This window comes from Streptomyces sp. NPDC107471 (assembly GCF_055582845.1).
Map to the genome: position 1 here is coordinate 56,461 of NZ_JBVJPC010000008.1, position 57,193 is coordinate 113,653.

48 protein-coding genes (2 of these 48 running past the window's edge) are annotated in these 57,193 nt (G+C 73.1%); 14 read left to right on the forward strand and 34 right to left on the reverse strand.

Annotation, left to right across the window (positions count from 1 at the left end; all coding sequences use genetic code 11):
* The 7 genes from ACZ66S_RS26120 to ACZ66S_RS26150 all read right to left on the reverse strand — a co-directional run.
* Window positions 1–404, reverse strand: partial view of a sensor histidine kinase gene (locus ACZ66S_RS26120; RefSeq protein WP_469903949.1) — the 5' portion only. It extends 1,321 nt beyond the left edge of the window; 404 of the gene's 1,725 nt are visible here — the first part of the coding sequence; its start codon is at window positions 402–404; its stop codon lies off the left edge, out of view.
* A gap of 311 nt (window positions 405–715) precedes the next feature.
* Entirely contained in the window at window positions 716–3,100 is a 2,385-nt protein-coding gene (locus ACZ66S_RS26125; RefSeq protein WP_469903950.1) for a phosphoketolase family protein, read from the reverse strand.
* 183 nt (window positions 3,101–3,283) lie between these two features.
* Window positions 3,284–3,724 (reverse strand): pyridoxamine 5'-phosphate oxidase family protein, encoded by a 441-nt coding sequence (locus tag ACZ66S_RS26130; protein ID WP_469903951.1) that lies wholly within the window; start codon window positions 3,722–3,724, stop codon window positions 3,284–3,286.
* 137 nt (window positions 3,725–3,861) lie between these two features.
* Entirely contained in the window at window positions 3,862–5,430 is a 1,569-nt protein-coding gene (locus ACZ66S_RS26135) for an FAD-dependent oxidoreductase (protein ID WP_469903952.1), read from the reverse strand.
* Complete coding sequence (locus ACZ66S_RS26140; protein ID WP_469903953.1) at window positions 5,427–6,158, reverse strand: methyltransferase domain-containing protein; 732 nt, start codon at window positions 6,156–6,158, stop codon at window positions 5,427–5,429. The genes ACZ66S_RS26135 and ACZ66S_RS26140 overlap by 4 nt, the downstream gene beginning before the upstream one ends.
* Window positions 6,159–6,273: 115 nt before the next feature.
* Window positions 6,274–7,467 (reverse strand): lycopene cyclase family protein, encoded by a 1,194-nt coding sequence (locus ACZ66S_RS26145; RefSeq protein ID WP_469903954.1) that lies wholly within the window; start codon window positions 7,465–7,467, stop codon window positions 6,274–6,276.
* Window positions 7,468–7,610: 143 nt separating this feature from the next.
* Complete coding sequence (locus tag ACZ66S_RS26150) at window positions 7,611–8,198, reverse strand: RNA polymerase sigma factor (protein WP_469903955.1); 588 nt, start codon at window positions 8,196–8,198, stop codon at window positions 7,611–7,613.
* Window positions 8,199–8,455: 257 nt separating this feature from the next.
* Here ACZ66S_RS26150 and ACZ66S_RS26155 point away from each other — a divergent pair, with 257 nt between their 5' ends.
* From ACZ66S_RS26155 to ACZ66S_RS26170, 4 genes are read left to right on the forward strand one after another with little or no spacing between them, the layout of a single operon-like run.
* A complete protein-coding gene (locus ACZ66S_RS26155; protein WP_469903956.1) occupies window positions 8,456–9,778 on the forward strand; it encodes a polyprenyl synthetase family protein in 1,323 nt (440 codons plus the stop codon).
* Window positions 9,775–11,313, forward strand: coding sequence for a phytoene desaturase family protein (crtI, locus tag ACZ66S_RS26160; RefSeq protein WP_469903957.1), 1,539 nt, complete (start codon window positions 9,775–9,777; stop codon window positions 11,311–11,313). The genes ACZ66S_RS26155 and crtI overlap by 4 nt, the downstream gene beginning before the upstream one ends.
* Window positions 11,310–12,317 (forward strand): phytoene/squalene synthase family protein, encoded by a 1,008-nt coding sequence (locus ACZ66S_RS26165; protein WP_469903958.1) that lies wholly within the window; start codon window positions 11,310–11,312, stop codon window positions 12,315–12,317. Before crtI ends, ACZ66S_RS26165 begins: the two co-directional genes overlap by 4 nt.
* On the forward strand, window positions 12,314–13,327 hold the full coding sequence (locus tag ACZ66S_RS26170) for a DUF5914 domain-containing protein (RefSeq protein WP_469903959.1): 1,014 nt from the start codon (window positions 12,314–12,316) through the stop codon (window positions 13,325–13,327). The genes ACZ66S_RS26165 and ACZ66S_RS26170 overlap by 4 nt, the downstream gene beginning before the upstream one ends.
* A gap of 37 nt (window positions 13,328–13,364) precedes the next feature.
* On the opposite strand, the gene denD is transcribed toward ACZ66S_RS26170, so the two are convergent.
* The gene (gene denD, locus ACZ66S_RS26175) at window positions 13,365–14,381 is read right to left on the reverse strand and encodes a D-erythronate dehydrogenase (RefSeq protein ID WP_469903960.1); all 1,017 of its coding nucleotides are present in this window, start codon (window positions 14,379–14,381) and stop codon (window positions 13,365–13,367) included.
* 301 nt (window positions 14,382–14,682) lie between these two features.
* Here denD and ACZ66S_RS26180 point away from each other — a divergent pair, with 301 nt between their 5' ends.
* The gene (locus tag ACZ66S_RS26180; RefSeq protein ID WP_469903961.1) at window positions 14,683–15,609 is read left to right on the forward strand and encodes a hypothetical protein; all 927 of its coding nucleotides are present in this window, start codon (window positions 14,683–14,685) and stop codon (window positions 15,607–15,609) included.
* A 122-nt stretch (window positions 15,610–15,731) separates the two neighbouring features.
* Here the strand turns inward: ACZ66S_RS26180 and ACZ66S_RS26185 are convergent, their stop codons facing one another.
* The 5 genes from ACZ66S_RS26185 to ACZ66S_RS26205 all read right to left on the reverse strand — a co-directional run bounded on the left by ACZ66S_RS26185 (window position 15,732) and on the right by ACZ66S_RS26205 (window position 20,455).
* A complete protein-coding gene (locus ACZ66S_RS26185; RefSeq protein ID WP_469903962.1) occupies window positions 15,732–16,610 on the reverse strand; it encodes an SDR family oxidoreductase in 879 nt (292 codons plus the stop codon).
* A 62-nt stretch (window positions 16,611–16,672) separates the two neighbouring features.
* Window positions 16,673–17,134 carry a hypothetical protein gene (locus ACZ66S_RS26190; RefSeq protein ID WP_469903963.1) on the reverse strand — a complete coding sequence of 154 codons (462 nt, stop codon included), beginning with the start codon at window positions 17,132–17,134 and terminating at the stop codon, window positions 16,673–16,675.
* Window positions 17,135–17,180: 46 nt separating this feature from the next.
* Window positions 17,181–18,800, reverse strand: coding sequence for a phytoene desaturase family protein (locus tag ACZ66S_RS26195; protein WP_469903964.1), 1,620 nt, complete (start codon window positions 18,798–18,800; stop codon window positions 17,181–17,183).
* Window positions 18,793–19,296, reverse strand: a complete 504-nt coding sequence (locus ACZ66S_RS26200; RefSeq protein WP_469903965.1) for an SRPBCC family protein — start codon at window positions 19,294–19,296, stop codon at window positions 18,793–18,795. Before ACZ66S_RS26200 ends, ACZ66S_RS26195 begins: the two co-directional genes overlap by 8 nt.
* Before the next feature lie 685 nt (window positions 19,297–19,981).
* Window positions 19,982–20,455 carry an ATP-binding protein gene (locus tag ACZ66S_RS26205; RefSeq protein WP_469903966.1) on the reverse strand — a complete coding sequence of 158 codons (474 nt, stop codon included), beginning with the start codon at window positions 20,453–20,455 and terminating at the stop codon, window positions 19,982–19,984.
* Window positions 20,456–20,614: 159 nt separating this feature from the next.
* Between ACZ66S_RS26205 and ACZ66S_RS26210 the strand changes: the two genes are divergently transcribed.
* The 5 genes from ACZ66S_RS26210 to ACZ66S_RS26230 all read left to right on the forward strand — a co-directional run bounded on the left by ACZ66S_RS26210 (window position 20,615) and on the right by ACZ66S_RS26230 (window position 30,082).
* A complete protein-coding gene (locus ACZ66S_RS26210; RefSeq protein WP_469903967.1) occupies window positions 20,615–21,004 on the forward strand; it encodes an STAS domain-containing protein in 390 nt (129 codons plus the stop codon).
* 235 nt (window positions 21,005–21,239) lie between these two features.
* The gene (locus ACZ66S_RS26215; RefSeq protein WP_469903968.1) at window positions 21,240–25,508 is read left to right on the forward strand and encodes a HAMP domain-containing protein; all 4,269 of its coding nucleotides are present in this window, start codon (window positions 21,240–21,242) and stop codon (window positions 25,506–25,508) included.
* Window positions 25,509–25,567: 59 nt separating this feature from the next.
* Entirely contained in the window at window positions 25,568–27,988 is a 2,421-nt protein-coding gene (locus tag ACZ66S_RS26220) for a SpoIIE family protein phosphatase (RefSeq protein WP_469903969.1), read from the forward strand.
* Window positions 27,989–28,061: 73 nt separating this feature from the next.
* Entirely contained in the window at window positions 28,062–28,370 is a 309-nt protein-coding gene (locus ACZ66S_RS26225; protein ID WP_469903970.1) for a hypothetical protein, read from the forward strand.
* Window positions 28,371–28,381: 11 nt separating this feature from the next.
* Window positions 28,382–30,082, forward strand: a complete 1,701-nt coding sequence (locus ACZ66S_RS26230; RefSeq protein ID WP_469903971.1) for a RecQ family ATP-dependent DNA helicase — start codon at window positions 28,382–28,384, stop codon at window positions 30,080–30,082.
* On the opposite strand, the gene ACZ66S_RS26235 is transcribed toward ACZ66S_RS26230, so the two are convergent.
* From ACZ66S_RS26235 to ACZ66S_RS26270, 8 genes are all read right to left on the reverse strand, one after another.
* Window positions 30,051–31,514 carry an aminotransferase class I/II-fold pyridoxal phosphate-dependent enzyme gene (locus ACZ66S_RS26235; protein WP_469903972.1) on the reverse strand — a complete coding sequence of 488 codons (1,464 nt, stop codon included), beginning with the start codon at window positions 31,512–31,514 and terminating at the stop codon, window positions 30,051–30,053. The two genes, ACZ66S_RS26230 and ACZ66S_RS26235, sit on opposite strands and share 32 nt — an antisense overlap.
* Window positions 31,515–31,632: 118 nt before the next feature.
* Entirely contained in the window at window positions 31,633–33,717 is a 2,085-nt protein-coding gene (locus tag ACZ66S_RS26240; protein WP_469903973.1) for a S9 family peptidase, read from the reverse strand.
* Window positions 33,690–35,474: an N-acetylglutaminylglutamine amidotransferase gene (locus tag ACZ66S_RS26245; protein ID WP_469903974.1), complete on the reverse strand. Its 1,785-nt coding sequence runs from the start codon at window positions 35,472–35,474 to the stop codon at window positions 33,690–33,692. Before ACZ66S_RS26245 ends, ACZ66S_RS26240 begins: the two co-directional genes overlap by 28 nt.
* Window positions 35,475–35,641: 167 nt before the next feature.
* Window positions 35,642–36,814, reverse strand: a complete 1,173-nt coding sequence (locus tag ACZ66S_RS26250; protein ID WP_469903975.1) for a carboxylate-amine ligase — start codon at window positions 36,812–36,814, stop codon at window positions 35,642–35,644.
* Between the two features lie 136 nt (window positions 36,815–36,950).
* Window positions 36,951–37,493, reverse strand: coding sequence for a DUF1360 domain-containing protein (locus ACZ66S_RS26255; protein WP_469903976.1), 543 nt, complete (start codon window positions 37,491–37,493; stop codon window positions 36,951–36,953).
* The gene (locus tag ACZ66S_RS26260; RefSeq protein WP_469903977.1) at window positions 37,477–38,463 is read right to left on the reverse strand and encodes a Rieske (2Fe-2S) protein; all 987 of its coding nucleotides are present in this window, start codon (window positions 38,461–38,463) and stop codon (window positions 37,477–37,479) included. Before ACZ66S_RS26260 ends, ACZ66S_RS26255 begins: the two co-directional genes overlap by 17 nt.
* A gap of 46 nt (window positions 38,464–38,509) precedes the next feature.
* Complete coding sequence (locus ACZ66S_RS26265; protein ID WP_469903978.1) at window positions 38,510–38,803, reverse strand: hypothetical protein; 294 nt, start codon at window positions 38,801–38,803, stop codon at window positions 38,510–38,512.
* Between the two features lie 62 nt (window positions 38,804–38,865).
* Window positions 38,866–39,399, reverse strand: a complete 534-nt coding sequence (locus ACZ66S_RS26270) for an AAA family ATPase (RefSeq protein WP_469903979.1) — start codon at window positions 39,397–39,399, stop codon at window positions 38,866–38,868.
* A gap of 228 nt (window positions 39,400–39,627) precedes the next feature.
* Between ACZ66S_RS26270 and ACZ66S_RS26275 the strand changes: the two genes are divergently transcribed.
* On the forward strand, window positions 39,628–40,296 hold the full coding sequence (locus ACZ66S_RS26275) for a hypothetical protein (RefSeq protein ID WP_469903980.1): 669 nt from the start codon (window positions 39,628–39,630) through the stop codon (window positions 40,294–40,296).
* 22 nt (window positions 40,297–40,318) lie between these two features.
* Here the strand turns inward: ACZ66S_RS26275 and ACZ66S_RS26280 are convergent, their stop codons facing one another.
* From ACZ66S_RS26280 to ACZ66S_RS26310, 7 genes are all read right to left on the reverse strand, one after another.
* Window positions 40,319–40,924 carry a phosphatase PAP2 family protein gene (locus ACZ66S_RS26280; protein ID WP_469903981.1) on the reverse strand — a complete coding sequence of 202 codons (606 nt, stop codon included), beginning with the start codon at window positions 40,922–40,924 and terminating at the stop codon, window positions 40,319–40,321.
* Window positions 40,917–42,266, reverse strand: a complete 1,350-nt coding sequence (locus ACZ66S_RS26285; protein ID WP_469903982.1) for a diacylglycerol/lipid kinase family protein — start codon at window positions 42,264–42,266, stop codon at window positions 40,917–40,919. The genes ACZ66S_RS26280 and ACZ66S_RS26285 overlap by 8 nt, the downstream gene beginning before the upstream one ends.
* 85 nt (window positions 42,267–42,351) lie before the next feature.
* Window positions 42,352–44,010: a catalase gene (locus ACZ66S_RS26290; protein WP_469903983.1), complete on the reverse strand. Its 1,659-nt coding sequence runs from the start codon at window positions 44,008–44,010 to the stop codon at window positions 42,352–42,354.
* Between the two features lie 119 nt (window positions 44,011–44,129).
* The gene (locus tag ACZ66S_RS26295; RefSeq protein WP_469904330.1) at window positions 44,130–44,366 is read right to left on the reverse strand and encodes a DUF5133 domain-containing protein; all 237 of its coding nucleotides are present in this window, start codon (window positions 44,364–44,366) and stop codon (window positions 44,130–44,132) included.
* 229 nt (window positions 44,367–44,595) lie between these two features.
* The gene (locus ACZ66S_RS26300; protein WP_469903984.1) at window positions 44,596–45,354 is read right to left on the reverse strand and encodes a DUF4097 family beta strand repeat-containing protein; all 759 of its coding nucleotides are present in this window, start codon (window positions 45,352–45,354) and stop codon (window positions 44,596–44,598) included.
* Between the two features lie 70 nt (window positions 45,355–45,424).
* Window positions 45,425–46,546, reverse strand: a complete 1,122-nt coding sequence (locus tag ACZ66S_RS26305) for a DUF475 domain-containing protein (RefSeq protein WP_469903985.1) — start codon at window positions 46,544–46,546, stop codon at window positions 45,425–45,427.
* A 139-nt stretch (window positions 46,547–46,685) separates the two neighbouring features.
* The gene (locus ACZ66S_RS26310; protein ID WP_469903986.1) at window positions 46,686–48,404 is read right to left on the reverse strand and encodes a PP2C family protein-serine/threonine phosphatase; all 1,719 of its coding nucleotides are present in this window, start codon (window positions 48,402–48,404) and stop codon (window positions 46,686–46,688) included.
* Window positions 48,405–48,843: 439 nt separating this feature from the next.
* Between ACZ66S_RS26310 and ACZ66S_RS26315 the strand changes: the two genes are divergently transcribed.
* On the forward strand, window positions 48,844–49,455 hold the full coding sequence (locus tag ACZ66S_RS26315; RefSeq protein WP_469903987.1) for a hypothetical protein: 612 nt from the start codon (window positions 48,844–48,846) through the stop codon (window positions 49,453–49,455).
* 60 nt (window positions 49,456–49,515) lie between these two features.
* Here ACZ66S_RS26315 and ACZ66S_RS26320 read toward each other — a convergent pair whose 3' ends face one another.
* The 3 genes from ACZ66S_RS26320 to ACZ66S_RS26330 form a co-directional block, all read right to left on the reverse strand.
* Window positions 49,516–49,947 (reverse strand): hypothetical protein, encoded by a 432-nt coding sequence (locus ACZ66S_RS26320; RefSeq protein WP_469903988.1) that lies wholly within the window; start codon window positions 49,945–49,947, stop codon window positions 49,516–49,518.
* Between the two features lie 129 nt (window positions 49,948–50,076).
* The gene (locus ACZ66S_RS26325; protein WP_469904331.1) at window positions 50,077–50,850 is read right to left on the reverse strand and encodes a chitosanase; all 774 of its coding nucleotides are present in this window, start codon (window positions 50,848–50,850) and stop codon (window positions 50,077–50,079) included.
* Between the two features lie 228 nt (window positions 50,851–51,078).
* Window positions 51,079–52,281, reverse strand: a complete 1,203-nt coding sequence (locus ACZ66S_RS26330; protein ID WP_469903989.1) for an erythromycin esterase family protein — start codon at window positions 52,279–52,281, stop codon at window positions 51,079–51,081.
* A gap of 58 nt (window positions 52,282–52,339) precedes the next feature.
* Here ACZ66S_RS26330 and ACZ66S_RS26335 point away from each other — a divergent pair, with 58 nt between their 5' ends.
* Complete coding sequence (locus ACZ66S_RS26335) at window positions 52,340–53,077, forward strand: TioE family transcriptional regulator (RefSeq protein WP_469903990.1); 738 nt, start codon at window positions 52,340–52,342, stop codon at window positions 53,075–53,077.
* Window positions 53,078–53,153: 76 nt separating this feature from the next.
* On the opposite strand, the gene ACZ66S_RS26340 is transcribed toward ACZ66S_RS26335, so the two are convergent.
* The 3 genes from ACZ66S_RS26340 to ACZ66S_RS26350 are packed head-to-tail and all read right to left on the reverse strand — an operon-like array spanning window position 53,154 to window position 56,470.
* The gene (locus ACZ66S_RS26340) at window positions 53,154–53,600 is read right to left on the reverse strand and encodes a response regulator (protein WP_365460734.1); all 447 of its coding nucleotides are present in this window, start codon (window positions 53,598–53,600) and stop codon (window positions 53,154–53,156) included.
* Complete coding sequence (locus ACZ66S_RS26345; RefSeq protein WP_469903991.1) at window positions 53,597–55,207, reverse strand: sensor histidine kinase; 1,611 nt, start codon at window positions 55,205–55,207, stop codon at window positions 53,597–53,599. The genes ACZ66S_RS26340 and ACZ66S_RS26345 overlap by 4 nt, the downstream gene beginning before the upstream one ends.
* A gap of 42 nt (window positions 55,208–55,249) precedes the next feature.
* On the reverse strand, window positions 55,250–56,470 hold the full coding sequence (locus ACZ66S_RS26350) for a PP2C family protein-serine/threonine phosphatase (protein WP_469903992.1): 1,221 nt from the start codon (window positions 56,468–56,470) through the stop codon (window positions 55,250–55,252).
* Window positions 56,471–57,022: 552 nt separating this feature from the next.
* Here ACZ66S_RS26350 and ACZ66S_RS26355 point away from each other — a divergent pair.
* Window positions 57,023–57,193, forward strand: partial view of a hypothetical protein gene (locus ACZ66S_RS26355; RefSeq protein WP_469903993.1) — the 5' portion only. The gene runs 147 nt beyond the window's last position; only the first 171 of its 318 coding nucleotides appear in the window; its start codon is at window positions 57,023–57,025; its stop codon lies beyond the right edge, outside the window.

Genomic DNA, 57,193 nt, shown 5'->3' on the forward strand with positions numbered 1-57,193 from the left:
GACGCCGAGTGCTCGGAGATCTTGGTCAGCCGGAGCGGTTCGGGGTGGTGGATGAGCTCCCCGAGGATGCCGTGGCCCTCCGGGTAGGGGCCGATTTTCGCGATCTGCTCGTCGGTCACTCCCACGGTGTGGAAGGCGGACAGCCGTTTCCCGTCGGGGCCGATGACACCGAGGGCCGCGTACCGGGCGTCGACCAGAGCGGCGGCGGCCTCGACGATGCTGTGCAGCGCCTGCTCCAGGTCCAGTTCGCGGCCGACGGAGAGCACGGCCTCCAGGAGGCTGTGCACCCGGTCGCGGGTGCCGCGGGCCGCGTCGAGGCGGGCCTGGAGCTCTTCCAACAGCTCGTCCAGCCTGAGCTGCGGCAGCCTGACGCGGGCCTCCGCGGTTCCCTCCGAGCCACCCACCTGCGGTCCTCCCGATCCCCTGCACCGGCACCGTGCCGTCACCTGCCACGGTAATGGTCGGGGTCGGGGCGGTGGTACGGATCAGGGCAGGTCACCCGTCGGAGGTGCCCACGGCAGGCCGACCGTACGCGGACGCCGACCGGCCCCTGGTGGGGCCGGCGCTGAATGTCCCCCGAAGCCGCCGAACCGGCCCGCTGGCAGGCGCTGTCATGCCCCTGGGCGGACCGGGCCACGGACGACGCGGTCCGCATGGACCCGGATCCGGTCACGGGATCCGCCTCACCGCGACCGGCGCCGCGGAACGGGGCGGCTCAGCCGTCCCAGGTCCAGTCGGCGACCTCGGGCAGGTCCGTGCCGTGGGCGCGGATCCAGTCGTGGTGCCGCAGGCGGGCGTCCTCCATCCGCTGGCGGACGGCGGCGGCGCGTACCGCGAGGCCCGGGACGCGGTCGATGACGTCCATGACCAGCCGGTACCGGTCGAGGTCGTTGCGGACCACCATGTCGAACGGTGTGGTGGTGGTCCCGATCTCCTTGTAGCCGCGCACGTGCAGATGCGGATGGCCGGCCCGGCGGTAGGCCAGGCGGTGGATGAGCCACGGGTAGCCGTGGTAGGCGAAGATCACCGGCTTGTCGCGGGTGAACAGGGCGTCGTACTCCGCGTCCGGCATGCCGTGCGGGTGCTCCTCCTGCGGCAGCAGCCGGGCCAGGTCGACGACGTTGACCACGCGCACGGTCAGCTCCGGCAGGTGCCGGCGCAGCAACTGGGCGGCTGCCAGGACCTCCTGGGTGGGCACGTCACCCGCGCAGCCGAGGACCACGTCGGGTTCCCGCCCGCCGTCCTCGGTACCGGCCCAGTCCCAGATCCCGGCGCCGCGCGCACAGTGCGCGCGGGCCTGGTCCATGGACAGCCAGTCGTAGCAGGGCTGTTTGCCGGCGACCACGACGTTGACGTAGTCGCGGCTGCGCAGCACGTGGTCGGCGACGGACAGCAGGGTGTTGGTGTCCGGCGGCAGGTAGACCCGTACGGCCTCCGGGCTCTTGTTGAGGATGTGGTCGACGAAGCCGGGGTCCTGGTGGGAGAAGCCGTTGTGGTCCTGGCGCCAGACGTGCGAGGTGAGCAGGTAGTTGAGGGAGGCGATGGGTGCGCGCCAGGACAGCCGGCGGGTGGTGCGCAGCCACTTGACGTGCTGGTTGACCATCGAGTCGACGATGTGCACGAACGCCTCGTAGCAGGAGAACAGTCCGTGTCGGCCGGTGAGCAGATAGGCCTCCAGCCAGCCCTGGCAGGTGTGTTCGGAGAGGATCTCCATCACCCGGCCGTGCCGCTCCAGGTGTTCGTCCACGGGCAGGGTCTGCGCCTGCCAGGCCTTGCCGCTCGCGCCGTAGACCGCCTGGAGCCGGTTGGAGGCGGTCTCGTCCGGGCCCACGATCCGGAAGTCCCGGCGTTCACCGGTGTGGCGCATGACGTACTCCAGCATGTCCCCCAGGACGCGGGTGGGTTCGTGCAGGGTCGCGCCCGGCTTGTCGACCGTCACGGCGTACGACTCCAACTCGGGCAGCGGCAGTTCGCGCACCAGCAGTCCGCCGTTGGCGTGCGGTGTGGCGCCGAGCCTGCGCGTGCCCTCGGGCACACAGGACAGCACCTGCTCGGACGGGCGTCCGTGGTCGTCGAACAGTTCCCGCGGCCGATAGGAGCGCAGCCACGCCTCCAACTGCCGCAGGTGCTCGGGGTTGTCGCGGACGGCGGACAGCGGGACCTGGTGGGAACGCCAGGTGCCCTCGACCGGGAGGCCGTCGACCTCGGCGGGGCCGGTCCAGCCCTTCGGGGTGCGCAGCACGATCACCGGCCAGTGGGCGCGCTGGGTCGCACCGTCCTCGCGGGCACTGCGCTGGATCGCGTCGATGCGCTCCAGCGCGTCGTCCATGGCGGCGGCCATCGCCCGGTGCACGGCCATGGGGTCGTCGCCGGTGACGTGGATCGGGGCGTGGCCGTAGCCGCGCAGCAACTCGTCGAGCTCGGTCTCGGGGAGCCGGGCGAGGACGGTCGGGTTGGCGATCTTGTAGCCGTTGAGGTGCAGGATCGGCAGGACCGCGCCGTCGTGGACTGGGTCGAGGAACTTGTTGGAGTGCCAGGAGGCGGCCAGCGGCCCGGTCTCCGCCTCGCCGTCGCCGATCACACAGGCCACCAGCAGGTCCGGGTTGTCCAGGGCCGCTCCGTAGGCGTGCGACAGGGAGTAGCCCAGCTCGCCGCCCTCGTGGATGGACCCGGGCGTCTCGGGAGCCACGTGGCTCGGCACGCCGCCGGGGAACGAGAACTGCCGGAACAGCCGCTCCATGCCGGCCGCGTCCCTGCTCACGTCGGGATACGTCTCCGAATAGGAGCCCTCCAGCCAGGAGTTGGCGAGTACGGCGGGCCCGCCGTGGCCGGGGCCCCAGACGCACAGGGCGCTTCGGCCACGCGTGCTGATGACACGGTTGAGGTGGGTGTGCACGAGGTTCAGGCCCGGGGAGGTGCCCCAGTGGCCGAGCAGCCTCGGCTTGACGTGCTCCGGGCGCAGGGGCTCGGTCAGCAGGGGGTTCGCCAGAAGGTAGATCTGGCCGACGGACAGGTAGTTGGCGGCGCGCCAGTGGGCGTCCAGAGCTTTCAGCTCGTCGTCGGTGAGCTCGGCGGGCGCCTGCTGCGTGTCGACGGACATCGGGGTTTCCCTTCCGGGGCGGGGCTCGGGGCGGGCGTGCGCACGAATCCGCACATCATCACCTTCCGTCGGCGGGGGTGCTCCTCGACAGGGCCGTTCGGGCCACCCGGCCCGGCCAGGGGCCCTGTCGGGTGGGGACCACGGCCACATGGCAGTGGGAGCCGAACCGCTCCGCTTGCGCTCTCACCAGGGCCGGCCTGTGCCGTGGAGCGTGCGGCCGCCCGTGAGCTGCCGGCCCGTGATCAGCTCGGGCTCGATCCGCACGAACACCTCCACGGGCGAGGGCGCCCAGGAGCGCGGCCCGACCAGGCACAGGCGCGCGTGCTCGGCGGGGTCGGTGACCACGCCGGCCCGGCCGGTGACGACGACGCTCCAGCCGGAGTGCGTGGCCGCGTCGACCTCGTCCGCCTCGAACGCGACCACCACGCCGTCGACCGCGCGGACCAGCTCCGACGCCGCCGCCGTCCGCAGCAGCACCCCGCCGCCGTCGTCCAGGCGGAAGTTGACGGGCAGGACGGCGGGCAGGGCATGGCGCGTGTGGACGATGCGGCCGACCGGGGTCCCCGCCATCAGGCGCAGGCACTCCTGCCGGTTCAGTTCACGGAAACCGTCGTCGGGATACATGGCCGGTCCCACCTTCGCCTCTGCCGCTCGGTGCACCCACCCTGCCGTCGGTCCCCGGTGCGGGGTGAGGGGCCATGGGTCCCGGGTCCGGGACGGACGGCCCTGATGCCCGGGCCGATGGTCCGCCCGTCCCGGGCTCAGCCCTTGGTGCGGGGGCGTGCGCGGCCGCCCGCCAGGGTGCGGAGCAGCCGGTTGCGGCCGCCGTTGGGTACGGTCCACAAGGGGTGACCGCGGACCCCCCACGACTGCAGAAGGGCGTTGGCGGCGAGGAAACCGCTGGTCGCGGCGCGTTCCATCAGGGCGACCGGGAGGTCCGTGCGCACCAGGTCGCCCGCGAGCACCAGGCCGGGCTGCGGGGTGCGGACGCCGGGGCGGTCGGTGTATCCGCCGACGGGGAAGAGGGGACAGTCCTGGCGCCATTCGTGCCGTGCGTCGAGGACGCGCGCGTCGCGGGTCTCGGGGTAGACGTTCCGGAGCTGTGCGATCAGGTGCTCGGCCTCCGCGGCGGGGTCGGCGTCCCCCGGCAGCGCGTAGCCGTGCAGTTCGACCACGGAGCCGCCGGTGCGGGCGGACCAGCGGGCGGCCTCCTGCTCCCAGCGTTCCAGGACGCTGACGTTGTCGAGCGAGCCGTATCCGGCCGTGCCGAGGAATCCGGGCCGCCCGGCGTCGACGGGACGGTCGAGCCAGAGCCGGGAGACGAGGAAGGGCGGGGCGGTGCGCAGCCGGCCGACGCGGTCGCGCCAGTCGGCGTCGCCGAGCCGGGGTGAGCGGCCGACCAGGGAGCGCAGGCCGCCGGTGTCGAGGGCGAGGACGACGGTGTCGTACCGCCTCTCCTCGCGGTCCGTGGCGACGGTGAAGGCGCCGTCCGCGGTGGGCGAGACGTTCTCGACGGGGGTGTCCAGGCGCAGGTCGGCGCCGTGGCGGCTCAGGTGTTTGGCCAGGGGGTCCCACAGGGCTGTCGGGAAGGGGTCGTCGGGCACGTCGAAGAGGAGTCCCTCGGAGCTGCCGAGGAAGTAGATGTGGAACATCAGGACCATCTCGGCGGCCGACAGCTCGCGGGGGTCGGCGAAGAAGCTCCGGGAGAACACCTCGAAGGCCAGGTGGCGGGCGGCCGGCGGGAAGCGCAGGGACTCGAGGAAGTCGTGGGCGCTGACGGTGTCCAGCGCGGTGTAGACGTCGGGGACACGGACGTCGAGCAGGGGCAGGGCCGCGGCGGGGCGCATGCGTGCCAGGTCCCGCCAGTGGAAGGAGGGGCTGAGCGCCACGAAGCCCATCGCGCTCAGGGGCGGGGTGCGCGGCACTCTGCGGAAGCTGTCGTGCAGTCCGTTCCGGTGCCGCAGCGGGTAGTCGGGCAGGCCGGTGAGACGGCCCTGCGGGGAGTCGGTACGGCTCAGCAGTCCGCGCAGGTTGTAGTACTGGCGGAAGAAGGCATGGAAGCCGCGGCTCATGGTCGCGGTGGTGCCGTCGGACAGGTGGGTGCTCCAGCCGCCGACGCGGCCGCCGAGGTAGGGCTCGCGTTCGTAGAGGGTGACGTCGACGCCGCGTTCGGCGAGCGCGGTGGCGGCGGCGAGACCGGCGATGCCGCCGCCCACGACGGCGGTGCTGCGCGGGTGCCCGCCGACCCGGGTCGCTCCGGGCGGCGGGGGCAGCAGCACGGCGTGGCGGTCGCGTCCCGGGCGGGCGGCACCCGCCGCGGCGGCGGTCACTGCCCGCTCCCGGCGGTCGCGACGGCGCGGCGGGCTACGACCGTGTGGGTGATGCCGGTCTGCCAGCCAGGCAGGGGCAGGGCCCGTACGCGGTCGAAGCCGCGGGCTCGGAGGCGGTCCGTGAACCGGTCGACCGTGTCGAACTCGACGACGCTGCGCCAGAGATGGCGGTACAGGTCGCCGTCGCCGAGGGCGCTTGCGACGGGCAGCACGAGGCCGCGGCACACGGCGGTCCACACGGCACGGTCGAGCGGGCGGCCGCTGAGCGTGTACTCGTGCACGGCGAGCCGGCCGTGCGGGGCCAGCAGGTCGTGGACGGTGTCCAGCACGGCGTCGGGGTCCACGACGTTGCGGAACAGGTAGGCGGCGAACACCGCGTCGAAGGGGCCCCGCACGCCCGCGTCGGGGAGCCCCTCCGCCGGGGCGCAGACGAAGCTGACGTTGCCGTGCCACGGCTTGGCCATGGCACGGTCGAGCATCCCGGCGGAGGCGTCCACGGCGGTGATGCGGGCGTCGGGCAGCACGCGGGCGAGCGCGGCGGTGGAGGCGCCGGTCCCGCAGCCGAGGTCCAGGACGCGCAGCCCATCGCCCGTCCCGGGCAGGCCGAGCCGGCGTGCCGAGCGGCGTAGATGGGCGTGGTAGCCGGGGTTGGCGGCCACGAGGGTGTCGTAACTGGGCGCCGCATGGTCGAATGCGGCGGCCAGGTCCGCGTCACGCAGCACGGTCACGCTGCCTCCTGGTGCGGGTCGTCGGGGGTTCGGGGGTCGGGTCGGGGCGTCGGGAGCCGGGGCTCGGCGTGTCGTGCAATAAAGGTCGGGGCGCCGGGAACCGTCGTACCGCGCGTCAGGGGCCGGGGAAGGGCCGTCGGGGCAGCCGGGGCACCTCCGCGGCGGCTCGCAGCATGGGCAGGACGGGGGTGCGCAGACCGATGGCGAACTCCTCGTGCGGCCGGGTGCCGCCGTCCAGGAACCGCAGGAGCCGGGTCATGGGGACCGTGGCGAACAGTCGGGCGAAGAAGTCCGCGCCGTCCACCAGGCCGCTGTCCAGGGCGTGCAGCAGGACCGCGTCCATGGCGCGGGCGCGGGGGGAGTGCGGCAGCGGGGGCACGGGCCGGCGGCCCCGGCGCAGGGCCGCGGCGACGGCCGCGGTCTGGCGCTGGACGCCGGCGAAGGTGTAGCCGGTGGAGGGCCGGGTGGCTCCGCCGGCGGCGCCGATACGGAAGACGGACTGGCCCGTCTGCCGGGCGAACCTGGCGTCGGTCATCGGGATCACGCCGGTCTCGGTCGCGGTGACCTCGAAGTCGTCCAGTCCGAGCACGGTGCCGGTGTAGTGGTGCAACGCCTTGTCGTACGCGTCCGCCGACAGCACGGCCGGGGAGAACTCCGTGTACTCCACCAGGGCCTGGTCCGGGCGGGTGGGCAGGACGTAGCCGAAGGAGAGGCCCTGCGCGGGCTGGGAGGTGCGCAGGTCCATGAACTCCACGCGCCCCGGGTCGAAGACGGGCCGCCCGGTGCGGACGAACCAGCCGTGGAAGTGCTGGAGCAGTGTCGTACGGGCCGCGGGGAGACTGCCCAACGGCCGGGAGTCGAACACCCAGCGGGCCTGTACGGACGCGGGGTGCCCGTCCGCCGTACGGACGTCGATCCGGGCGCCCAGATCGAGTCCCTCGACGCACTCGACGGTCGCCTCGACGCGCCGAACCCGTCCGCTGCGGTCGAGGGCGTTGTTCACCAGGGCCTCGAAGTCGTCCGAGTGGATCATCTTGTAGCGCAGCGGGGAGATGTCGTGCTCGATCGGCTCCCCCGTGGGCCGGTGCACCCGCAGGCGCTGCCACGACCGGGTGACGGCGGCGTCGTAGGGGCCCGGGCCGGTCTCCCAGAAGCACCAGGTGCGCCGGGGCGGGCGCAGCGGTCCGGGCGGGGCGTCGACGAGGACGACGGACGGGTGCCGGGCGCCGGGGACGGGCCGGGTGAGGCGGTGGGCCAGGGACAGACCGGCGGCCCCCGCTCCGATGATGGCGACGTCCGCCTCGTGCATGACCGGGTCACTCCCTCCGCGTCTCCGCCGTGTGCTGCGACGGTGTTCCGGTCGCAGTACCCGTCCGGATGCGGATGTCACCTGCCGCGCGGCACATGGACCACCCACGGTTGATGAACATGTGCATCGGTTCTGCGTCGTTGTCACGCGGCGCACTCGACGAGCTCGTCCTTGCCGAGGCGGCCGGCGAGGCGGCGCAGGCCCCGGCGGGCGTGGCTCTTGACCGTGCCCAGCGGCCAGCCGGTGAGTTCGGCGATCTGGGTCTGGGTGAGGTCGTCGTAGAAGGCGAGGTTCAGCACCCGGCGCTGCGGGGCGGGGAGCAGCGACATCTCGTCGGCGAGCAGGACGCGGTCGAGCGCGGACTCCGGCAGCACCGCCTCGTCGTCGGCGCGCAGCAGCAACTGGGCGCCCGCGGCGGCGACGAGTTCGTTGCGCCGGGTGCGGGCGGCGAGCGCGTCGGCGATCTTGCGGCGGGCGATGCCGGTGAGCCAGCCGGGCAGGGTGCCGCGGTCCGGCGCGAACCCGGCACGGCCCCGCCACGCGGCGAGGAACACCAACTGGGTGATGTCCTCCGCCTCCCTCGCGTCCCCCAGGGAACGCCGGGCGAGCGCGTGGACGAGCGGGCCCCACCGGCGATGCACAACCGTGAGGCATGCCTCGTCCCCTTTGAGGAACCCCTCCACGAGCTCACTGTCGTCGATGTCCCCGCCGGTTCGCTGTGCGGTCGTCATCGTCACTCCTCCGCTGGGCCTGGTGGTCGCCGAGAGCGACTGCGGCCCTTCCACCCTGCGGATCGCACGCAGGAGGGGCAACTTGCATCGACTTCGCATCGAATCGCCGGGGAAGGGTGGACCACACGTCCGGAGGGACCCGGTCCCGGCCTTCCCTTCCTTTACTTTTCCGCCCCGCATCCGTCTCCGCCACCTGAGGCGAACCGGTCATGACGACGCCAGCATTGATCACGAGGATCTCGACGAGGGGAACCGGCATGAGCTCCACCGTGGCAAAGGGCCACCGCGCGGACCGGAGTCCGTGCGCACCCGAGACCGCCGAGCAGGTCTCCCCCGCGCCGCCCCGCCGGCCGGCCGCGGAGGCCGTACAGGCTCAGGGCGATCATCAGCGGGCCTCCCCGCCCGGCACCCGTCCGGCGTACGACGACGATCCGCGCGCCGTGGACGCGGACGTGGCCCACGCCGTGCGCACGGTGCTCGGCGACCTGCTCGACCGGCACGTGGCCGCGGCCGAGGCCGTCGACCCGCTGTTCGCCGAGGACCTGGCCGCGCGGGTCGCCCGTTTCACCCGCGGTGGCGGCAAGCTCGGCCGCTCCCGGTTCGTGTGGTGGGCGCTGCGGGCCTGCGGCGGCGACGAGCCCTGGCGGACCCGGGCCGCGCTGCGGGTCGGCGCCGCCCTGGAACTCATCCAGACCTGTGCCCTGGTCCACGACGACGTGATGGACGGCGCGCGGTCGCGTCGCGGACGGCCCGCCCTGCACGTCGACGTGGCGGCCCAGTACACCGACGCGGGCGACGCGCGACGCGCCGAGCGGCTCGGGGAGGCCGCGGCGATCCTCGCCGGCGACCTGGCCCTGGCCTGGGCGGACGACACGCTGGCGGACACCGAGCTGCCCCGCCCGACCGCACGGCGGGTCCGGGACCTGTGGAGCGCCCTGCGCACCGAGATGGTGGCCGGGCAGTACCTGGACATGCAGGGCGAGGCGACCTCGGCGCGTTCCCTGGCCCGGGCGATCCGCGCCGCCTGCCTCAAGAGCGCCCTGTACTCGGTCGAGCGCCCGCTCGCGCTGGGCGCCGCGCTGGCCGACGCCGGCCCCGCCGCCACCCGGGCCCTGTGCTCTGCGGGCCGCTGCGTCGGCCTGGCGTTCCAACTGCGCGACGACCTCCTCGACGTCTTCGCGGATCCGCGCGACACCGGCAAGCCCGTCGGCGGCGACATCCGCAGCGGCAAGCCGACCTACCTCGCCGCTGTCGCCCAGGCGCGGGCGGAGAGCTCGGGCGACCGGCGGGCCCAGGACGTGCTGCGCGGCACGCTCGGCCGTCCGGACGCCTCCGACGCCGAACTCGCCGCGGTCCGCGAGGTGTTCGTGGCCACCGGCGCTCGAGACACCGTGGAGGAGAAGATCCGCAGGCTGGTCGCCCAGGGACTGCGCCATCTGGACACGGCGCCGCTCGAACCCGAGCCCACGCGGCAGTTGCGGACGCTGATGCGCTCCGCGAGCGGCGTGGCCGACACCGCGGCCTGCGAACCGGTGCCCGTCTCCCTGATCCTGGCGACCGGCGAGGGGGCCGGCCGATGACCCGTACCGTGCCCGGACGCACCGACCATGTGGTGGTCGTCGGCGCCGGTCTGTCCGGTCTGGCGGCCGCCCTGCACCTGCTGGGCGCCGGACGCCGGGTGACCCTCGTGGAGCGCGACGCGTCACCCGGCGGACGTGCCGGGCGGATCGTCCGCGGCGGCTACCACATCGACACCGGGCCCACGGTCCTGACCATGCCTCATCTGGCGGACGAGGCGTTCGCCGCCGTCGGCGACAGCCTGCACGCCCGGGTCGACCTGGTACCGCTGCACCCGGCCTACCGGGCCCGGTTCGCCGACGGCAGCTCCCTGGACGTCCACACCGGCGCCGAGGCGATGGAGGCTGAGGTCGAACGTTTCGCCGGGGCCCAAGAGGCCGCCGCGTACCGGCGGTTGCGCGCCTGGCTGGAGCGGCTCTACCAGGTGCAGATGCGGCGCTTCATCGACGCCGACTTCGACTCGCCGCTGCACCTGCTCCACCCCGACCTGGCCCGGCTGGCCGCCCTCGGCGGGTTCGGGCGGCTGGACGCGCGCATCGGACGCTTCCTGCACGACGAACGGCTGCGGCGCGTCTTCTCCTTCCAGGCCCTGTACGCGGGCGTGGCACCCGAACGCGCCCTGGCCGCGTACGCCGTCATCGCGTACATGGACACGGTGGCGGGCGTCTGGTTCCCACGCGGCGGCATGCACGCCCTGCCCCGGGCGATGGCGGACACCGCCGCGGACGCGGGGGCCGACCTGCGCTTCGGAGAGACCGTCACCCGCCTGGAACGCTCCGGCGACCGGATCACGGCCGTGGTCACCGACGCCGGCCGCATCGCCTGCGACGCGGTCGTCCTCACCCCCGACCTGCCCGTCACCTACCGGCTGCTGGGCCGCGCGCCGAGACGGCCGGTGGGTCTGCGGTTCTCGCCGTCCGCCGTGATCCTGCACGTCGGCACGGACCGCACCTGGCCCGGACTGGCCCACCACACCATCTCCTTCGGCGCGGCTTGGCGGCGGACGTTCGCCGAACTCACGCGGTCCGGCAGCCTGATGAGCGATCCGTCCCTGCTCATCACGCGCCCCACCGCCACCGACCCGAGCCTCGCCCCGCCCGGCCGCCATCTGCACTACATCCTCGCCCCCTGTCCGAACACCGCCCTCGGCCCCGGCGCCGCCGCCTGGGGCGAACTGGGTCCGCGCTACCGCGACAGCCTGCTGGGCGAACTGGAACGGCGCGGCCTCAGCGGCCTCGCCGCCGCCGTCGAGGAGGAGTGCGTGGTCACCCCGGCCGACTGGCAGGCCCAGGGGCACGCGGCCGGCTCGCCGTTCTCCGCGTCGCACACCTTCGCTCAGACCGGACCGTTCCGGCCGCGCAACCTGGTGCGCGGCACCGTCAACGCGGTCCTCGCCGGCTGCGGCACCACTCCCGGTGTCGGCGTCCCGACCGTCCTGCTGTCGGGCAAGCTCGCCGCCGCCCGCATCACCGGCGGCGCCCGCCCCGGGCGGCCGCGCCCCGCCGTACGTGAGACCCGGGAACGGAGGCCGGCATGACCGACCGTGAACTCGACGCGGCAGGCGTCACCGATCCGGCGCTGCGCAAGGCGTACACGCGGTGCCGGCGGCTGAACGCCCGGCACGGCAAGACGTACTTCCTCGCCACCCGTCTGCTGCCCGTCGCCCGCAGGCCGGCCGTGCACGCGCTGTACGGCTTCGCCCGCTGGGCCGACGACATCGTCGACACGCTCGACGGTACGACCACCACCGCCGAGCGGGCCCGACGGCTGACCCTGCTCCAGCACGAGCTGGAGCTGGGACTGACGGCGGGTCACAGCGCCGAGCCCGTGGTCCACGCGCTGTCCGACACCGCGCGGCGCTACGACATCGACCACCGCCACTTCACCGACTTCATGGCCGCGATGCGCGCCGACCTCGACATCACCGACTACGCCACCTATGCCGACCTGCGCACCTACACCTACGGTTCGGCGGAGGTGATCGGTCTGCAGATGCTGCCGGTGCTCGGCACGGTCGTCCCCCGCGAGGAGGCGGCACCGCACGCAGCGGCCCTGGGCGTGGCGTTCCAGCTCACCAACTTCCTGCGGGACGTGGGCGAGGACCTGGACCGCGACCGCGTCTACCTGCCCGCCGACCTGCTGGCCTCCCACGGGGTCGACCGTCAACTGCTGCGCTGGAGCCGGGACACCGGCCGGCCCGACCCCCGGATCACCGCCGCCCTGCGGGAGTTCGAGCGACTGACCCGCGCGATCTACCGTGAGGCGGCCCCGGGACTGGCCATGCTCGACCCGGTCTCGCGCCCGTGCATCCGCACGGCCTTCGTCCTGTACGGCGGCATCCTGGACGCGGTCGCCGCGGACGAGTACCGGTCGGTGCAGCGCCGTGCCGTGGTCCCGGGACACCGGCGGGCCGTCGTGGCCCTCGACGGCCTGGTCCGGGTGGGGGCCGCGCGACTGCGGCACGGGACGGCCGGCGACCGGGCGGTACCCCTGCCGGACACGGCAGCCGACACCTCGACACCCTGGCGGAGGATCGCATGAAACCGCGGCGACCCACGGGACGCCCCCGTTACCCGCTCGCCCTGCGGCGCCGCCCGGTGCGGTGGGAGAAGCAGCAGCCGACCTGGCGGCAGGCCCGCCCGGCCCTGATCGCCGAGGCCCTGAAGCGGGCCCAGGCCCGGCCGTCCGGCAACTGGTACGTCGTCGGCGCCACCCGGCACGTGCACCGGGACCGCCCGCTGTCCGCGACGGTGGCCGGGCAGGAGCTGGTGGTGTGGCGCACCGCCGACGGACGGCTCGCGGCGGGCCCCGGGATCTGCCCGCACCTGGGAGCACCGCTCGCCGACAGCCCGGTGCGCTGCGGGACCCTCGTCTGCCACTGGCACGGACTGGCCCTGGACGGCGGGCCGTTCGCCGGCTGGGAGCCGCTGCCCGTGCACGACGACGGCGTGCTGGTCTGGGTGCGTCTGGACGAGGTGGGCGGTGAGCCCCACACACCGGCGCCGTTCGTCCCGCCCCGGCCGGAGGTGTCGCGCTCCGTCGCCGCCGTCTACACCGGGGTGGGGGTCTGCGAGCCGGAGGACATCGTGGCGAACCGGCTGGACCCCTGGCACGGGGCCTGGTTCCACCCGTACTCCTTCGTGGACCTGACCGTGGTCGACACCCCCGAGGCCGAGGGGACGGACGACGACGGGTTCACCGTGGACGTCTCCTTCAAGGTGGCCGGACGGCTGGTGGTGCCGGTGCGGGCCCTGTTCACCACGCCCGACCCACGGACGGTCCTCATGCGCATCACGGAGGGCGAGGGCCTGGGTTCCGTGGTCGAGACGCACGTGACCCCGCTCGGCCCGGACGAGCTGGGCCGTCCGCGCACGGCCGTCGTCGAGGCGGTCGTGGCGTCCTCCACCCGCACCGGTTTCGCGGCGGCCCGCACGGCGGCGCCCGTCCTGCGCCGCCTGATGAGGGCGGGGGCGGCGCGGCTGTGGCGCGACGACCTGGCCTACGCCGAACGCCGCTGGCTGCTGCGCTCCACCGGACGCTTCCCCGGCTGACCGAAGCGCCTCCGCGCGGCGGACGGGGTGCCGCGGTTCAGTCCGGCGGGGCGGCGACCGCGTCCGGGTGGTCGGCGAGGTAGTCCCGGAGCACCGACTGGAAGCTCGCGTCGGGGCGGAGTCCCAGTGCGGCGGCGCGCCGGTGGTCGAGGACGGCCGGCCAGGAGCCGACGATGGCCTCGACCGCCGGATCCGGCGCGACGGTGACGAGGTCGGCGACCGCGTCACCGGCGACCTGGCGCAGGGTCGCGAGCATGTCGGCGACCGAGACGGTCAGGGCGGGCAGGTTCACCGGCAGCGGGCCTTCCAGGCGGCCCGGCCCGGTGCCGCGTTCGGCCTCGGCGACACAGAGGATGCCCTCGACAGTGCGCCGGGGCGAGGAGAGCGCCACCTTCAGAGCGGGGTCGACGGGACAGACGGCGGGCAGGCCCGCGAGCGGCTCGCGCACGATGCCGGACAGGAAGCCGGAGGCCGCCGCGTTGGGCCTGCCCGGCCGTACCGCCACCGTCATCAGCCGGGCGACCCGCCCGTCGACGAAGCCGCGCCGGGTGCAGTCCGCGACGAGCTGCTCGCACATCAGCTTCTGGGTGCCGTAACTCGACCGCGGTACCGGCACGGTCGTCTCGCTGACCACCGCCGGCAGGGGCAGGCCCGGGTGGGAGCCGTACACGGCGACACTGCCGGCGAACAGCATCCGCGCTACCGGCCCGCCCGACCGGGACTGGGTCCGCGCCGCCTCCAGCAGCGAGCGGGTGACGTCCACGTTGGCGTGCATCCCGAGGTCGAAGTCGGCCTCGCACTCGGCCGACACCGCGGCGGCGAGATGGAACAGCACGTCCACGGGCTCGGCGAACACCGCGTCCAGGTGCTCGGGCAGCTCCCCGTGCACCACCTCGATGGGTACCCCGGCGCCCTGTGGCATCCCGGGCCAGGGCACCCGGTCGACCAGCACCAGCCGGCTGATCGGCTCACCCCCGAAGGTCCCCGCCCGCGCCAACGCACCGGCCAGCAGCCGTCCGAGGAACCCGGACGCGCCCGTCACGACGACCCTCACCCGCTCATCTCCCACCTCGGCCCGGCCGATGCCCGCCGCATGATCGAGAGTGCCGCCCGCCGGCCCCTCCCCCCACGTGATATCAGGGCAGAACACGCAAGCCAGGACGCCTCTCTGTGCCGAACTGGTGAAATATTGACGGGAGTTGTGAACAGCGACAAGAATGCGGCTCGCTCGCTGTGACCAGAGCGAGCGAAGTGACGCGAGTGGCTCTGCCACGGCCTGCATTCCCCCCTTACCGCCGGCCACGGCCGCTCGCGCCCGGCCACCTCCCACACTTTCGACACCGCTAGGGCATATCTTGACGCGCCTTTCACGCTCCAGAACTTCGGCCGCCTTCGCCGCGACCGCCTTCATTGCCGCGGCCACTCCCCTGCTCGGGGCCACCGCCGCCCACGCCACCCCCGCGGGCGGCTGCCAGACCGCCACGGTCCAGTACCGTCTCGTCGACTCCGCCGGAAAGCCGGTCGACGCCGACTGGACCTCCCAGGGCGGCTTCCACCAGTGGTCCTCCGCCCCCGGCACCGTCGAGGTCCGGCTGGCGCCGGGTCAGACGGTCGGCGAGGGCTGCAAGTACCCGGTCTCGCTGGCCGAGTACACCACCGAGGGACCGGACTGGTACACCTCCGGTCTGCAGACCCTCGTCGACCACGCCACCGTCTACCTCACCGCCAAGGACCTCCCCGGCGCCGAAGACGCCGGGCGGACCTGGCAGAAGCTCTCGGTCAGGACGCCGGACTGCTACGGGCAGATCGACCTCTACGGCGACGACGTCGTCTACGACGGCGGGTCGGGCGAGGGCCACGGCCCCGCGCCCTACCAGCCCGACAACGTCGCCACGCCCTACCACCTGATCGCCGCGTGGAACGGCGGCGACAAGTCGTGCAGCCCCGAGCAGCCGAACTCGCCCACGCCGCCGGCCTCCCCGTCCACGCCGGACAACCCGAGCAGCCCGCCCGCGAGCGAGCCGCCCGCGGACGAGACGACCCCGCCGGCCACCCCGACGGCCCCGCCGCCCACCTCCACCACTCCGCCGACCACCCCGGACGTCCCTCCGCTGGAGTCGACACCGCCCACCGGCCCGGCTCCCTCCCCGAGCGACAGCACCCCGCCGCTGGCCGAGACGGGTTCCAGCGCCCCGGTCGGCGCGATAGCCGGCGGCGCGGCCGCGGTGATCGCCCTCGGAGCGGCCGCCCTCTACGGCACCCGCCGCGCACGGCGTTCCTGACCGGCACCCCTGCCCGCACCGCCAGGCGGTAGGGCAGTCGGCGGTCTCGCCCCGGACACCGGCCGTCCGACACCGAACCACCCGGTCGGCCGGCGTTCGGGCCGCACCGCCCTCTCGGCGGTTCAGTCCTCGCCGTGCGATGCGCGGTCGGCGAGACCACCGGCGCCGAGCGGCCCGGTGTAGGTGAGGGACCGTTCGGCCTCCAGACGGGGCAGCGCGCGGCGCGACACCCGCAGCACGAGGGGCGGCAGCGCCGCGCGCACCGGCTGGGTCAGGCGCAGCCAGGCCGGCGCGTACACGGCCGTACGGCGTCGCTCCATGCCCTTCACCAGGCGGGCGGCGACCGTCTCCACGGTGTACACCCGGCGGGCCGGAAAGGGCATGCCGGCCCGCAGTTCCCGCAGCACGACATGCCGGTCGGCGTCACGGATCATGTCGGTGTCCGTCCAGTTGATATAGGCGACGCCCACGCCGACGCCCCGGTGCACCACCTCGGCGCGAAGGGAGTGCGCGAACGCTTCCGCCCCCGCCTTGGAGGCGCAGTAGGCACTCATCAACGGAGCCGCGCCGATCGACGCCAGCGAGGCGATCTGCAGGTAGTAGCCGGCCGTGTCGAAGAGGTCCGGCAGGAACGCCCGGGCCGTGTGGGCACTGCCGGTGAGATTGACCTCGACCACGCGGCTCCAGGCGTCCGGCGGCGAGGTCAGGAACGGGCCGCCCTCGGCGATGCCCGCGTTCGCCACCACCGCCGAGGGCGGTCCGAGACGGGCCCGCACCGCGCGGGCCGCGGCGGACAGCGCGTCCGGGTCGGTCACGTCGACCTCGACCGCGAGGGCGGGCCCCGGCAGGGACTCGGCCACCGCTTCCAGGAGGGCCTTCTCGTGGCCCAGCAGAGCCACCCGGGCCCCGCGCCGGGCGATCTCGCGGGCCAGGGCCGCGCCCAGGCCCCGGGCGGCTCCGGTGACGGCCACCGTCCGGCCGGCGAGCGGACTGTCGCGCATGGCCGACCCTCCTTCCGAGGAACGTGGAAAGGTGAACGCGGAACGGGCGCCCCGCGGGCGTCTCAGCTCTCGCGGGCAGCCGGGCGGGCGGTGTGGTCCGGATGACCGGAAGTGCGGCGCTCCTCCTTCATCTCCGCCTCGAACAAGTGGTCACGGCCCTGCGCGAGTTCCTGCACCGCACTCGTCTCCAACTGCTGGAAGGGCCGGTAGTAGGTGGCGTTGTAGGCCTCCACGATCTGGAAGGTCCAGTGCCCGGGGATGACGTTGCGGCCGAGGATCTCCGAGCGGACCTTCGCGGCCCATTCGGGGTGACCCGCCTCCTCCAACAGCCGCACGGCACGGTCGAGTTGCAGATCGGCCGTCCCGGTGAGCTGGTGGAAGTCGTACAACCGGCCCCGGGCCCGCTCGGTGGTCTCCAGTGCCTTGGACAGCGCCCCGAGGGCCTCGACGGTCGTGTCGTCGACGCCGGTGGGGCGCCGATGGTCGCGGTCGGGGCCGCTGGGGGCCTCCTCGTGCGTGTTCACGGGTCCTCCTCCACGGTACGGCCGCCCCGGCGGGCGGCGCCTTGGATCAGCGCCTGCTTCCGGTGCGGTCGCGGCGGGTCAGGAGTCGTTGGGCGCGGGCGAGCCCCGGGGGCCGGTGGCGGTGCAGGGCGGCCCGTGCCGCGTTGGCGCCCGGCGCTCCGTGCACGCCACCGCCCGGGTGGGCCCCGGAGGACGCCAGGAACAGGCCGGGGACCGGGGTCTCGGGGCGTCCGGTGCCGGGCACGGGGCGGAAGACGAGCTGCTGGTGCAGGGCGGTCGTGCCCCCGTTGATGGCACCGCCGCCCAGATTGGCGTCCAGCGCCTGGAGGGTCGGCGGGGCGAGGATCCGGCGGGCGCGGATCAGGCCGCGGAAGCCGGGCGCGAACCGCTCCACCTGGCGTTCGACCCGGTCCGCCATGAGCTCCTGGTCCTTGGCGTCCCAGCGGCCGGTGACGCCCTCGTCCGCGGCGTCGGCGGCGATCTCGTGCGGGACGTGGGTGTAGGCCCAGGCCGACTCGGTGCCCTGCGGGGAGCGGGTGGCGTCGGACGTGGTCATCTGGCCGAACAGCAGGAAGGGGCGGTCCGGGACCTGCCGCATGGCGAGCTGGGCGGCGAAGCGAGTCAGCTCGTCGACGCCGTCGGCGAGGTGGACGGTACCGGCCCGGGACGCCTGCTCGGCCTGCCAGGGCACCGGCCCGTCGAGCGCCCAGTCGACCTTGAAGGTGGCGAAGTCCCACTGGAAGCGGCGCACGTCCTCCAGAAGCTGGGGAGGCAGGTGCTCGGGGTCCAGGAGGCTTCCGTACAGCGCGGGCACCGACACGTCCGCCAGCACCGCCCGGCGGGCCCGTACCGCGTCACCGGCCGCCGTACGCACCCCGACGGCCCGGCCGCCGCGGACGACGATCTCATCGACGCGCTGCCCGCAGTGGAGCCGCCCGCCCCGGGCCCGCAGGCGACGGGCCAGGGCCTCGGTGAGGGCGCCGGAGCCGCCGACCGGGACGGGGAAGCCGTAGGTCTGTCCCAGCATGGCCATCAGCCAGCCGAAGCCGCCGCTGCCGGCGGATTCCGGGGCGAGGTCGGCGTGCAGGGCGTTTCCCGCCAGCAGCAGCCGGCCGCCTTGTCCGCGGAACTCCTCCTCTCCCATCCGCCGCACCGGGAGGACCAGGGTCCGGGCCATCCGCAGACCGCCCGCGGCCCGTAGCCGCCACGCCAGGCGGGCCGTCGCGCGGACCGGCGGGAAGGGGGTGAACAAGGCGTCCAGGACGTCGGGGCGCAGCCGCTGCCATACGTCGTGCAGCCGCCGCCACGCGTCCCCGTCGCCCGGCGCGAAGGTGTCGAGGGAGGCGGCGGTGGTGTCGACGTCACGGTCCAGAAGAGCGCAGCTACCGTCGCTGAGGGGGTGGGCGAGGACGCTCGGCGCGTTGCTCCAGCGCAGTCCGTGGTCCTCGAGACGCAGTCCGGCGAGGACCGGGGAGGCGGCCGCGAGCGGGTAGAAGGAGCTGAAGAGGTCGTTGACGAAGGCGGGGTCCACCCCGTGGTCGTGGCGCACCGCGCCGCCCGGTTCCGGCTGCTCCTCCAGCACCTCGACGCTCCAGCCGGCGTCCGCGAGCACGTTGGCGGCGACCAGTCCGTTGGGGCCCGCGCCGATCACCACGGCATCAGGCATGACCGGCTCCCTGCGCGCCCGGTGCCGCCGCCCGGACCGGTGCGAGGTGCCGGCTGTCGTCGCGGGCCGGGTTCTCGCACAGCCTGGCCAGCCGGGCGAGCATGGTGCGGTGCCGGAGCTGGATCAGCGCGTCGAAGCCGACGTTGTGCAGCCGGCCACCGGCTCCCTGAAGGGGGTGTTCGTCCACGATGACCAGGCAGTGGTCGCCCCACGGCCGCAGTTCGATCGCGATACGGGCCGTGCCCAGCACTCCGGCGTGGGCTTCAAGCTCCAGCTCGGCGCCTTCCTCGCACCGGCGCACTACCGTCTCGTTGGTCAGCCGGAGCGGGCCGAGGCGGACCTCGAAGCGGATCGCCGCGTCCTTCTGCGGCCAGTGTCCTCGGACCGGCTCGGACTGCGCGGTCCCCACGACCCATTCGGCGTATCGGTGACCGTCGGCGAGGACATCCCACACGACACTCGGTGCGACTCGGATCAGACGATGGCGACGAGCCACGGATACCTCCAGGACTGGTGTACAGAGAGCTTCGGTCGCGGGCCCGCGGCCGGATGCACCGATTTGCCCCGTCTCGCGGGAGCACGGTGCCGCGGTCGCGGCTCGACCGATGAGGAGTGCCCAGGTCCGGGAGGTTCAAAGCGGCGCCGGCGGCCCGGCGAAGTCACGACCCCGGCCGGTCGGGCGCGCCTTGCGCTCCCCTACGGCGTGAACGAACGGCATCCCAGGGCGCCGGCCCTCGACCGGCGTCATCACGGCGGGCCTCTGCACAGGCATCGGTGACGAGTGCCCAGGGCCGGAGGGGGCGGGCCAGGGGAAAACACGGCCCCGGCCGGGAAGACGCGGCCGCCCTCGCCCACGGTCTGAAAGGACCGGGTCCCGAGCCGTCAGCACCGGCAGGCCTCATCACCGCGGGCCTCGGCCCAGGCATCGGTGACGAGTGCCCGGGGCCGGAGGGGGCGGGCCAGGGGAAAACACGGCCCCGGCCGGGGAGACGGGCCCGCCCTCGCCCACGGTCTGGAAGGTCCGGGTCCCGAGGCTTCAGCCGTCGGCCGGTCTCGTCGTCGCAGTCCCCCGCCCAGGGGTCGTCGAAGTGACCCGTCGGCTCTCGTCGAGGCCGCGGGCAGGCCTATGTCGTGGTCGTCACCGGCTCATGGGCTGTGCGGAGAGCGACGACCTCGTGCGGCTAGTCGTCGAACAGCGTCAGGCGGGCCGTGACGCACTTGCCCACCGGCTCCTGGCGCACCTCTATGGCCTGGACGACCGCCATCACGATCTCCAGGCCGTGCTGGCCCACCCGCCCCGCGTCCGCGGCACGCGCCAGCGGAAGGGTCGGGTCGGTGTCCCAGACCTCGATCTCCAGCATGGCGTCGGCGATGCGCAGGTGCAGCAACACCGGCCCTGGCGCGTATTTCAACGCGTTGGTGACCAGTTCGCTGACCACCAACTGCCCCAGGTCCATGGTGCGGGCGGCAACCGGCAGCCCGTACTCCCCCTGCACCCGCGTCAAGAACTTCGACGTCTGGGCCCGGGCGTCGGCGATACAGCCGTCCGCTCCGTCCAGGGCCACGGTCACCTCGGCAGGTGCGGCTTCCGGCATCCGCGAACACTCCTCAGGCAGGACCCGCACCCTGCCGACCATCTCCAGTACCCCGTTCATGAGCGCGCGGATACCCCCTGTTTCCCGTCTTACGCCTGTGCCGTCTGTTCTTGTCCCGCACTCGAACTTCAGGGTCGTCCGATGCATCGTGCTCGGTCATCCTGGGCAGCGGTGGCACCAAGGACGTGACGGCCCCCATCGAGTGCGCAGAGGAAGCGAGTGGCAGACAACCGGGAAGCAGCGGGTCACGGCACCCTGACCGTGGTCCGGACCGACGCCGACGGCATCACCGTCCTCGGCCTCGACGGAGAGATCGACCACCAGAGCGTGGGCGGCCTGACGCGGGCCCTGGTCCCGGCGGACTCCGCCGTGGGTCAGCGGGTCGTCATCGATCTGAGCCAGGTCACGTTCATGGACTCCAGCGGTGTCAACGCCCTCATCGCCGCCTTCCAGGCCGCCGGGAAGGCGGGAGGATGGGTGCGGCTCGTGGTGGTGCGGGGTGCCGTCCTGCGCACCTTGCAGCTCGTGGGCCTCGACAGCGTCATCCCCTTCCACCCCACCCTGGAGGACGCCCTCGCCGCAGCGCGGCCGGACCCCGGAAAATCCTGACGAGTACCCGAGATCATCACCCTCACACCACTTTCAGGACTTCTTTTTTCCGCGTGTCACAACCCTTCCCACAGCCTTTTGTCGCTGCTCCCCACCTGGGTTAATCTTCGACGGATTTCTCATCGGGCAACTCCGTGGGGTGCGGGATTGTCGCTGGTGAGCGGGCCCTTGACGAGCCCGCCAGGGTTCCGAGTCCCCGGTGCGGGGGCTCTTGGGGAGCGGAACGAGGGTGCGCATGACCAGCACGTCGACGGAGGCCCGCGAACAGGCCCCGGGTGAGCAGGAGCTACGCCAGTTGCTGGCGGGGCTGACGGCCGTGCGCGACGGCGACTTCGGCACTCGGCTGCCGTCCGACGGACAGGGTCTCCTGGGCGACATCGCCACGGTCTTCAACGGCATGGTCGACCAGCTCTCCGTGTTCACGTCCGAGGTCACCCGGGTGGCCCGCGAGGTGGGCACCGAGGGCACGCTGGGCGGCCAGGCGGAGGTGCCGGGCGTCTCGGGCACCTGGGCCGACCTGACCGACTCCGTGAACGCCATGGCGGGCAATCTCACCACCCAGGTCCGTGACATCGCCCAGGTGGCGACGGCGGTGGCCAAGGGCGACCTCTCGCAGAAGATCGACGTGCCCGCGCGCGGGGAGATCCTTCAGCTCAAGGAGACCGTCAACACGATGGTCGACCAGCTCTCCGCGTTCGCGGACGAGGTCACCCGTGTCGCCCGCGAGGTCGGCAGCGAGGGACGGCTGGGCGGCCAGGCGCAGGTGCCCGGGGTGGGCGGGGTCTGGCGGGACCTCACCGATTCGGTCAACTTCATGGCGGGAAACCTCACCTCCCAGGTCCGCAACGTCGCCCAGGTGACGACGGCGGTGGCGCAGGGCGACCTCTCCCAGAAGATCACCGTCGACGCCCGCGGCGAGATCCTCGAACTCAAGAACACCATCAACACGATGGTCGACCAGCTCTCCGCCTTCGCCGACGAAGTGACCCGTGTCGCCCGCGAGGTCGGCACCGAGGGCCGGCTGGGGGGCCAGGCGGACGTCAAGGGCGTCAAGGGCACCTGGCGCGACCTGACCGACTCCGTGAACTTCATGGGCGGCAACCTCACCGCGCAGGTCCGCAACGTCGCCCAGGTGGCCACCGCGGTCGCGCAGGGCGACCTCTCCCAGAAGATCACCGTCGACGCCCGCGGCGAGATCCTCGAACTCAAGAACACCATCAACACGATGGTCGACCAGCTCTCCGCCTTCGCCGACGAAGTGACCCGCGTCGCCCGCGAGGTCGGCACCGAGGGCAACCTCGGCGGACAGGCGATCGTGCGGGGCGTGTCGGGAACCTGGAAGGACCTCACCGACAACGTCAACGTGATGGCCTCCAACCTGACCGGGCAGGTCCGCTCCATCGCCCAGGTCGCCACCGCCGTGGCCCGCGGCGACCTCTCGCAGAAGATCACCGTCGAGGCCAAGGGTGAGGTCGCCGCGCTGGCGGACGTCATCAACACCATGGTCGACACGCTGTCCGCCTTCGCCGACGAGGTCACCCGCGTGGCCCGCGAGGTCGGCACCGAGGGACGTCTCGGCGGCCAGGCCCACGTGCCGAACGTGGCCGGCACCTGGAAGGACCTCACCGACAACGTCAACTCCATGGCCAACAACCTCACCGGGCAGGTCCGCAACATCGCCCTGGTGACGACGGCGGTGGCCAACGGCGACCTGTCGAAGAAGATCGACGTCGACGCCCGCGGCGAGATCCTGGAGCTCAAGACCACCATCAACACGATGGTCGACCAGCTCTCGTCGTTCGCCGCCGAGGTCACCCGCGTCGCACGCGAGGTCGGCAGCGAGGGACGGCTCGGCGGACAGGCCGAGGTCGAGGGCGTCGAGGGCACCTGGAAGCGGCTCACGGAGAACGTCAACGAACTGGCCGGCAACCTCACCCGGCAGGTCCGTGCCATCGCCGAGGTCGCCAGCGCCGTCGCCGAGGGCGACCTGACCCGGTCGATCAACGTGGAGGCCTCCGGTGAGGTCGCCGAGCTCAAGGACAACATCAACTCCATGGTGGAGTCCCTGCGCGAGACCACCCGGGCCAACCAGGAGCAGGACTGGCTCAAGACCAACCTGGCCCGGATCTCCGGCCTGATGCAGGGCCACCGGGATCTGCCCGTGGTCGCCGAGCTCATCATGGACGAGCTCACCCCGCTGGTCTCCGCCCAGTACGGCGCCTTCTACCTGGCGGAGGACAGCGCGCGCGGCCCCGAGCTGCGGCTGGTGGGCTCGTACGGCTATCCGGACGACGACGAGCGGCCCACCCGCATCCCGGTCGGGCGCTCGCTGGTCGGACAGACGGCACGCAACCGCCGTACCGTCACCGTAGAGGAGCTGCCCGAGGGGTACGTCACCATCTCCTCCGGTCTCGGGCAGGTGTCGCCCACCGCGCTGGTGGTGCTGCCGATCGTGGTCGAGGAGCAGGTGCTCGGAGTGATCGAGCTGGCGTCCGTCAGCCGCTTCAGGCAGATCCACCAGGACTTCCTGGCACAGCTCATGCCGACCATCGGCGTCAACCTCAACACCATCGTCGCCAACGTCCGCACCGACGAGCTGCTGGACGAGTCGCAGCGGCTGACCGCCGAACTCCAGGCCCGCTCCGAGGAGTTGCAGGTCCAGCAGGACGAACTCCAGCGCTCCAACGCCGAACTGGAGGAGAAGGCCTCCCTGCTGGCCTCGCAGAACCGCGACATCGAGGCGAAGAACCTCCAGATCGAGCAGGCCCGGCAGGAACTGGAGACCCGCGCGCAGCAGTTGTCGCTGGCCTCCAAGTACAAGTCGGAGTTCCTGGCCAACATGAGCCACGAGCTGCGCACCCCGCTCAACAGCCTGCTGATCCTGGCCCAGTTGCTGGCGCAGAACCCCTCCCGCAACCTCACCCCCAAGCAGGTCGAGTACGCGGGCATCATCCACTCGGCGGGCTCGGACCTGCTCCAGCTCATCAACGACATCCTCGACCTGTCCAAGGTCGAGGCGGGCAAGATGGACGTGGCGCCCGAGCGGGTGTCGCTGCGCCAGCTCCTCGAGTACGTCGAGGCGACGTTCCGGCCGATGACGACGCAGAAGAGCCTGGAGTTCACGGTCGCCACCGCGCCCGGCACCCCGGCCGACCTGCTCACCGACGACTCCCGGCTGCGGCAGATCCTGCGCAACCTGCTGTCGAACGCGGTGAAGTTCACCGAGCAGGGCGGTGTGGAGCTGCGGATCGAGCCCGCCGCCGACCGGGAGGTGCCGCCGGGTGTGCATCGCGGCGGTCCGATCGTGGCGTTCCGGGTGAAGGACACCGGCATCGGCATCCCGCAGCAGCAACTGGAGACCATCTTCGGGGCGTTCCAGCAGGCCGACGGGACGACCAGCCGCAAGTACGGCGGTACCGGGCTCGGTCTGTCCATCACCCGGGAGATCGCCCATCTGCTGGGCGGCGCGGTCACGGTGGACAGCACTCCCGGCCAGGGCAGCACGTTCACGCTGTACCTGCCCGTCGCACGCGCCGACTTCGAGGAACTGATGGAGAACGGCGGGCGTCCGGCGGAGCACCCGCAGGACACCGCCGACGTCCTGGAGGCGCACGAACCCCGGATGCTGCCCGCCGCGCCCGCACCCGGGCAGCGCAGGCGCCGGCTGCTGGTCATCGAGGAGCGCCCGCGCGGTCTGCTCACGCTGGTCGCCGAACGGGCCGTCGCGGACCTCGGCGACTCCGACGACTCGCACGGGGCGATCGACATCATCACGGCCGTGGGGGCGCAGGAGGCCGCGAGCATGCTGGCGACCGACCCCTGCCACTGTGTCGTCCTCGAACTCGGCATGCCGCACGACGAGGGCGCCGACTTCCTGGAGGCCATGGGCGGTGACTCGGCGCTGGCCAGCGTGCCGGTGCTGATCCACACCGGGCACCGCGTGGACCTCGGCCAGGAGCAGGGGCTGCGGGCCCTGGCGGGCGACCGGCCGCTGGACTTCCTGTCCAGCCTGGACGACCTGCGCGAGCGCATCACCCTGCACCTGTCCGCCGAGCAGCCGGGCGACGTGCTGTCGCTGGTGCGTCCCGAGGAGCCGCAGCGTCCGATGGCGCAGGTGGTGGACGACTCCTTCGTCGGCCGGACGGTCCTCGTGGTCGACGACGACGCGCGCAACCTGTTCGCGCTCAGCGGGGTGCTGGAGCTGCACGGCTTCCAGGTCCTGCACGCGGACAACGGCCGCAAGGGCATCGAGATGCTGCTCGCCCACCCGGACATCTCGGTGGTCCTGATGGACGTGATGATGCCGGAGATGGACGGTTACGCCGCCACCGCGGAGATCCGTTCGATGCCGCAGTACGCGGAACTGCCGATCATCGCGGTCACCGCGAAGGCCATGCCGGGCGACCAGGAGAAGAGTCTCGCGTCGGGTGCCAACGACTACGTCACCAAGCCCGTCGACACCGGCGACCTGATCGCCCGGGTCCGGCGGTGGCTGCCGGAGTGAGCACGCGCAGTGCCCTCCAGCCGACCGCGTGACGTCCCCAGCCGAGGAACAGGCCCACCGTGAGTGATCTCCGCCAGCCGTCCGAGCCCCAGACCGCCCCCGTGGGCCCCGAGCCCACCGTCGACGGCGGTGACGGTGACGGGCAGGCCTCCCCTGTCGGCAGGCTGGCGGCGACCGTGGAGCGGCTGCGCCGGGAGGTGCGGGCCGCGCAGGCCGAGGCGGACGGGCGGGCCCTGATCGAACTGGCGAAGGGCATCCTGGTCGAGCGGCTGGGCTGCGGGCCGGCGCAGGCCTCGCGGCAGCTCGCCGAGCTGACGGAACAGGCGGGCGTGACCCCGCTCGAGTTCGCCGTCGAGGTGATCAACCAGGCCTCGCGCGACCGGCTGTCGGAGGTGACCAGCGCCTTCCTGGCCGCCACCGCAGCCGCCGCCGAACCGGCCGAGGGGCACTCCTCCGCGGTGCGGCTGCGGACCGCGGAGAGTGGTGCGCTGGCCGCCGACGACACCCAGGCGGTCGCCGACTCCCTGCTGGAGCACGCGCTCACGCCGCTGGGCGCGGAGGCGGTGGCGATCTGGTCCCTGGGGTCCGACGGGTCCCTGTCGCTGGCGGGCTGCGCCGGGTTCTCCGCGGCCGAGGCCGGACGCTGGCGCCATGTGCCGCCCGGGGTGACGACCGTGGCGCGGCGCGGGCTCACCGAGCGCGACGGGGAATGGATCCACAGCCTGTCCGAGACCGGCCTGCCGTCCATCGGCCAGCACCAGTACCCCGACGGCGGCCGGATCGCCGTACCGGCCGGGACCGGGGGGCGCATCCACGGCGTCCTCGAGATCGCCTGGCCCGCGCCGCTGGAGTCCCCTTCCCCGCCCATCGTGCGGCAGATCGAGGCCCTGGCCGAGCTGTGCGCGCACACCCTGGAGACGTACACGCTCCAGCACCCGGACGGCGCCCTCGGCCCGCGCGTCCTGCCGGACGTCGCCGAGCTGATGGACCTGGCCGACGGGCTCCACGACCCCGCCCTGGTGCTGGTGCCGCACCTGGGACCCGACGGGCACCTCGTCGACTTCCGCATCCACCACGTCAACAGCCGCTTCCTCGACCCCGCGGGACGGCCGCGGGGCGCCGTGAACGGTGCGCTGCTGCTGGAGGCGTACCCGATGGCCGCGGGCCACAGCGAGCTGTTCGAGCGGATCGAGCGCGTCTACGCCACCGGCGAGCCCTTCCGTGCCCACCGCATGCGGCTCACCGCCCTGGTCGACGACGTCCAGCTCGCCGCGGTCGCCGACATCAACGTCAGCCGGCACGGCGACAGCGTCCTGCTGATCTGGCGCATCGAGGACGAGACCGCCCGCCTGGCGAGCCTGCTCCAGCACGCCCAGCGCCTCGGCCGCATCGGCGGTTTCGAGGAGAACCTGCTGACCGACGAGATCACCTGGAACGGCCAGCTCTACCACCTCTACGGCAGGCCCCTGTCCGACACCCCCGTGCCGCTGGAGGACCTGCCCGCCTACGCCCATCCCGACGACGCCGTCGCCATCGGCCGGTTCCTGCGCACCGTGCTCCACCAGCGCCGCCCCGCCTCGACCGCGTTCCGCCTGCAACGCCCCGACGGGGTCACCCGGCACATCCGGGTCGTGGCGGAGCCGGTCCTGGACTCCGCCGGCCAGCTCTACCTGCTGCGCGGCGCCTACCAGGACATCTCCGCGCACCACTGGACCGAGGTCGCCCTCGCCGCCACCCGGGACCAGCTCGCCCACACCGAGCAGCAGGCCAGCGAACGCAACCGGCTCACCCTCCAGTTGCAGCACGCCATCATGCCCCCGACGCAGGCACCGCTGGAGGTGCCGGGGATGGACGTGGCGGTGCGCTACCGGCCCGCGGAGACCCAGCATCTCGTGGGCGGCGACTGGTACGACGCGGTCGTGCTGCCGTCCCGGCTGGTGCTGCTGTGCGTGGGCGACGTCGCCGGTCACGGCATCGAGGCGGCCACCAGCATGGTCGTGCTGCGCAACGCGCTGCGCGGGCTCGCCGTCACCGGTGCCGGGCCGGGCCAGCTCCTGTCCTGGCTCAACATGGTGGCCCACCATCTGACCGGCGCCGTCACGGCCACCGCGGTGTGCGGCCTGTACGACCCCGAGAACCACACCCTGCGCTGGGCGCGGGCCGGGCATCTGCCGCCGGTGCTGGTGCGCGGCTCGGAGGCGGCACCGCTGCCGTTGGTCACGGGGCTGCTGCTGGGCGCCGTACCGGAGGCGACGTACGAGGAGCACGAGGTCCAGCTCGCCGTCGACGACACGCTGCTGATGTACACGGACGGGCTGATCGAACGCCGGGACCGGTCCGTGGAGGAGTCCCTGGCGCAGTTCCTGACGGTGGCGCGCGCGGTCCCGCCGACGCTGGACCAGCAGTTGGACCGGCTGCTCACGCACAGCAGGTCCGACACGGACGACGACACCTGCATCGTGGGAATCCGCGTGGCCTAGGGCGTGGTCCGCGCCGGGGCTTGTGTCCGCGCATACGGGGAACGCGGTTGCTCCGAACGAGCGGGGAGAGGGCATGCCGCGAGCCAAGGAGTACACCGTCGCCGCGTCCGGCCAGTGGACCGACGAGGAGGAGGGCCGCCGTCGGCTGCCCGCCGGAGAGGTCCACGCCTGGGTGCAGGGCTTCAACCAGACGGTCTGCGGGCTCTCCCTCAGCCGGTCCCGGCTGATCCGCTTCCCGCACGTCACCTGGACGGACACGATCCCGGAGTCCGGGGGCGCGGCCGACCGGGTGCGGCGGCTGTGTCCGCGCTGCGCCTCGGTGGCGGGACGGCGTGGGAGCGACGCCCGTCCGAAGTGGCAGCGCACCAACCCCCGACCGTGACGGGAGCCGGCATGACCGACCGGAGAAGTCCAGGCGCCGCCGAGCGGCTGGCGCGGGCCGCCGACGACGTTTTTGGCTGGAGCGAGCTGAGGCCGGGCCAGCTCACCGCGATGGAGGCGGTCATGGCGGGCCGGGACACCCTGGCCGTCATGCCCACCGGGGCCGGGAAGTCGGCGGTGTACCAGGTGCCGGGGCTGCTGCTGCCCGGGCCGACGGTGGTGGTCTCCCCGCTCATCGCCCTCCAGCGGGACCAGATCGCCGGCCTGCTCGGCCGGGCCGGCGCCCCGGAGGCCGTCGCGGTCAACTCCGCCCAGGCGGCCGGAGAGACGGAGGCCGCCTGGGACGCGGTACGGCACGGCGACGCGGAGTTCCTGTTCCTCTCCCCCGAGCAGCTCGCCAAGGACGAGGTGGTCGAGCGCCTGGCGGAGGCCGCGCCCTCGCTGTTCGTCGTCGACGAGGCCCAGTGCGTCGCCGCCTGGGGCCACGACTTCCGCCCCGACTACCTGCGCCTGGCCCAGGCGGCCCAGCGGGTGGGCAGGCCCCCGGTCCTCGCTTTGACGGCCACGGCCGCCCCGCCGGTGCGCGAGGAGATCGTGGAGCGCCTCGGCATGACGGATCCGGAACTGGTCGTGGCCGGTTTCGACCGGCCGAACATCACGCTGGAGGTGCGCCGCTTCCAGGACGACACGGACAAGCGCCGGGTGGTCGTGGAGCGCGCGGCGGCGGAGCCCAAGCCGGGCATCGTCTACACCGCCACCCGCCGGGACGCCGAGGAGTACGCCGCCGACCTGGCCGCGCTCGGCCTGTCGGCCACCGCCTACCACGCCGGGCTGTCGGCCGGTGAGCGCTCGCGGGCGCACGACGCCTTCCTGGCCGGGGAGACCGACGTCGTGGTCGCCACCTCCGCCTTCGGCATGGGCATCGACAAGGAGGACGTGCGGTTCGTGCTGCACGCGTCGGTGCCCGGCTCGCTCGACGCCTACTACCAGGAGATCGGCCGCGCGGGCCGCGACGGCGGGCCCGCGGTCGCGGTCCTGCACTACCGGCCGCAGGACAGCGGACTCCAGCGGCTCTTCGCCACGCGGGCGCCGGACGAGGACACCCTCGGCGCGGTCGCGGAGCGCGTGCACGACAGCGGCACTCCCCTCGCGCGGGACGACCTCGCGCAGGAGACGGGACTCTCGCGCCGACGCGTGACGGCTGCCGTCAACCTCCTGGAACAGGCGGGAGCCGTGCGCGTGGAGGACGACGGGCGGGTGGGCGCGGTGGCCGGCACGACCCCCGCGGAGGCGACCGCCCGGGCGACGGAGGAGGCCCTGTCGAGCAGAAGGCTGGAGGAGTCGAGGCTGGCCATGATGCTGGGCTACGCCGAGACCACGGGCTGCCGGCGCCGCTTCCTGCTCGGCTACTTCGGGGAGCCCTACGACGCCCCGTGCGGGGCCTGCGACATGTGCGCGGCCCCCTCGGCCGGCGACAGCGTGGTCGACGGGGTCGGGGAGACGGGCGAGGAGGCTCCCGCACAGACGGCCGCGGCGCCCTATCCGGCGGGCACGCGGGTGCGGCACACCGAGTGGGGGGACGGCACGGTGATGAGCGAGGAGGGCGACCGCATCACCGTGATGTTCGAGTCCATGGGCTACCGGACGCTGTCCCTGGCCGCCGTCACCGGCAAGGACCTCCTCAGCGCCGCGCCACCACCCGCAGCGTCCTGACCGAGGGGTCGGCGGCGTCCGGGATGAGGACGCCGTGCTCGACTCCGCTGCGCAGGTAGTCGAGGACCTCGTCGGTGATGACCTCGCCGGGAGCGATCGCCGGCACGCCCGGAGGGTAGGGGCTGATCATCTCCGCGGAGATGCGGCCCGCGGCCCGTTCGGCGGGGACGTGCTCGACCTCGGCGAAGAAGGCGTCGCGCGGCAGCATGGCCTGCTCCAGCTCCAGGGCCGAGGGCTCGGGCAGGCGTACCGGCGGCCTGCGTTCGATGGACTCGGCGCCCTCGGTGAGCGCGCGCAGGGCGTCCAGCAGCGTCTTCTCCGTCTCGTCGTCGTCGGCGTGGGTGATCGACGCGCTGATCCGGCAGGTGTCCGAGCCGCCGAGGTCGACGTGCAGTTCGGTGCGCAGCCACTCGGCGGCCTGCATGCCGCTGATCCCGAGCTCGCGCACATCGATCACGATCTTCAGCGGGTCGAAGGCCGCGGCGAGCCCCTCGTCCACGATCTCCTGCCCCATCGGCCGCAGCCCCGGCATGTCCGCGGCCGCCAGGCGGACGCGTTCCGCCCGGCGCAGGGCGGCGTCCAGGAGGTCGTGCCCCTGCTCGACCATCTGCCGGCGCCAGCCGTCCAGGGTCATGTAGATCAGGGACGAGGCGCTGGTGGTGCCTAGCAGGTCCTCCCGCTGCTTGAGCACCTCCGGCGAGATCCGGTCGTACTGGAGGTGGAAGACGGAGCTCTGTTCGATCGCCCCGCCCATCTTGTGGACGCTGGTGACCACCAGGTCGGCCTCGGCGTCCATGCCCCAGGCCGGCAGCCCGGGGTGGAAGGGCAGATGGGCGCCCCACGCCTCGTCGACGATGAGGGGCACGCCGAACTCGTGGCACACCTGCGCCACGCCCCGGATGTCGGCGCAGGTGCCCCAGTCGGTGGGGGTGATCAGCAGCATGCCCTTGGCGTCCGGGTGCTCCTGGAGGCTGCGGCGGACGTCGTCGGGCTCCGGAGGATGCGCGAGGTGCCGGTGACGGTCGAACTTGGGGTGGACCCAGATCGGTTCGACGCCGTTGACGACGACGCCCGAGATCACGGACTTGTGCGCGTTGCGCGAGAGCAGCAGCTTCTCCCCCGGACCGGCCACGGACAGCATGGCCGTCTTCACGGACAGGGAGCTGCCGCAGGTGGAGAAGAACGCCTGCTCGGCGCCGACCGCGTCGGCCATCAGCTCCTGCGCCTGGCTGAGCACGCCCTGGGACTGGCGGCGGTCGTCCAGTCCGTTGAGGGACAGGACGTCCGAGCGGAACACGTCGAGTCCCACGATCTCGGCCACCCGGGGATCGACGCCCCGGCCCTGCTTGTGGCCGGGCGGACCGAAGACCACGTCTCCGCGGCGCCGGAACTCCTCCAGCGCCTCCAGCACGGGCACCCGTGAGTGATCCATGGTTCCTCCCAAGTCCGTCCCGCCCCGTCCAGGTCCCGAGGCCGTACGGTCCGCTCGGTCTGCACTCCGTGTAGGCCGCAGGCGCCCGCCGAAACGCCCGGGGACGGCCGCCCGAGGCTCAGGAGGGGCGCAGGTGCCGCTCCATCCAGTCGGCGGCGGCCCGCCGGAACAGGCGGCGGTTGTCGGCGCGCAGGAAGTCGTGGCCCTCGTCGCGCAGGACCAGGAGCTCGGCGGGGACCCCGCGTTCGCGCGCGGCCCGCACGAACTGTTCCGACTCCCCCGGCGGCACGTTGGTGTCGTGCTCTCCGTGCACGGCGAGCAGCGGGGCCCGCAGCGCGTCGACGCGGCTCATCGGCGACAGGGCGCGCAGCAGGTCGCGGTCCCGCTCCGGGTGGCCGTACTTGTGCGCCGCCGATTCCGCGATCCACGGCTCGGTGCCGGCGAAGAAGGTCAAAAGGTCGGACATGCCGCACACGGCGACTCCGGTGCGGAAGAGGTCCGGGTGCCACACGAGGGAGGCGAAGGTGAGGTAGCCGCCGTACGAGTGCCCCATCACCGCGAGCCGGGTCGGGTCCGCGGGGCCGGCCGTGACCGCGTGCGCCGCGCAGTCCGCGACGTCGTCGAGTGCGGCGAAGCGCCCGGTGCCCAGGTCGGCGTCGACGAAGGACCGGCCGTGTCCGCCGGAGCCGCGGACGTCGGGGGCGAAGACGTCCAGTCCGCGCCCGAGCAGCTCGTGGTAGAGCGGGTCGAGCACCGGGCGCTCCTGGTCCTCGGGGCCGCCGTGCAGGTGGAGCACGCAGGGCGCCGGCTCGTTCGGGGCGCGGCCCGGAGCGCGGTAGTACCAGCCGCTGAGGGGCAGGCCGTCCCGGGCGGCGAGGCGGGTGAGGACGGGGCGCACGGGCGGACGGCCCGGCGGTACGGCGTCCTCGTCCCGGGAGGACCAGGGGGTGCGCAGCAGGGACACGCCTTCGTGGGCCCACCACACGCCGGGGCGGCGTTGTGAGCCGGACAGGGCCAGCAGCAGCCGTCCCGCCCCGGCCGCCGCGACCCGTGTGACGACCTCGTGGGGCAGCGGCACCGGACGGGCCGGTCCGAGGGCGTCCGGGGCACCGGGCGCCGGGGAGGTCTCGACGATGTCGAGTGCGCTGGCGCCGCGCTCGTTCCACGCCAGCACGGCCGTGCGGCCGTCGTGCGCCATCGTGAGCAGTTCGAGGTCGCAGTCCTCGCGTTCGGCCACGACGGTCCGGCCGCGCGGGGTGCCGTCGGCGTCCAGAGCGACGGCGAACAGGGCCGCGTACTCCCGGTCGGCGTCGCTGCGCAGCCACAGGGTCCGCCCGTCGGGCGAGAACCGGCCGATCCACGGGTCACCGTCGGCGACCGGCAGGGTGAAGGTGGTCGCCGCGTCGGACAAGCGCCGGACGAACGCCTCCCGGCGGCCGCGCGGTCCCCGGCGCAGCAGCGCGAACCGGCCGTCGTGGCTGAGGTCGCACACCCGCAGGGTGGGGGCGTCCGGTTCCGCGGCGAGCAGCACGGGTGAGGCCAGGCCGTCGGGGTCGACCAGGTAGGCGGACAGGCCGCCGCCCGCCCGGGTGGCCGGTGTCCCGTCCGGCCCCACGGCGTACCCGGTGGTGCCGAGGAGGGTGGCCCGGCCGTCCCGGGCCGTCCAGTGGCCGTCCGCCTGCGCCGGGGTCGAGGCCGGTGCGGCGAGGGTGACGGCGACGGCCGAGCCGTCGTGGGCCCAGCAGCCGAGGTGGGCGGAGGTGTCCGGGTCGGCTCCGGCGAGCAGGCGGCGGCCGGTGCCGTCGGGTCGTACGCACAGCACCCGGGTGTGCTCACCGCCGCCCGGCGCGGTGGTGTAGGCGATCCAGCGGCCGTCGGGTGACCAGGACACCTCCTTCACGGGGTCCGGGGAGGCGTCGAGCAGCCGGACGTGCTCCCCGTCCACGGGGCCGGCCCAGAGCTGGGGGACGCCGCCCCGGTCACAGATGAAGGCCGCCCGGGTGCCGTCGGGGTCGGCAAAGGGGTACCAGCAGCCGTGCGCGTGCAGCCGGGTCACGGCGTCCCGCGGGCCCTCCGCCACGGGCAGCGGCACCGGGGCGGGGGCCGCCGCGCGGGCCGGCCCCCGTGCCGGTGCGGGTGCCGTCGGGTGCGCGACCCGGGTGTCGTGCTCGCCGGTCACGTGATTCCGTGCGTCTGCAGCCATATCTCCAGTAGTGCCACCTGCCACAGGGCGTTGGCGCCGCGCTTGGTCCGGTGCTCGTCGGGCGCCGCCAGGAGCTCGGCCACGTACGACTCCTGGAAGATGCCCCGCTTCTTCGCCTCGGGCGCCGCGAGCGCCTCGCGCACCCGGTCCAGGACGGGACCGGCCATGTGCCGGATGGCCGGGACCGGGAAGTAGCCCTTGGGCCGGTCGACGACCTCCCGTGGCAGGAGCTTGCGGCCGACCTCCTTCAGTACGCCCTTGCCGTCGTCGGCGAGTTTGAGCTCCGGCGGACAGGCCGCGGCCAGCTCCACCAATTCGTGGTCGAGGAAGGGCACGCGGGCCTCGAGTCCCCAGGCCATGGTCATGTTGTCGACCCGCTTCACCGGGTCGTCGACGAGCATGACGTGCGTGTCCAGGCGCAGTGCCGCGTCCAGGGCGGTCTCCGCGCCCGGACGGGCCATGTGGTCCTCGACGAAACGGCCCGACACGTCGTCCGGGAGCAGCATGTGCGGCTGGAGGATGCCCGCGAGGTCGGCGTGCGGGCGGTCGAAGTACGTCTCGGCGTACTGCCGCGGCTCGTCCTCGCGGGCGACGGCGGCGAGCTCGGGGTACCAGTGGTACCCGGCGAACACCTCGTCGGCGCCCTGTCCGCTCTGCACGACCTTCACCTCCTTGGCGACCTGCTCGGACAGCAGGTGGAAGGCGACCACGTCGTGGCTGATCATCGGTTCGCTCATCGCGGCGACGGCGTCGTCCAGGGCGGTCGAGACGCGCTGCGAGGGCACCATCATCCGACGGTGGTCCGTGCCGAACTCCCGGGCGACCAGGTCCGAGTAGCGGAACTCGTCGCCCTGTTCCCCGCCCTCGGCCTCGAAGCCCACGCTGAAGGTCTTCAGGCCGCGCTGGCCCTCCTCGGCGAGCAGCGCGACGATCAGGCTGGAGTCCAGGCCGCCGGAGAGCAGCACGCCGACCGGGACGTCGGAGACCATCCGGCGGCGTACCGCCGTGCGCAGTGCCTCCAGCACCGCGTCCCGCCACTCGTCGGGGCCCATGCCCGCGTACTCGGCCCGTCGGGTGTACGACGGCTGCCAGTAGCGGTGGTCGTGGTGGCTGCCGTCCGGTTCGACGACCCGGACGGTGGCCGGCGGCAGTTTGCGCACGCCCTTGAGGACGGTGTGCGGCGGGGCGACCGTGGCGTGCCAGCTCAGGTACTGGTGGACGGCCACCGGGTCGACGGAGGTGTCCACGTCGCCGGCGGCCAGGAGGGCGGGCAGCGAGGAGGCGAACCGCAGGCGGTCCGGCGTCGGGGCCAGGTACAGCGGTTTGATCCCCAGCCGGTCGCGGCCCAGCACGACACGGCCGGTGCGGTGCTCGACGAGCGCGAACGCGAACATGCCGTGGAAGTGCTCCACGCAGGCGGTCCCCCACTGCCGGTAGGCGTGGAGCACGACCTCGGTGTCGGACGTCGACCGGAAGCGGTGCCCGAGGCGTGCGAGTTCCTCGCGCAGCTCCTGGTAGTTGTAGACGCAGCCGTTGAAGACGCCGGTGATCTCGTCGTCGGCGTCGGTCATCGGCTGGGCGCCGAGGTCGGACAGGTCGATGATCTTCAGCCGCCGGTGTCCCAGCGCCACCGCGCCCCGGGTCCAGACGCCCTGGCCGTCGGGCCCGCGGGCGGCGAGCCGGTCGCTCATGCGCTCGACGGCCGCGAGGTCGGGCCGGCTGCCGTCGAAGCGGATCTCGCCGCTCAGACCGCACATGACACGCCGCCCCCTTCCCGGGAACCGACGGCCGGGAGCCGGGAGGCAGGACCCGGATCGCGCCTGCCGGTCGCGACCCGGGCGGAATTGCTGGACATGACGGAATCACTCCTCAGGGTTGTCGGATGAAGTACGCGTCGGCGGGACGCCCGCCGCGCGGGAGGGGATCAGCTCCCCAGGACCTCCGGCGCACCGGAACCGGCGGCCCCCGCCGCGAAGCGCGGGACCTTCCTGCGGGCGACGGGGGCCGGCCTGCGGTGCCGGCGCTCGCCACGGGTCTCCGAGATCAGCAGGTCGGTGCAGGCCAGCAGGTCCTCCTCGCGCGCCTTGCGGCGGATGCGCTCGGCGGCGCTGCCGTCCGCCAGGGCCCCCTCGGCGAGATCCCTGGCGGTCTGCCAGTCGCCGTGGGCCTCGAGGGCGGGCCGCAACCGGGCGAGCAGGGCGCGTACGACGTCGGCGGCGGGCGCTTCCCGGTGGGTCCGGGGATCGACGAGGGCGCCCTCCAGGCCGGAGCGGGCGGCCCGCCAGGTGGCGCCGCGCAGCCATTCGTGGCGGCCGTCGCACATCGGCGCACCGGAGGCGCGCCGTTCGAGGGCCTCGGTCACCAGGGCGCGGAAGAGGCCGGCGACGAGCACGACGGTCTCCGCGCGCGGGCAGGCGTCGCAGATGCGCAGTTCCAGGGTCCGCAGATGCGCGGAGGGGCGGACGTCGTAGTAGATCATCCCCGGGTCGCTGATGACCCCGGCCCGGACCAGGTCGTCCACCGCGGCGTCGTAGGCGGCCGCGTCGGTGAAGCAGCCGACGGGCCCGGCGGTGGGCCAGCGCTGCCAGAGCAGGGTGCGCCAGCTCGCGTAGCCGGTGTCGGCCCCCTGCCAGAACGGCGAGCTGGCGGACAGCGCCAGCAGCACGGGCAGCCAGGGCGAGACCGCGCACATCACCTGCACGGCCGTGTCGCGGTCGGGTATGTCCACGTGCACCTGGGCGCCGCAGATGAGCTGCTCGTCGGCCACCTGGCGGTACTCCTCGACCATGTGCCGGTAGCGTGCGCCGCCGGTGGGGTGTCCGGAGGCGGCCGGGGCCAGGGGCGCCGTGCCCGCGGCCGCGACCGCCAGCCCCAGGGAGGTGGCGGCCGCGTCGAGCCGCCGTCTGGTTCTGACGAGGTCGGTGTACAGGCCGGCCAGGGAGGCGTGCACCCCGCTGTTCGACTCCACGGTGGACTGGTGCAGTTCCGTGGTGAAGGTGTCCTGGGGAAGCCGCCGCAGGACCGCGTCGGCCCGCGGCACGAGCAGCCCGCTCTCCAGTTCCAGGATGTGGAACTCCTCCTCCACTCCAATGCGCATGGCCACAGTCGCTCCTCGAGGTGTTGCCGTCGGTACCGCCCCTCGCGGGGTGAACCCCAAGTGCCCAGGAGATCGCCGGATAAGCGTGGCTTTGCGCGTTTGGAGAAGGAGATCCACAGATGAGCGGGTTCGCAGGTCAGCGGTCCGTGGTCCGGCCGACCAGCGCGCCGTACGCGAGCTGCAGCGCGTCCGCCCCGGCCAGTGCCGCCAGCGCGCCCATGGCGGTGCGGGTCGCGCGGGGCCACAGGAGCCGGCCGGCGGTCAGGGTCGACGCCACCCAGACGCTCATGCAGAACGGGCAGGTCACCAGCTCGCCCACGGTCTCCTTGCCGGTCTCGGACCGCGCCTCCTCGTGCAGTTCGGCGGGGCCCTGCGGCCCGACGTACGTCGTGAAGGGTGCGCGCAGCGGGCTGGTCACCGACGCCTTGCTGAGCAGCCGGCTGAGCCGGAAGGTGGCCACCGACGTCAGGAGCACGTCCCAGGGCTCGGGCCGCTCGGGCAGGGGGCGCCCGCGCAGCCGTACGGCGGTGGCCCAGCCGGCCGTGTACGCGCCGAACGCCGCCATGGCGCCGAGGTAGCCGCGCAGGGGCCGGTCTCCCTCGCCCGCGTAGTCGCGGCCGGTGCGGCGCAGGAACGCCTGCGCGCGGCGTCCGATGCGGTGGTCAGTGGGTGTGGCCATGGGCGGGTCCCCGTCCTGCTGCGTTCTGGTACCTGTCCGGGTCCCGGCGGGCCCCGGTTCGCTCGTCCCGTCCGTCTTCCCCGTCGTGCCGGATCAGTCGCACCTCGACCTGTCCGTCGGTGACCCGGGTGTCGAAGGCCGGCTGGGGGGCGAGGGCAGGGCCGCGGACGTTCAGGCCGTCCGAGAGCCGGAAGACGCTGCCGTGCCAGGGGCACCGCACGCATCCGTCCTCCACCGTCCCCTCGGAGAGCGGTCCGGCCAGGTGGCTGCACCGGTCGGCCAGAGCGTGGATCGCCCCGTCGCTCTCGCGCACCACCACGACCGGCACGTCGTCCACGGCGCGCCGCACCGGCACCCCGGGCGGGAAGTCGGCCAGGGCGCCGATCCGGTGCCAGCGGTCGGTGACGACATGGGGCACGGCCTCGGCGTGGTTGACCCCGGCGGCCTGTCGGTAGGCCAGGTGGCCGCCCAGCATGCCGCCCGTTCCCACCGCCGCGAGGCCCAGGTGGCCGAGGGTCCGGCCCGCGCGCGCCCGACCGGTGAGCCGGCAGGCGAGGGAGGCCGTGTACAGGCCGACGGCCGCCGTGTTGGACACCGCGTGCACCAGCCCGACGCGCATTTGCGGGCGCTGCAGTTCCGCCCAGTCCACGGCGCCCGTGAGCGCGGCGGGCACGGCCGCGGCGAGGCCGAGGCCCACCAGCAGGCCGGCGTCGCGGGGGCGCCCCCCGCGCAGGTCCAGGACCGCGGCGGACAGCCAGCTACCGATCGGCACCTGCACCAGCAGCGGGTGGACGGGATGCCCCAGCCACTTGCCGTGCAGCACGTCCCGGCCGCGCCCCAGCGGCAGGGACCGTACCCCCGCCTGGAGTGTGTCGATCAACGGGTCCTGCCGCTGTTCCCGCTCCAGACGGGCGAGCAGCCGCAGGACTCTGTTCTCTCGTGTACGTGGATGACGTCGTCGCGCGCTCATGGGCTGCCGGGTCTCCCCCAGCACGGGCGGCAAACGAGCGGGCTGATCAGGACTTGGACACCGCGTGGCGCGGCGCCCTTCCGGAGAAAGCGGCGTGGTGGGCGGGCCGGGTCGTACCGGCGGGCTCCACGCGCCGCAGCCACCGGGAGGCCATGGCCAGCAGTGTCGTGAAGACGGTCAGGAGCAGCACGGACGTCCACATGGGCCGGCTGCCGGGAGCGTCCCACATCGTCCAGGCCGACGAGGCCGTCCACAGGACGACTCCGGCCGCGTAGAAGGACCGAATGCGGCGCAGTTGCCTCGCCGCCCTGCCCACCGTGGGGTCGTCAGTGTGTGTCATGCCGAGCCGTGTACCCCGATCAACGCGGTCCACCGGTCGCGGAGTCGACGGGTGAGGGACCTTCAGCGATCAATGGGGGGAAGGTGGGCCAGGCTGGTTTCGCGCAGGACGCGGTCGACCGTCCCGGCGAGGGTGCTGTCGGCCCCGACGACGGTCTCGCTGCCGTCGGGGAGCAGGTCCAACTCCCGGTACCAATCGCGCAGTTGGGGTTCGCTCACCTCGTGGGCGATCGGTTTGCCGGCGTGCCGGGCGAGGGTCTGCTCGAACGGCACGTGCAGGTAGTAGCAGTGGGTCGGGCCGCGGTGGTCGGCCCGCAGCCGGGCGAGCATCTCGCCGTACCGGTCGGCGTACAGGATGCCCTCCACCACCACGTGGAAGCCGGCGTCCAGCGCGTAGCGCGCGGTCAGTTCGATCAGGCCGATGTTCGCCGCGCCGGGCCGGTCCCGCTCCCGCAGTACGGTCCGGCGCAGGTTGTCCTGGCCGACCAGGGCCAGGCCGCGGCCGAAGCGGTCACGCAGACCCGCCGCGACGCTCGACTTCCCCGAGGCGGAGTTGCCGCGCAGGACGATCAGCCGGGTCTCCTCCGTGCCCACCATGACGGTCAACCTACCGGGAGAGCCTGCCGGTCGGGTCGACGGCGTCGGCCGGGGCGACTCCGCGCCTCGAAACCGCGTTCCCCCAGGGGCCCGTGCGTGTGACACAAGGGCAGAACAGGACAGGTCCCCTGCGTAGTATCACTACGACATAGGCGTGCGGCAGACGCTGCCACCGCACATCCGGAAGCAGGCGACACGGCACGCCCCGCCCAGGAAGAGGTGCGAGCCATGTCCGAATCCGCTCCCGAGACCACCGAGTTGACCTCGCAGTACAGCACCCAGGTGGCCGGTGACCTCGAACGCAACCTCAAGGAACAGGAGCGCCTCAGCGGCGAGATCGAGGCGCTCCAGGGCCAGTTGGCCGCCCTGCGGCACGATCACACCGTCCTGCAGAACATCCAGCAGGTCCTGGGCACTCCGTCGCCGGCCGTCGCGTCGCCCGCACCGGCCGAAGCGACGGTGCCCGCTCCCCGCAAGAAGAAGAGCACCGGCCGGGACAAGCCGACGGGCACCCGGAAGGCCGCGGCACCGGCCCGGGAGCGGACCGCGAAGAAGACGGCCGGGGAGCCCGCGAAGAAGACGGCCGGGGAGCGGACCGCGAAAAAGACGGCCGCGACGGCGTCGCCCGCACGCTCGGCGCCCACCCTCGTCGACCTGGTCCGCGAGCACCTGGCGGGGCAGAAGGAGCCGCGCTCGGCGGCCGAGGTCTCCGCCGAGCTCGGCCGGCTGCACAAGGACCGCACGATCAAGACCACCGTCGTCCGCACCACGCTCGAAGGGCTCGTGGCACGCAACCAGGCCCAGCGCACCAAGCAGGGCACCTCGGTCTTCTACACCACGCCCGACGCGGGTGAGGCCGCCGCGCACACCGAGGACGACGCGCGGCAGTCGGACTGACGAGCCGCCCCGTGACGCCTGTTCAGCCGGACCGGCGCGCCGGCCGCAGACCGTTCCCCTGCCGTCCGGCGGCCGCGAGGACCGCGGCCGCCGCGCCGGTGCCCAGGACGGCCCCGGCGATCACGTCGCCCGGGTAGTGCACGCCGGTGTGGATCCGCGAGTAGCCCACCGCGCAGGCCAGCAGGCCCAGCGGCACCGTGGCGACGGGGAGCGCGGGTCCGACCGCCGCCGCGAAGGCGACCGCGGACGCCGTGTGCCCGGAGGGGAAGGACGCGGACTCGGGCATCGGCACGTGCCGCCCCGGGAACGGCGAGTCCTCCGCCCGGTGCGGGCGCCGACGGCGCACCAGGCGCTTGCCGAGCATGTTCGCGCTCGCCGAGGCGACCCCGATGGCCGCGACGCCGAGGGCGGCGGCACGCCGTGGCTTGCCCGGCCACAGGGCGAGCAGCCCGGCGATCGTGAACGAGATCTTGGAGTGGTCGGCCGCGGCCGACAGCCGCCGCAGGGCTTCGTCCAGGGCCGGTGTCCGGGTGACCGTGACGGCCTCGTACAGCGCCTGGTCGAGGGCGGCGAGATCCCTCAACAGCTCTCCGGAGGTGCGCTGTTCGCGCTGCGGTCGGTCAAGCATCGCTCTGCTCCTGGTTCTTGACGGCCGGGGTGGGGGTCCGGTCGAGGGCGAGCCGCACGACACGGCGCCAGTCGACGGACGGGGCAGTGTACGGCGCTCCGGGACGGTCCTTCGGCACCCGTACCCGCAGGGCCCTGGGTCGTACGGTGCACACGACCGGCTGGGGCAGCAGCAGGGCCTCGCCGTCGACGGCGACCGGGATCGTCTCCGTGTCGGCCGTGACGGTGACCTGGCGCGCGGTCGACGAGGTGATGCCGCTGGCCCGCTCCCCCCGCAGGGCGATCTCGGCGGCCTGCACCGCGCTGTCGATCTTCAGGGCGATCACCCCGAGTCGGCCCCCGTCGAGGTGCGATCTGCGGCCGGCGCCCAGCGGGTCGGCCAGCACATAGGGGTTGTTGCTCACCAGCAGCGCGTGCGGGGCGTCGAGCAGTTCGCCGTCCGCCGTGGCGGTCAGTTGCGCTCCGGCCCCGCCGACCAGCAGGTCCGGCAGCAGGTCGAGGGTGGTGGACGCCTTGGCGTCGCGGTACTCGGGGCTCTGCACGATCTCCGCGTACGTCCCGAACGAGACCGTGTTCACGAAGGATCGGCCCCCCACGTCGCCCAGGTCGACACGGATCTCCACACCGTGCGTGAGGGCGGCGAGTCCGCTCGCCGGATCGTCGCGGTCCAGGCCCAGGTCCATCGCGAAGTGGTTGCGGGTACCGGCGGCCAGCACCATGAACGGCACGTCGTGCTCGGCGGCCACCCCGGCCACCAGGGCCTGCGTGCCGTCCCCGCCCGCCACGCCGAGCAGGTCCGCGCCCTCCGCGAGGGCCTGGCGGGCCAGCGCCGCCGGGTCGGGGTCGCTGTCGACGTCGAGGAGGATCACCCGGGCGCCCAACGCCTCGGCCCGCTCGACGAGCGTGTGCTCGACGACCTTGCCGCCGCCCGACAGCGGGTTCATGATCAGGACCGGTCGGCGGGGCGGCCGGACCGGTCGGGAGTGCGTACTGCGGGGTGCCCGCAGCCGGCGCAGGGCGCTGCGGGCGCAGGCCAGTGCGGCCACCCACAGGCCGAGCGCCGACGCGGCGAACGGCCACAGGCCGGACACCGCGTACAGGACCAGGACGGCCACGGGCGAGGCCACCGCCAGGAGGGCGCCGCACAGCCGTGCCAGGCCCCGGTGGGCCAGCGCCCACCAGATGCCCGCGCCGGCCAGGGCGAGGCCCACGAGGCCCAGCGGCAGGAGCAGCCACTGCCCCGCGGCCAGCACGGCCGCGACCACTCCCGCCAGGCACAGCAGCGCCAGTCGGGCCAGCGTCCGCGCCGCGGTGCCGGAGCCGTTCGGCTCCACCTCGTTCATCGTTCGGGTCGCCTCTCACGCTCGGTGGCCCAACGATCTCATGACGGTGCTCTCGCCGCCGGTGCCGTCCTGGTCCCTCGGTCGTTCAGCGGGTCACGACGTGCCGCTCGTCCGGCACGCAGTGGGTCATGGTCAGGCCCTCGACGTCCCGCGGCGGGTTCTTGCCGAGGTTCGACAGCCGCTTGCGGTCCTCGTCGGTGAGGTCCTGGCCGGCCAGCGGTTCGAGTCCCGCCACGTCCTCGGGGCTGATGCCGAGGCCGTCGCCGATCCTCAGCCCGAGGTCGTTCTCGACCAGCAGGAAGTGCCACACCATGCGTTCCTGCACGGGCCGGTCGCACTGGGCGAGCAGGCCGGTGAGGTTCTTGACGAGGTCGTCGCGCTCCCAGTCCTCCAGCAGGAGGTACCGCTGGCCCGCCTGGAGGTAGTCGTTGGTGCGGGGGATGCGCTTGCGGGTGAGCCGGCCGTGGATCTCCGGGCCCTGTTCGTCCTGCGTCGGGTACTGCCCCTCGCGCAGACCGCCGGTGATGGACGGCTCGTAGTTGACGATCGGGTTCTCCCCGCCGCCGTCCACGTGGTAGGTCATCTGGCCGTCGCGCTGGTTGGTGCGCACCTCGGCGTTCTTCGCCTGGTTGACGGGGAGCTGGAGGTAGTTCGGGCCGACCCGGTAGCGCTGGGTGTCGCTGTACGAGAAGGTCCGGCCGACCAGCATCTTGTCGTCGGAGAAGTCCAGTCCGTCGACGAGGACCCCGGTGCCGAAGGAGATCTGCTCGTTCTCCGCGAAGAAGTTCTCCGGCATCCGGTCGAGGACCATCCGGCCCACCGGCTTGGGCGGGAACTCCTGCTCGGGCCAGGTCTTGGTGTCGTCCAGCGGGTCGAAGTCCAGCTCGGGGTGCTCGTGGTCGTCCATGATCTGGACCAGGAGCTCCCACTCGGGGTGGTCACCGCGGGCGACCGCCTCGTACAGGTCCTTGGTGGCGTGGCCGAGCGAGTCGGCCTGCACGTTGGCGGCGTCCTCCTCGGTCATCGAGCGGACGCCCTGCTTGGGCATCCAGTGGTACTTGACCAGCTTGGTCTCGCCGTCGGCGTTGACCCACTTGTAGGTGTTGACGCCGAAGCCCTGCATGTGGCGGTAGTCCGCGGGGATGCCGCGCGGGCTGAACAGGTTGACCAGCATGTGCATCGACTCCGGCGTCTGCGACATGAAGTCGAAGATGCGGCGCGGCTGCTGCTCGAAGGTGACCGGGTCGGGCTTGAGGGCGTGGATGACGTCCGGGAACTTGATCGCGTCCCGGATGAAGAAGACGCCCAGGTTGTTGCCCACCAGGTCCCAGTTGCCGTCCTCGGTGTAGAACTTCACGGCGAAACCGCGGGGGTCTCGGGCGGCCTCCGAGGAGTCGCGCCCGCCGATGACGGTGGAGAAGCGGACCGCCAGGTCGGTGCGCTTGCCGCGCTCCTGGAACAGCTTGGCCCGGGTGTACCTGCTGATCGGTTCGTCGCCCCAGGCGCCGTAGGCCTCGAAGTAGCCGTAGGCGGTCACGCCGCGGGCGTGCACGACGCGCTCGGGGATGCGTTCCCGGTCGAAGTGGCTGATCTTCTCCAGGAACTGGTAGTTCTCCAGGGTCGCGGGCCCGCGGGCGCCGACGGTGCGCTGGTTCTGGTTGTCGTGGACCGGGTGGCCCTGGCGGTTGGTGAGCACCTTGCGGTCGTCCGCCGGAGCGGGACCGGTACCGGACACGTCCGTCATGATCGGGGACTCCTTAGGTTCTCGGGTTCTCGGCTGGGGGCAGCCCCTGGCACAGCGGGCAGCCTCCGGCCGGTGTTCGGCGGATCACCCGGGTACCCGATCGGCTCGCACCACTCACGTCACGCGCCCGCTACCAGCGAGTCGTCCTTGGGACGGGTGAGGGAACCGGACAACTGACGGCGGGCCGCGGCCAGGGCCGACTCGATGTCACGGGTGCCCGTGGCTATGCACAGCGTGTAGGACACGTCCTCCAGACGCTGACGTGCTCCTTCGCTGCCCTCCTCCGCGTGCAGGACGTGCAGCGCCTCGTAGCGCTCCAGCAGGTCGGTGAGAAGGGCGGGGTGGGCCATGAGCATGATTCGCTCCTCCATGTGCGCAGTGGGAGTACGGGCGGTCGTGTCCGCCGCGTCACTCGGACTGTTGCGGAGAGGGCCTCGACGGGCACGCACCAGGAGAGCCGCGTTCGGCCGCCTCCGCGGTGGGCCTGTGATCCCAAGCACCTGAACCGCCGAATGCCCTGGCGATCCGAGCTCAAACCAGTCCTGCCATCTTCCACCCTCAGCGGCCGTCGTGCCCGCCGAGGAGTCAGTCCCGGCGGGCGTCGACGTCGCCGTTCACCGTGGTCAGCGTCATGGTGTGGGCGCGGTCGGCCTCGCGCACGGGGACTGAGACGGTGGCCCGGCCGTTGTCGGTGGCCGCGGTGACCCGGTAGGGCGGGCTGTCGTGGGGCACGGTGACGTCGACCGAGCCGTTGACGGTGGCGGCGCTGACACCCGAGGGGACCGCGGCGCATCCGACGACCACGTCACCGTTCGTGGTCGCCGCGTGCACCCGGCGCGCCTCCACGCTCGTCGCGCGCACGGAGCCGTTGCGGGTGGACAGCCGTACGTCGGCGTCCTCGCGGCCGGAACGGGTCACCGTCACATCGCCGTTGACGGTCGTGATGTCCAGGGCGGCGGCGACGCCCGCCACGTCGACGCCGGCGTTGCGGGCGGTGGCCGTGACGCGGACGCCGTCGGGGATCTCCACGTACGGCATCCGTGGGCAGTTCCCGTCCCCCGTGCTCCGGCACGACAGGTCGAGGGTCCACACCTTGCCGTGGTGGGACCAGTGGCCGTCGACGCGGTCGTCGACGGTGACGCCGCGGCCGTCCGCCGGGCGCAGTCGCAGGCCGTTGTCGGTGGCGATCACCACCTGTTCGCCGGAGCCCGCGACCCGGAGTGCGCCGGCGGCCCCCGGGCCACCGGACGCCCCGTCGTGATCGTCGCTGCACGCCCCGGCGAGGGGCAGGGACGCCAGGACCAGCATCAGGCGCGTGAGGCGCCGTTTCGGGATCGCCTTCATACCCCGTCGGATGCCCCGGTTCGCCGTGGGCATGGCAGACGCGGACGGCGGGCCGGGTGGCAGGCCCGGTCTACGGCACCGGGACCGTGTCCGTCTCCGTCGCGCCCTCCTGCGCCGCGAGGGCCTTGTTGCGGCGGACGGAGGACCAGAAGGACCAGCCGATGAGGATCACGCCTACCAGGCCGGTGATGATCTCGTTGATCTGGTACTGGATGGTGACCATGAGGATCACGGCGAGGGCGCCGATGGCGTAGTGGGCGCCGTGCTCCAGGTAGACGTAGTCGTCGAGGGTGCCCTGGCGGACCAGGTACACGGTCAGCGACCGGACGTACATCGCGCCGATACCCAGGCCGAGCGCCATCAGGACGATGTCGTTGGTGATGGCGAAGGCGCCGATGACCCCGTCGAAGGAGAACGAGGCGTCCAGGACCTCCAGGTACAGGAACATGAAGAACGCCGCCTTGCCGGCCAGTTGGACCGCCGAACCGGTCCCGCCGGAGCGTTCGGCCTCCTTCTCGCGTTCCTCCTCGTCCTCCAGCCTGTCCTCGAAGTAACCGGAGAGGCCGCCGACCACCATGTAGGTGATCAGACCCGCGATGCCCGAGATCAGGACCGTCTGCGCCTTGTCGACGTGTGCGCCACCGTGCTGGTGGGCGTGGGTCGCGAAGATGAAGGCCGTGATCAGCAGGACGATCAGGGCGATGCAGACCGACAGCATATCGACCTTGCCGAGCTTGGCCAGCGGCCGCTCCAGCCAGGCCAGCCACTTGATGTCCCGGTCCTCGAAGACGAAGTCCAGGAAGATCATCAGCAGGAACATGCCACCGAACGCGGCGATCGCCGGGTGCGCGTCGGTGACGAGCTGCTGGTAGCGGTCCTTGTCGGTCAGGGCCAGGTGGACCGCGTCGTACGGATTGAGCTTCGCGGTGATCGCGACGATGACGACGGGGAAGACCAGCCGCATGCCGAACACGGCGATCAGGACGCCGACGGTGAGGAAGATCCGCTGCCAGAAGGCGTTCATCTTCTTCAGGATCCCGGCGTTGACCACCGCGTTGTCGAACGACAGGGAGATCTCCAGCACCGCGAGGATCGCCACGACGCCGAACGCGGCCCAGCCGTCGTACAGCACTCCCGCGGCCAGGCCGAGCGCGGTGACCGCGAACGCCCAGCGGAAGGTCTTCAGAATCACTGGCACCAAGTCCTGTTGTCGGGTGGTCGCGGAGAGCGGGGGCGCGAACGGCCCGTGGACCACGGGCGTTGTCTATCACGGTCGTGGACGGCCAGGAGGGCACGGGGTGCCTGAACCGCCCGGTGGCCGGCGGCCCGGTTCACGGTCTGGAGGGCGCCCGTACGGCGAGCAGGGCGACGTCGTCGTCGTTGCGCACGTGCCGCACCCGGCGCAGCACCTGGTCGGTGAAGGACGCAAGCGGGCGGTGGGCCAGCGCGGCGGCGTGCCGGCGCAGGTGCTGGAGCCCCTCGTCGAGGGGCCGCCCGACCGCCTCGATCAGGCCGTCGGTGTAAAGCAGCAGGGTGGAGCCGGGCGGCAGCAGGGCGGTCGCGTCGGTGCGGGGGGTGGTCACTCCGGTGCCCAGGAGGATGCCGTGGCCGTCGGTGAGGTAGTGGGCCAGGCCGTCGTGGGTGATCAGCAGGGGCGGCGGGTGGCCGGCGTTGGTCCAGCTCAGCTCCCAGTGGCCGTCGTCCCGTTCCTCCAGCCGGGCGAAGACCATGGTGGCCATGGTGACGTCGGTGATGTGCATGACCGCCTCGTCGAGCCGGGCGACGATCCGGCTCGGCGGCTCCCTGTGGGACCAGGCGTAGGCGCGGAGCATGTTGCGCAGTTGGGCCATGCCGGCCGCGGCCTCCAGGTCGTGGCCGACGACGTCCCCGACGGCCAGCGCGGTGGCGCCGTCGGAGAGGGTGAAGGCGTCGTACCAGTCGCCGCCGACCTGTGAGGCGTCGGGAGCGGGCAGGTAGCGGGCGGTCATCTGGAGCCCGGGCACCCGGGGCATCTGGGGCAGCAGGTGGTTCTGCATGGTCTCGGCGACCTTGCGCTGACGCTGGTACAGACGTGCGTTGTCCAGGGCGAGGCCGGCCCGGCGGGCGATGTCCTCGATCAGCGGGAGGTCGGCGGTCGTGAAGTCCACCGGGTCCTTGGCCCGCCCCAGGGTCAGCGCGCCCAGGACGGCGCGGGTGCTGCGTATGGGGGCGATGGCGGCGGAGCGGATGCCGGTGGCCTCGAACAGGCGGCGCTGTTCCACCGCGATCCCCGAGTCCGGCTCCCGCTGGTAGGTCTGCGGGCCGGCCAAAGTGGAGGCGACCCCGCGCAGTGCCCTGGACAGGGGCATCGGCGACTCCTCCGGCACCGGCGGCATCGGTCCCTGGAGGTCCTCGTGGCGCACCAGGCTGTCGCCCTCGGCGTGGACGACGGCGGTGCGCCACACCTCGTCGCGCTCGGTGATCAGGTCGACGACGGCCCAGTCCGCCAGTCGGGGCACGACCAGGGCCACCAGCCGCCGCAGCGTCTCCTCGACGTCGAGCGTGGACGTCAGGCGGGTGGTGGTCTCCGCCAGCAGGGCGAGTCGCTCCAGCTCCGGCATCGGCTGGGCCGAGGGCTGCGGCCGGCTGTCGGTCTCCGGCGCGCGCCGGGCGTGGACGAGCACGAGGGTGCCGGCCGCCCGGCCGTCCACGTCGTACGGCGTGACCAGCCACGAGACGGGCAGCAGGGAGCCGTCGCCGCACTCGAAGTGGTCCTCGTCGCCCTGGGCGGTGCGCCCGGCGTGGAAGGCCTGCCGCATGCTGCACCGGCTCCGCGGCAGGAGATGGCCGTGGGCGTCCCGGTGCAGCAGGTCGTGGGCGTCCTTGCCGAGGAACTCCGCGGCGGGTCGGCCCAGCAACTGCACGGCGTGGGTGTTCACGGCGACGACATGGCCCTCTTCGTCCACGACGTAGGCCGCGGTCCCTATGGCGTCCAGTGCCCGGGTGAGCTCGGCAGCGGGAGCTGCCAGTGGTCGTCTCCCGACGGTCCCCGTGTCCTCCACCCCTGCCATGTCGCCCTCTCCTCGCTGGTCGGACGCCGCTCCGTGCCGGTCCGTGGCGTGTTCATCCGGCGTCCTGCTCCTTCCCGGATGCCCCGTTGCCCATGTATCCAGCCTCGCCGGTGAACGGGCACGCGCAAGCGGGGTCGGCGGGGACGAGGGTACGCGGATCCGGCCGGGTGGGCTCAGGGCCGGAGGCGGGGCCCGCGTCGGTGCGGAGGTCCGTGCCCGGGGGCGCGGCGCCAAAGCGCCGTCCAGCGCGCCCCCTGGCGCTTCGGTGCGCTGGGCGCGCGTGGCCGAATTCCCGCCGCCCGCAAGGGACTTGGTCGCCGACTGGGTATCCGTTGAGGTGACGGGTGCGTCCGGGCGGCATGGGGAGGGCTGGGCTGTGGCACGCCTATCGTGGACGTCCGACCCCTTCCCGTCGCGCCGACCTGGGAAAAGGCACGTCGTGCGCGCACTGCGGGCCCAGGGGCGCTACGGTCCGAGGCTTCGTGACGTGCTGCCCGCCTTCATCGGTGTCGTGGCGGCGGTGTGCGCGGTGGCGGCCCTGCTCGCCGCGGGGTACCGCGCCGCGGGGATCGTCGTCCCCGTCGCGGGTGTCGCCCTCCTGGCCCTGGTCGTCACGGCCGCGGTACGGCACGGGCGCCCCGACGCCCGGCGCCGGCTGGGTTACTACACCCCGGACGAGCTGCTCGAGCTGGACACCCAGGAACTCGCGCTGGCGGTGGCGCGGATGCTGCGCCGGGACGGCTGGCGGGTACGGCTGGTGCCGGCACCGGACCGGCCGCGCCTGTGCGCCCGGGACGCGGCAGGGCGCCGGATCGACGTGGCCTTCCGGCCGGTGGCGGAGCCCCTCCCGGACGAGGACGCGCCGCATCCCCACCCGCACCGCGGGGGCCAGGGGTCGCCGCTGCGTCTGGTCGTGCACCGGGGGGTCTTCAGCGCGCGTGACATCCGGTGGGCCCGCAGGGAACGGACCATCCGCCTGCTCGACGGTTCCGCTCTGCGGCGGTGGGCGGCGGGTGCCCGTCTCAACGACCTGCTGTCGCAGGAACGCTGACAGGACGTCGACGGGTCCCCGCCGCGAGGATGCGCCTCCTGGCCCGCCGCCCCTCCGGCGTCAGATCCGGCCGCCGGTCAGGCGGGTGAGGGGACCGTGCGTGTGACGTCCCGCACGCCGGCCCACCGCGTACGACGTGGCGGTCAGCGCGGTCAGGCCCGCGCCCACGCCCGCCGCGATGAGCTTGCGCTGGGCGATCACCGTCCAGGCCGTCTTGGCGACGGCGGCGGCCTGCCCCGAGGCGGCGATGACGGTCTGACGGCCGGCCTCGACGCTCTTGGCCGCGGTCTGCGCGGCCCCGGCCGCGGTCTTCGCCGTCCGCTCCGTCGCCTTGGTGCCCGCTGACGCGGCGTCACCCGCCTTGTCGGCGGCCTTGTTCGCCGCCTTCGTGGCCGGGGCGGTGGCCTTGGCCGTGCTGCGCCGGGCCTTCGCCGCCGTCCGGGTGGTCGCGGAATCTTGGTTCGTCTGCTCGTTCGATTCACTCATGGACATCGCGTTACCGCTCGCTCCGACGGCAAACACCCTCCGCCGGGGGCGATTTCACGGCCGGGTGCCACCGGTGGCCGCCACGCACAGCGACGGCCCGGTGCCGTCACGCACCGGGCCGTCGTCCGTGGCCGGTCAGCCGATGTGGAAGCTGTCGCCGTAGACCTTCCAGTCGAGGGGCGGGTTCAGGTCGAGGTTGCCCTGGCGCAGGAAGACGCGTTGGGCGGTGTCGACGCGGCTGGTGTCGCTGTGCGCCTCCTCCTGCTTCATCGCCCACACCCGTGCGTCGAGGAACGCGTTCAGGTACGTCGTCTCGTTGCCGCCCTGCGCCGGGGGCCTGGCCGTGCGCAGGGCCCGGCTGCGGATGCTGCTGAAGCTGGTCGAGTCGCCGCCGTCGCCGTGCATGACGATGGCGTCGTAGTAGGCGAACTGGCCGAGCGCGCGCAGCCCGTCCGCTTTGCCCTGCCGGACGGCGGGGTTGAAGTAGACGCGGTCGCGTTCGTCGTTCTGCGCCTGCTGGAACGCCGTGTCGCGGGCGGCCTTCGCCCAGTCGCCGGTGAAGTTCGGGTCGAGGCCGTCGTGGGAGTCGGTGCCGTCGACGCGGCGCAGCGCCGGCAGGTACTTGGCCAGGACGTTGCCGGGCTTGCGGTCGGCGTAGAGCTGGACGAGGTCGAGCATGTCCCCGGTGCCGGAGCAGAAGCCGATGATGCCGGCGGTGTAGCCGCGGCCGTCGCCTATGTCCTCGATGTACTGGTACTGCGCCTTCCAGTCGAGCGAGGAGTTCTCCGCGCTCGACACCAGCTTCATGGCGATCTCCTTCTTCGCGGGGTCGTCGAGGCCCGGTGCGGCCGCGGGTGCCGCCGTGGCGGCACCGGAGCCGAGGACGCCGACGCAGGTCGCCGCCCCCATGAGGGCGAGGAGGGTGCGACGGGACGGGTGGGTGGTCGCGGGCACTGTCTCAGGTTCCACGGGGACTCCAAGTGGAGGTGGGGGGTGGAGAGTTGGTTCAGACCTGATTGTTAGGAACGTTTCCTACCAGTGCGGGAAGCGATCAGTAACCCACCGCGTGGGAACTTCGTAGGTTCGAACGAATGACGGTCGCCACTACGGGAGTTCGAGCGACCGCGAAGGCGACGGTCAGTCGCTCGTGGCGTCCTTGACGAACACGAGGCCGTCGAGGCCCGTCAGTTGGGCCGGGTCGAGCGGCGCGTAGCCGAACCAGGGGGACACGCGGGGCGGGAGCGGGGTGTCGCCGAGTACGGCGGCCAGGCCCCGGGGGTCGACGAGGCAGGGGTCTGCCGGGAGGTCGTACAGGAGTCCCTCGACGGTGTTCCGCGGTGGTGTGTCCACTCCCTGGTGCCGGATCGTGCCGAGGGCCGTGGCCACGAAGGCGTACGCGTCGCCGAGCCGGGCGCCGGCCAGCGCGCCGGCGCTCCACCACTCCACCGGCCCCTCCCACATCCGCATCGAGCTCTTCTCCCGTTGCAGATGGGAGTTGTGGGCACTGACGAGCACCGGTCCCCCGGCGGCCACGGCGAGGAGGTTGTGGGCCATCATCGCGTCCCGCAGCGCGCACAGGCGCGTCATGCGGGCCGGGGACGCGTCCGCCATCGCGTGGTGGTAGCGCAGCAGCCCGGTCGCCGTACGCCCGTACAGGCACGCCCGGTCCCAGTCGTCCCGCGGGGTCGCCGTGACCAGGTGCGGTGCCTGGACGTCGAGCAGGGTCACCAGGTCGTCCGCGAGCAGCCGCAGCCGGTCCGCATCGGCCGACCGCCCGACCGACCGCGCCGGGTCCCTCATGGCGGCGGGGTCGGTCCACCGGTCGTCGGCGCCCAGCAGCCGGTCGAGTGTCGGCGCGGTGCACGGGAGCAGGTCCGCGTCCACGTGCGCCGCGAGGTAGTCGTGCAGAGCGGTGAGGGCCTGGCGGGGGCTCGCGGCGGCGGTGATCTCCAGCGGGCCGTCCAGGCCGGCGAAGCGGACCCGCTCGGACGCCGGCCGGCCGTCGTTGTGCGCGCGCATCCAGCGCACGAGAGCACGGTTGCCCGCGAAGGCGCCCCAGCCGTGGCTGAAACCGTGCTCCATGACCTCGTCGAGGGTGCCGGTGCCCGAGGTGACGTAGTCGTCCACCGTCACGCCCGCCAGGCAGTCGCTCTCGATCGCGATCGTCCGGAAGCCCTCCTGCTCGACGAGCTGCCGGAAGAGTTCGTTGCGCAGCGCGAGGAGGGTGTCCTCGCCGTGGGTGGGCTCGCCCAGGGCGAGCACCCGGGGCCGGCCCGGGAGCAGTTCCCTGAGGGCGGCAGCGTCGACGGCACGGGCGGTTTCCTTGATGTCAGTCGCCATGCCGTCAACGCTATCGTTGAACCTTCGGTTGAGACTTTTCCGCGATATGGTCCCTGACGTGGGAAGAAAGCTTCAAAACGAGGGGCGCCTCAGGCCGGTCGACCTGGCCCGCGGACACGGCCTGTCGACGCAGGCGGTCCGGAACTACGAGGAGGCCGGCATCCTCCCGGCCGCCGACCGCACGCCCCACGGCTACCGGGTCTACACCCCGCTGCACGCGGCTGCCCTGCGGGCCTTCCTCGCCCTGCTGCCGGGCCACGGCCACCGCACGGCGTCGGCGATCATGCGGGCGGTGAACGAGGGCGCGGTCGAGGACGCGTTCCGTCTCCTGGACGAGAGTCACGCCGAGCTCCTCGACGACCGGCGGACCCTCGGGGCCGTGGAGCGGGCGCTGCGCGACCTGGACGCCGGCACGGCGTCGGAGCCCGTCGCGCAGGCGGGGTTCGGGTCCGGGGGAACGTTCATCGGGCCGCTGGCCGACCGGCTCGGGATCCGGCCCGCGACCCTGCGCAAGTGGGAGCGCGCCGGGCTGGTGCGGCCGCACCGGGACGCGGTGACCGGATACCGCGTCTACGACGAGGCGGCCGTACGGGACGCCCGGCTGACCCATCAGCTCAGGCGCGGCGGACATCTCCTGGAGCAGATCGCGCCACTGATCGCCCGGGTACGGGAGGCCGGCGGCCTGGAACCGCTGGAGGGGGCCCTGCGCGACTGGCACGGCCGGCTGTCCGCCCGCGGCCGGGCGATGCTCGCCGGGGCCGCGGAGCTGGAGGCGTACCTCCGCGAGCGCGGATGACCGCCAGGACACCGACCGTATGCGTCAGGGGCGGCCGAGGACCGCTCCCTGCCGGGCCGCCGGTCGGGCGGCGGCCTCAGAAGTGGCGCGGCAGGCGGACGACCTGGACGAAGAAGTCGTCGATCTGGCGGACCGCGGCGATGAACTGGTCCAGGTCGACGGGCTTGGTGACGTACGCGTTGGCGTGCAGCTTGTAGCTGCGCAGGATGTCCTCCTCGGCCGCCGAGGTGGTGAGCACGACGACGGGGATGTGCGACAGCTCCGGGTCGGACTTGATCTTCTCCAGGACCTGACGGCCGTCGTACTTGGGGAGGTTGAGGTCGAGCAGGATGAGATCGGGCTGCGGCGCCTCCGTGTGGTCGCCGCGGCGGTAGAGGAAGTCCAGCGCCTCCTCGCCGTCCCGGACCACATGGAGGGTGTTGCCGATCTTGTTGTCCTCGAACGCCTCACGGGTCATCAACTCGTCGCCGGGGTCGTCCTCGACGAGGAGCACGTCAATGGGGTTGGCGGCGGGGGTGGTCATGTCAGAACCTTCTCCTCGGTGCCGATTCCGGACGCCTCCGGCTGCTCGGCGATGGACGGGAGGGTGAAGCAGAAGCGCGTGCCGTCCGTGTGCGTGGTGTCGATCCAGATCTTGCCACCATGCTGCTCCACGATCTTCTTGCACAGTGCCAGACCGATGCCGGTACCACCGTAGGCGTCCCGGCCGTGCAGCCGCTGGAAGATGACGAACACCTTCTCCGTGAACTGCTCGGGGATGCCGATGCCGTTGTCCGTCACGGTCATGAGGAGGTTTCCGGGCTCGTCAGGGTCCGTTCCGCAGGTGATGGAGACGTGCGGAGTGCGGTCGGGGTGGCGGAACTTGAGGGCGTTGCCGACCAGGTTCTGCCAGAGCATCGCGAAGAGGGTCGGGTCCCCGACGACCTCGGGCAGGCGGTCCGGGCGGTCGATCCGGGCACCGGACTCCTCCACGGCGGTCCCGAGGTTGGCCAGCGCCTTGTCCAGAGCCTGGTCGAGGCCGACGGGCACCCGGGCGTCGTTGACCCGTCCGACCCGGGAGAAGGTCAGCAGGTCGTTGATGAGGACCTGCATGCGCCGCGCCCCGTCCACCGCGAAGTCGATGTACTGCCGGCCGCGGTCGTCGAGGACCTCGCCGTAACGCTTCTCCAGCAGTTGGCAGAAGGAGGCGACCTTGCGCAGCGGCTCCTGCAGGTCGTGGGAGGCGACGTAGGCGAACTGCTCCAGTTCCGCGTTGGACCGGCGCAGTTCCTCGGCCTGGGCGTCCAGGTCGGCGGCTTGTCTGGTCAGTTCCTGCTCCTGGGCGCGGGAGGCCTCGAGTTCGGCCACGACATGCCAGCGCATGCCCTCCACGGCGTTGGCCACCGCGGTGAGGTCGGCCGGGCCGGCGCCGGTGATGACGTACGAGAAGTCGCCGCCCGCCACCCGCCTGGACGCCGTGCTCAGCGCGTCCAGCGGGCGGGTCACCAGGACCCGGACCAGGACCGCGCAGGCGACGCCGGCCAGCAGGAAGACCGCGACCATGCCGACCAGGATCGAGTCGCGCAGGGTGCGTTCGTGCGCGAGGTGGGCACGGCCCTCCTGCACCGCCGTCGCCAGGTCGGTGTTCTGCTTGGCCCACAGGGCGCGCAGCCGGTCGAACTCCTTCTTGCCCTGGTCGGCCTTCTGCTGGTCCAGCGGCTTCGGACGGCCGGGCGTGACGGAGGCCGCGAGCGGTTCGGCGTAGCTGCGGCGCCAGTCGGCGGCCTGGGTCTCGATCGCGTTCAGGTCCGCCAGCAGTTCGGGCCGGTCGTCGAGGAACGCGCGCAGTCGGGCCACCGAGGCCGCCTCGTCCCGCTTCCCCTGGGTGTACGGGGCGAGGAACTGCCGGTCGGCGGCGATCGCGTAGCCGCGGATGCCGGACTCCTGGTTGGCCAGCGCCGCCTGCAGCCGGTACGCCTCGGTCTGGGCGGGCTGGACGCGGCGCAGCAGTTGGTCGCTCACGTCCGCGGTCCGGCCGAGGAGGCCGGCGCCGACCACGCTGCCGATCACCACCAGCAGCGTCATGGCGGCCAGCAGCAGGTAGAACCACCCCTGCACCGTCAGCCGGCGCCCCCTGCGCACCGCGCCCATAACCCGCCTCACCTTGTGGTCAGACACCGTGCTCCCACTCACTCAGTTCCAGTTCAGATGGACGACGGCCACGTCGTCCGCCAGGCCGCCCCGCGCTTCGGCGAGGCTCTCGGCGCGCTCGATCAGCCGGTCCACGAAGGGCTCCGGCTCCAGATCGGCCGCCTCCCGGGCGAGGGCCAGCAGGCCCTCCTCGCCGAGGCGTTCCGTACCGCGGCTCACATGTCCCTCGAAGAGGCCGTCGGTGAAGAGGACCACCGACGTGCCCGCCGGGACCGGCAGTTCCGCCGTCGGCCACCACGCGCCGCCGGGGACCATGCCCAGGGCGGGGCCGCCGGGCACCTCGACCCAGTCCACGTCCGTCCCGGTGCGCCGGAGCAGGCCGTGATGCCCGGCGCGTACGACGTGGGCCCGCTGCTCGCCCGGTACGGCGGCCAGACTCACGAGGGTCGCGAAGACCTCGTCGCGGGCCCGCTCGGCCATCAGCAGTTCCTCGAGGCGGGCCATCTGCTCGGCGCCGGTGATCCCGCTGAGGACGAGGGTGCGCCAGGCGATCCGCAGGGCGACGCCGAGGGCGGCTTCGTCCGGGCCGTGCCCGGAGACGTCCCCGATGAGGGCGTGGAGGGTGCCGTCGGCGCTCTGGACGATGTCGTAGAAGTCGCCGCCCAGCAGTGTCTGCGCGCGTCCGGGCCGGTAGCGGGCCACGACCTGGACGCCTTCGGCACGCAGGAGGGGGCGGGGCAGCAGGCCGCGCTCCAGGCGGGAGTTCTCCTGTGCCTGGAGGGCGCCGGCCTGGAGGGCCACCGCTGCCTGCTCGGTCTGCTTGCGCTGGATGGCGTAGCGCACCGCCCGCCCGAACAGCTCGGGCTCCACCCGGCCCTTGACGAGGTAATCCTGGGCGCCGGCCGCGACCGCGGCGAGACCGGTCTGCTCCTCGGCGAGCCCGGTGAGGACCACGATGGCGACCTGTGGGGCCAGCCCCTTGACCAGGGAGACCGCCTCGAGTCCGTGGGCGTCCGGCAGGTGCAGGTCGAGCAGGACGCAGTCGGGGGTCTCGGTGGCCAGCACCTCGGCGGCCTCGGTCATCGACCGGACCCATCGCAGCCCCATCTTCACGGCGCCGTCGACGACCAGTTCCTCCACGAGCAACGCGTCACCGGGATCGTCCTCCACCAGGAGAACCGACGGCTCCCAGTGCTCCCACGCCGTCTCGGCACCGGCTGCCGTCGCCGACACCAGGTCGGCAGCCTCAGTCCCCGAGATCACTCTCGTCCCGGCCTCCCCACTCCATGCTTGTCGCCTGCCACCGGCCGTTGCCCAGGACAACGACGGGTACGCGGTCAGAGCGACGATCCGATCTTCACCCGTCGCCCACGGCAGTGGACGGCGCGTCCACCCGTGGGCCGGTCCTCGGGCGGTCCGGTGGCCGCCTGGGTACTCCTGATGCTCGTGGCCGATCTCACTCCGCGGTCAGATCCTCGCCGGAGCCGGAGCCGGAGCCGAAGCCGGGGCCAGGGAGACGAGCGGGCGGCCGTCGGCGTCACGCCGAGCGTGCTCGGGCCCGGTGCCGCCCCGCATGGGGTCGGCCGCATTCAGCCCCGCCGCTTCTGTGCCAGTCGTCACTGACGTCGTCATCGTCCGCCCATCCCGAGATTCCGGTGTTCTGGCCGCGCTTACCCCCGACCGGCGGGTCCATGCCGGAACGGTTCCAGAAAACCAACCCGGGGCACACGCCTCCTCCACATCCGGAGTCCTGGCGCCCCCTCGGTTCCGATCGGCCTCACGGGGAACCGGGTAGGACGTCAGAAAGGAGTCCCCGTGACCACCTACGTCATCACCGTCCCCGGTACTTTCCTGCGGGACGTGCCCGACAGCGTCCGCTCGGACATCGGACGGAGGCTGCGGCCTCAGGACCCCCGGAACACCGACCTCGGGGAGAGCGAGGAACTGAGTGTGCTGACCCTGGAGGACGACGGCATGTTCGCCGCC

Coding starts and splice junctions, on each gene's coding strand:
- ACZ66S_RS26125 (WP_469903950.1), bottom strand. CDS start 3,100: ATGTCCGTCGACACGCAGCAGGCGCCCGCCGAGCTCACCGACGACGAG.
- ACZ66S_RS26130 (WP_469903951.1), bottom strand. CDS start 3,724: ATGTATCCCGACGACGGTTTCCGTGAACTGAACCGGCAGGAGTGCCTG.
- ACZ66S_RS26145 (WP_469903954.1), bottom strand. CDS start 7,467: ATGCACGAGGCGGACGTCGCCATCATCGGAGCGGGGGCCGCCGGTCTG.
- ACZ66S_RS26150 (WP_469903955.1), bottom strand. CDS start 8,198: ATGACGACCGCACAGCGAACCGGCGGGGACATCGACGACAGTGAGCTC.
- ACZ66S_RS26155 (WP_469903956.1), top strand. CDS start 8,456: ATGAGCTCCACCGTGGCAAAGGGCCACCGCGCGGACCGGAGTCCGTGC.
- crtI (WP_469903957.1), top strand. CDS start 9,775: ATGACCCGTACCGTGCCCGGACGCACCGACCATGTGGTGGTCGTCGGC.
- ACZ66S_RS26165 (WP_469903958.1), top strand. CDS start 11,310: ATGACCGACCGTGAACTCGACGCGGCAGGCGTCACCGATCCGGCGCTG.
- ACZ66S_RS26170 (WP_469903959.1), top strand. CDS start 12,314: ATGAAACCGCGGCGACCCACGGGACGCCCCCGTTACCCGCTCGCCCTG.
- ACZ66S_RS26185 (WP_469903962.1), bottom strand. CDS start 16,610: ATGCGCGACAGTCCGCTCGCCGGCCGGACGGTGGCCGTCACCGGAGCC.
- ACZ66S_RS26195 (WP_469903964.1), bottom strand. CDS start 18,800: ATGCCTGATGCCGTGGTGATCGGCGCGGGCCCCAACGGACTGGTCGCC.
- ACZ66S_RS26205 (WP_469903966.1), bottom strand. CDS start 20,455: ATGAACGGGGTACTGGAGATGGTCGGCAGGGTGCGGGTCCTGCCTGAG.
- ACZ66S_RS26215 (WP_469903968.1), top strand. CDS start 21,240: ATGACCAGCACGTCGACGGAGGCCCGCGAACAGGCCCCGGGTGAGCAG.
- ACZ66S_RS26225 (WP_469903970.1), top strand. CDS start 28,062: ATGCCGCGAGCCAAGGAGTACACCGTCGCCGCGTCCGGCCAGTGGACC.
- ACZ66S_RS26230 (WP_469903971.1), top strand. CDS start 28,382: ATGACCGACCGGAGAAGTCCAGGCGCCGCCGAGCGGCTGGCGCGGGCC.
- ACZ66S_RS26235 (WP_469903972.1), bottom strand. CDS start 31,514: ATGGATCACTCACGGGTGCCCGTGCTGGAGGCGCTGGAGGAGTTCCGG.
- ACZ66S_RS26240 (WP_469903973.1), bottom strand. CDS start 33,717: ATGGCTGCAGACGCACGGAATCACGTGACCGGCGAGCACGACACCCGG.
- ACZ66S_RS26245 (WP_469903974.1), bottom strand. CDS start 35,474: ATGTGCGGTCTGAGCGGCGAGATCCGCTTCGACGGCAGCCGGCCCGAC.
- ACZ66S_RS26250 (WP_469903975.1), bottom strand. CDS start 36,814: ATGCGCATTGGAGTGGAGGAGGAGTTCCACATCCTGGAACTGGAGAGC.
- ACZ66S_RS26255 (WP_469903976.1), bottom strand. CDS start 37,493: ATGGCCACACCCACTGACCACCGCATCGGACGCCGCGCGCAGGCGTTC.
- ACZ66S_RS26260 (WP_469903977.1), bottom strand. CDS start 38,463: ATGAGCGCGCGACGACGTCATCCACGTACACGAGAGAACAGAGTCCTG.
- ACZ66S_RS26265 (WP_469903978.1), bottom strand. CDS start 38,803: ATGACACACACTGACGACCCCACGGTGGGCAGGGCGGCGAGGCAACTG.
- ACZ66S_RS26270 (WP_469903979.1), bottom strand. CDS start 39,399: ATGGTGGGCACGGAGGAGACCCGGCTGATCGTCCTGCGCGGCAACTCC.
- ACZ66S_RS26275 (WP_469903980.1), top strand. CDS start 39,628: ATGTCCGAATCCGCTCCCGAGACCACCGAGTTGACCTCGCAGTACAGC.
- ACZ66S_RS26280 (WP_469903981.1), bottom strand. CDS start 40,924: ATGCTTGACCGACCGCAGCGCGAACAGCGCACCTCCGGAGAGCTGTTG.
- ACZ66S_RS26285 (WP_469903982.1), bottom strand. CDS start 42,266: ATGAACGAGGTGGAGCCGAACGGCTCCGGCACCGCGGCGCGGACGCTG.
- ACZ66S_RS26290 (WP_469903983.1), bottom strand. CDS start 44,010: ATGACGGACGTGTCCGGTACCGGTCCCGCTCCGGCGGACGACCGCAAG.
- ACZ66S_RS26295 (WP_469904330.1), bottom strand. CDS start 44,366: ATGCTCATGGCCCACCCCGCCCTTCTCACCGACCTGCTGGAGCGCTAC.
- ACZ66S_RS26300 (WP_469903984.1), bottom strand. CDS start 45,354: ATGAAGGCGATCCCGAAACGGCGCCTCACGCGCCTGATGCTGGTCCTG.
- ACZ66S_RS26310 (WP_469903986.1), bottom strand. CDS start 48,404: ATGGCAGGGGTGGAGGACACGGGGACCGTCGGGAGACGACCACTGGCA.
- ACZ66S_RS26320 (WP_469903988.1), bottom strand. CDS start 49,947: ATGTCCATGAGTGAATCGAACGAGCAGACGAACCAAGATTCCGCGACC.
- ACZ66S_RS26325 (WP_469904331.1), bottom strand. CDS start 50,850: ATGGGGGCGGCGACCTGCGTCGGCGTCCTCGGCTCCGGTGCCGCCACG.
- ACZ66S_RS26330 (WP_469903989.1), bottom strand. CDS start 52,281: ATGGCGACTGACATCAAGGAAACCGCCCGTGCCGTCGACGCTGCCGCC.
- ACZ66S_RS26340 (WP_365460734.1), bottom strand. CDS start 53,600: ATGACCACCCCCGCCGCCAACCCCATTGACGTGCTCCTCGTCGAGGAC.
- ACZ66S_RS26345 (WP_469903991.1), bottom strand. CDS start 55,207: ATGGGCGCGGTGCGCAGGGGGCGCCGGCTGACGGTGCAGGGGTGGTTC.